Here is a 56,049-nt window from a genome sequence, read left to right as displayed (position 1 = left end):
TGACCCTTTTAAAAGCTCTTCTCCCTTTATCTAAAGCCATCTTATACTAATTTGCTCTCTCTTTTACCCACACAACTACACGATGACCCTGAAATTCTATATTATGGACTTATATTTTCAGGTCTTTTCCGGATAATTCACTCAAAAGATCCCGTACTTTTTTCATATCCTCCCATACTTTTGCTTTGTCATTGGGGTTTCTCAGGAGATAAGCGGGATGGAAGGTGACCATTATGGGAATACCCTTGTAGTCATGAAACCTGCCCCGTAACGTGCCAACGGGAGCCTTTGTGCTAAGCAGGGTCTGTGCGGCAAAGGTGCCCAGGGCACACAGAACCTTTGGTTGAATAATTTCGATTTGTTTTAAAAGATAAGGCATACAAAGAACGATCTCTTCGGGCAGGGGGGCGCGGTTTCCCGGAGGACGACATTTCAGGACATTGGCAATATATACATCATTGCGCTTCAGACCAATAGCCTCAATAATCTTGGTGAGTAATTGACCTGCACGACCAACAAAAGGTTCACCCTGAAGATCTTCGTCACGACCCGGCGCCTCACCCACAAACATCAAGGTTGCACGGGGATTACCGACGCCAAAGACAAGGTTGGTGCGCGCCTTGCCCAGTGAGCACTTGTGGCAAACCAGCATTTCGTTCCGCAGGGTTTCGAGCATTTGAACCCCCTCTCCTTTTTCGGTCACGGAAGTTTGATCACTGAGTGGTTTTGTGGCGTCTTTGGACGAACGCTTGTTCGTTCCTTCCGTCTGCCGTTTTCGTCCGTCGATGTCAGGGGTTTTCATAGATTGTTTTTCAGCAAGAAGATTGGATGACCGCTGTACGTTTAGCTTGTTTGGTCTGGAAACGGTAATGGTATCAATTCCAAACCCTTTTTCAATTTCAATCCTGATTCTAACAGCCCGAAGTATAGATGCCAATTCTTTTTTTATTTCATCTGCAGACATAGTAAAGTCCCACGTATCTTTTTACAATTTTATATGAATATTACTGGCAAACGTCTTCCTTTCTTCATTTTCACGGGGATAAGTTTTATCGAATTTTTCACAACCCTGTTCAGTCCGGAACGGGTCAACCAACTTTGGTTGATATTATAACATAGCAAAGCCGCAACCAAATTCCTCTTGTCTTTCGGCTGATCCTTCGGCAGGCTCTGGATGTTGCACCGTGCATGATGAGCCTGTCGAACCACCACGACAGAGTCAAGGGGGGGTAAAAAACTTGCAAAAAAAAGATTTTACACGGTAATATTATAATGACCAGGTGGAAGTTTGGTTATGGCTTCGCTGCGCTCTATTGTTATCAGTCTGAGTCGCCGACGCTTTTTACGATAAAGCCTTCTCCAGTTCTCCAACGATGCATTGTTGCACCTCATCAATGCTGCCCTGTATTTCGCAACCGGCAGCATACTTATGGCCACCACCTCCAAATTTTTTGGCAACGTCATTTACATTAAACCCGTTTCTACTCCTGAGACTTACTTTAACCCAATCAGGCTTTGTCATCTCACGGAGCAATACACCAACAGTCACCCCTTCAATTGACACGGGAATATCAGCAAATTCCTGCGTATCGATCGGATTGACATTCGCTTTTTCCAACATTGCTTTCGTTAACCAAATTGTGGCAATCTTCTTCCCGGCATGGAGAGTAACCGTGCTAAGCGCCTGGGCATTTAACTGGATTAAATTATAAGGATTGGTGTTGTAAACATTTTTGGAAATTTCTTCATGCCTTGCGCCATGTTCGATGAGAAATGCGGCCGCCCTGAGCGCCTCCGACGTAGTATTGCTATGGGTAAACCGTCCGGTGTCCGTTACAATTGCCACATATAAAGCCGTGGCGATATCCGGGGTAATAGCAACGTCCATGCTCTTCAGAAGAGTTAGGATGACTTCCCCGGTGGCGCACATGTCCTCCACCACCCAATTGACCATGCCAAAGTATTCATTCGAGACATGGTGGTCTATATTGATGATTTTTGCATCTTCCGGAATGATTTCCCGTACCTTGCCAAGACGTTCAAGATTGGGACTATCAAGAGCGAAAACAACCTCTGTGCAGTCTTTCGGAGATTGAGGATATACATATATTCCTTCGGGAGGAATAATGAATTTGTATACCTGTGGAGTCGGAGAGTCGTTGGCAATGCAGACATTTTTTCCCATACCCATGAGTGCATAATATAGGGCTATTTCGGACCCAATACCATCCCCATCTGCCCGAACATGGGTAGTAATAAGAAACCGTTGATAACGTTTTATAATACTATGGATATTGTCCACGTGCATTTTTACGGCAATATCTTTCATTCAAAAGGCTCCTAATAAAGCAGTACTGCAGATTTTCTGCCTCCACCCATGGTTGTGAAGCAGGAAAAGGATGATACGTAATAGTGAACGCAAAGAAAGGGGCGTTGCAAGCACATTAGCGTCGCTCAGGATAGATTCCACGAGACAATTTTCGACTTGAAGACACTTCGTATCTCAGTCAAACAATTGCTTCGGGCTATTAATTACATTGCATGCATACGTATTTATTATCTTTACTATTGCTGAGGTTTGTGTGAAAACTTCTTTTCGAGATGACCATCATTGTCAGGTTCAGCTTGCCAGAAAAGGGGATTATATGCAAAACAATGCACTTTGTCAAACCTTCTTTTCCCTTGCATTTTAATTATTTATACGATAGCATAAAGTTTTATAATTTATATGTTTTCTTTCTTCTATAATTTATCAAAAATTTAGATATTATTGTTTAAAAAAGGCAGGGGAATATGTTCAGGATTGTTGAAAAAACAAAGATTGCAGAATCTAATTTTTTAATGAAGATTGAGGCTCCCAAGATTGCCAGCAAAAGAAAGGCTGGGCAATTTGTCATGCTTCGTATAGACGAACCGGGAGAGAGAATACCTTTAACCATAGCTGGTTCTGACACTGCTCGCGGCACAATTACGATCATTTTCCAAGTTGCAGGCGAGACAACCCAACAATTGTCTACGTTAAACGCCGGTGATTACTTGCTTGACGTCGTAGGTCCCTTGGGACATCCCACCCATATTGAAAATTTTGGAACAGTTGTATGTATCGGCGGCGGTCTTGGCATTGCTTTAGTGATGCCAATAGCGCAGGCGCTCCATGATGCCGGAAATACGTTAATATCCATTATTAGCGCAAGAAATAAAGATCTGCTGATTTGCGAAAAGGAAATGCAGGCGTGTAGCGATGAGTTTATGATTGCCACGGACGATGGTTCGAAAGGTATCAAGGGTTTCCCCACACAAATACTCCAGGATCTGATTAACAGCGGAAGGAAGATAGACGTTGTTTTCGCCGTAGGGCCGGTACCGCTCATGGCTGCTGTCAGCAAACTCACAAAGCCTTATAATATTAAGACGATAGTTAGTCTGAATCCTATCATGGTGGATGGAACCGGAATGTGTGGTTGTTGCAGGGTCTTAATCGATAATAAACCCAAGTTTGTATGTGTGGATGGCCCGGAGTTTGACGGCCATCAGGTGGATTATGAAAATTTATCACAGCGTCTGAAAGCATATGCAAATAAAGAGCCCAGAATACCCAGCGTAAGCCAGGATAGCTCCTGCTGGAAACCGCCAGAAGACCGTTCAGGCACAGTTCACAAACCAGCGGTCTCAATGCATGCTTCCGAAGGGCATGCCGTTGTTGAGCAATTGGCAGCGGGTCTTTCCGGTGTTGAATCCGGTGGGGGAAAACCGGCTGCAAAAAAGATAGGCGCTATTCCCCGACAGAAGATGCCTGAACAAGAACCCAAAAACCGGATAAAGAATTTTGATGAGGTACCGTATGGATATACGCCGGAAATGGCACGGCAGGAGGCATTGCGATGTCTGCAATGCAAAAAGCCTCTCTGTTGTGATGGATGCCCCGTTAGTATAGACATCCCGGGATTTATCAAATTAATTGCAGAAGGTGATTTCCTTGCGGCGGCACGCAAGATCAAAGAAACAAACGCACTGCCGGCTGTCTGCGGACGGGTGTGCCCACAGGAAGATCAGTGTGAAAAGGTATGTATCGTAGGTAAGAAATTCAAACCTGTGGCCATTGGAAACCTGGAACGTTTTGTTGCTGACTATGAACGAAACCATGGTTCTGTGGAAATACCCGCAATACCGGAGAAGACCGGCTATAAAGTAGCCATTGTGGGCGCTGGCCCTGCCGGGCTTGCCTGCGCGGGTGAATTAATCAAGATGGGGCACGAGGTAACGATTTTCGAGGCGTTGCATAAGGCAGGCGGGGTGTTGGTATACGGAATTCCCGAATTCAGATTACCCAAAACAATTGTGGATTCTGAGGTGGAGTATCTCCGGAAATTAGGAGTCAAAGTCGAACTAAATGCCGTCATTGGTAAGGCACAAACCGTAGACGATTTGTTACAGAACGGTTTCGACGCCGTCTTTGTTGGTACTGGCGCCGGCTTACCCATGTTTATGGGAATTCCTGGAGAAAACCTGAATGGCGTTTATTCAGCCAATGAATACTTGACGAGGGTCAACCTGATGAGGGCTTATAATCCAACTTACGCCACTCCTATTGCTATGCGAAAGAATGTGGCTGTGATTGGAGCTGGAAACGTTGCTATGGATGCTGCACGAACTGCATTACGTCTCGGCGCTGAGAATGTGTACGTCGTGTACCGGCGTTCCCGGGAAGAAATGCCCGCAAGAATTGAAGAAATCCACCATGGAGAGGAAGAAGGTTTGCAATTCAGATTCCTCACAAATCCTATACGAATCTTAGGGGATGAAAAAGGCTGGGTCAAGGGTCTTGAGTGTGTGCGCATGGAGTTGGGTGAGCCTGATGAATCAGGGAGAAGACGTCCGATCCCAGTCAAGGGATCGGAGTTTGTGATCGATGTCGAGTGTTTAATTATGTCCATTGGTAACGGTCCTAACCCCTTAGTTCAATCCACAACACCCGATATACAGGTAAATAAATGGGGTAATATTGTTGCTGATCTTGAGACGTGCAAGACGAGCAAGGAAGGGGTTTTTGCGGGCGGTGACATTGTAACGGGCGCAGCAACGGTAATTCTGGCTATGGGCGCAGGCAAAAAGGCAGCAAAGGCAATTGACGCCTATGTAAGATCGAGAAAGCCGGCCGCAATGGCGAGCTAGACACATGAGGATTATTTTAAACGGCGAGACAAAAGAATGTCCCGAAGGAATAACGATAGAACGTCTGCTTGATTTGTATAAAATCGATAAAAATCGTATCGTCGTGGAACTAAATTTACATGTCATCCCAGGGAAAGAACTTTCTACCAGGATACTGAGGGAATCGGACGTATTGGAGGTTGTGACCTTTGTCGGCGGCGGATAAAATCGAAAATAAAATAGAAAATACCCCCTTAAAAATTGGGAAGCATGAATTTACTTCCCGACTTTTTGTTGGTACAGGCAAGTACCCTTCGATGGAAATAATGAAAGACGCCCTGGCGGCCAGCGGGGCAGAAGTTGTTACCGTTGCTGTCCGCAGGGTAAAGATCAACGAGACGACGTCTCTGTTAGATTATATCGATACCAGGAAATACAAAATATTACCCAATACGGCGGGATGTTATTCAGCCGAGGAGGCAATTAGAACGGCACGCCTTGCACGGGAGGCAGGCCTGTCCGATATGATTAAATTAGAAGTACTTGGTGATGAAAGGACCCTTTTGCCAGACCCGGTGGAAACTCTAAAAGCAACAGAGATTCTGGCAAGAGAGGGGTTTGCAGTGCTTGTATATACCTCTGATGATCCCATTATTGCACGAAGGCTGGAAAATGCAGGTGCAACCAGTGTTATGCCAGCAGGCGCACCCATTGGATCAGGACAGGGTATTTTAAATAAAAACAACATACAGATTATCCTTGAGTCAGTAAAGGTTCCTGTTATCGTCGATGCAGGCGTGGGCACTGCGTCTGATGTTTCTATAGCCATGGAACTTGGCTGTGCGGGTGTATTACTGAACACGGGAATTGCCCTTGCAAAAGACCCCATCCGCATGGCAAGGGCAATGAAACTTGCGTGTGAGGCAGGACGACTTGCATTTCTTTCCGGACGCATACCCAAAAGACTCTACGCAAAAGCTAGTAGTCCAGAAAAAGACTTCTAACGTTGTTCTTCCTGCCAGGGTAAATTAATACCAGAAAAACATTTATTGCGACCTTGCTTCATTTTAAAAAAGGAATCCTCAATCTCTTATGCTTGCCAAAAGAATTATACCGTGTCTGGATGTTAAGGACGGACGTGTCGTCAAAGGAACAAATTTTTTAAACCTGAAAGATGCAGGGGACCCTGTAGAAATAGCATCATTGTATGATAAGGAGGGAGCCGATGAATTAACCTTTCTGGACATTACAGCGTCCCATGAAAACAGGAACATTATTCTTGATGTTGTAAAAAAGACAGCCGAACAAGTATTTATGCCGCTAACCGTTGGTGGAGGCATCCGTGGCATTGACGACATCCGCCGGCTGCTCACAGCGGGTGCAGACAAGGTGTCCATCAATACAGCAGCAGTCAAAGAGCCTGAGTTTATTACAAAAGCCTCCAGGCGTTTCGGTAGCCAATGCATTGTGATCGCAATCGACGCAAAAAAAATACAAGGTAATTCTGAAGCACAAAAATGGGAAGTTTATATAAACGGTGGCAGAATACCTACCGGATTAGATGCTATCTCATGGGCAAGAACCATTGAGAAAAAAGGAGCTGGCGAAATATTATTGACCAGTATGGACTTTGATGGCACAAAAAACGGGTTTGATATTGAATTAAACAGAACGATATCCGAAATGGTAAACATCCCAGTTATCGCATCAGGCGGGGCGGGTAAAGTAGAACATTTTTACGATGTTTTTACAAAAGGAAAGGCAGATGCAGCATTGGCGGCCTCTATCTTTCATTACAGAGAGATCTCCATACAATCCGTGAAGGAATATTTAATTAGAAACGGTATTAAGACACGAATTTACAAATAGTTGTGCATGATTCTCTGTTACACAATAGCCTTGCAGCATTCTACTGAAAGAAATAATTATTTTCAATTTATTGACAATATTAAATTTAATGATATAATTTTAGGGTTTTCTATTATTTTAAAATAATAACTTATCCCATCCGGCTGTATGGCGAGTAATATCCCACAAGAGAAGATTGCAGAGATACAACGCGCTTCAGACATCGTTCAAATCATATCAGAATATGTCAATTTAAAGCAAAGCGGTAAAAATTTTCTAGGCTTATGTCCATTTCATTCGGAAAAAACCCCTTCCTTCACGGTAAATCCAGAAAAAAAGCTCTTTAAATGCTTCGGATGTGGCGAAGGCGGAGCCGTATTCCAGTTTATAATGAAGCAAGAAGGGATAGGTTTCGTGGAGGCTGTAAAGTTAGTGGCTTCCAAGTCACATATCGATCTTTCTTATTTATGCAATCAAAAGGGAACTTATTCTCTTGCAGAAAAGACTCGCTTGATAAACACAAACGATTTTGCCGCAAAATTTTATCATAAAATTTTGCTTACTAGTGAACAAGGAAGGTTGGCAAGAGATTATTTACAAAAAAGGCAGATAAATGATCAATCCATAAAAAAATTTTGTCTTGGCTATGCTCCTGATAGTTGGAATACCTTAATCCGAATCTGTAAAGAACGAAAAATTCCAGAAAACCTATTAGAAAAAGCTGGTTTGGCTATCCTTAAAAAGGAGGGGAACGGTTATTATGATCGTTTTCGCAATCGATTAATGTTCCCAATATTTGATGCCAGGCGGCAGGTCATAGGTTTTGGAGGCCGGTCGCTGGATGATTCACTTCCTAAATATCTCAACTCACCCGAAACCGTTCTTTTCAACAAAAGCAATGTCCTTTACGGTATTGATATTGCCAAAAGCACTATTCATAAGCAACGACGAGTAATACTTATGGAAGGGTATACGGATGTAATCATGGCACACCAGAACGGTATCGAATGGTCGGTGGCCGTAATGGGAACATCTATATCAAAACAACACCTAAAGCAATTAAGGCAGTACTGCAATCAGGTAATACTGCTTCTGGATTCTGACATTGCCGGATGGAAATCTTCAGATAGGAATCTGGACATCTTTATCGAAGAAGAATTTGATGTCAAAATTGCCCAACTGCCTAAGGGTTACGACCCATGTGACTTTCTTGTAGCGGAAGGAGCTGAAAAATTTTTGTCGTATGTTAATTACGCCAAAGATTTTTTTAGCTTTAAGGTCGAAATGACTGCATCCAAATGGGACATGTCAACCATTCATGGAAAGGCAAATGCCATCAATGACGTCCTTTCAACAGCAATGAAAATGCCCGATATTATTAAACGTAATTTACAAATCAAAAGGATCGCCGAAGAAATGTCTATTGATGAGGATGCACTACGGACCCATCTGAAAAAATTCAGTAAACAATCGTCTCTTGTACCAAACAAACAAGACGTCAAACATAGATTAGACGCCTCTTTCATGGCGGAGCGGGAACTTTTGTATTTAATGTTATCATGCAACGAACTTATACCAAAAGTCATCGAAGAAATAGGATTGGAAGAATTCAGCAATAACGATCTTTTTAAGATCGCTGAAAAAGTGATTGAACTATACCATAAAAATAATGTGGTAAGAGAAGAAGATGTATTACATCTCTTAGAAGACGAAAGACTCAACAAAACGCTCATGGATGTTGTAACAACTAGGGAGTTTCAAAATATTGCCAATCAGAACGAAAGGTTGGAGGCATATATTCATTTTTTTAAAAGGCGGAACAGCAAGAAAGAAAGATATCAGGCAAAGGTTAAAACGCTACAGACGATTAGGGTCAGCAACAGCGAAGAAGATATTGTTGTCTTGCTGAATGAGCTTCACAAAAAAAACAAAAATATCCATGTCTTGAAAAATAACGCCTAACGCGAGGAGTTGTTTACGTGCCATCTGATGTAAGACAGGTAAAGAAAAAAAGGTAACTTCGATTATCTCCATTTACATAAAGGTCATTGTTGAGGAGGACTATCCTTAGATGGAAAGTTTAAATCAAAAAATTAAGCAACTGGTACAAAAAGGTAAGGAAAAGGGCTATTTAACTTACGAAGAACTGAATGATATCTTGCCTGATGATGCGGATATTTCCCCCGAGAAGATTGATGACATCTTGATGATGCTGGATGAATTAGGCATCGACTTGATCGATGAGACTGAGATTGAAAGTCGCGACGTTATTGAAACCGAAGAGGGTGAACCCTACCCGGAAGTTGAATTAGAATTTGGCGAAGTTCCAACCATCACCGAAAAGATAGATGACCCGGTTCGTATGTACCTCACGCAAATGGGTGAAATTCCTTTGCTTACCCGTGACGAAGAAATCATGCTTGCGAAAAAAATAGAAATTACCAGAAAGAGATTTTTAAAGAAAGTCCTGCATTCTGATCTTTCCCTGGCAACCTGTTTGAGAATATTAGAGGATGTCAATAATGGAGAATTATCGTTTGACCGTACCTTGAAAGTGAATGCAATGGTTGACAATTGCAAGGATGAGATTTTAGAACAGTTTCCACGGAGTGCTAAAATATTAAAATCCCTCCTCCAAAAGAATAAAGAAGACTATCTCCGGGTAAAACGGAAACAAATTTCCAGGAAGGAAAGAATAAAACTTCTCCGAACGATCAGAAACAGAAGGAGAAAAGGGATAGATCTGCTCGAAGAAATCAATATTCGCACAAAACGAATACAGCCAATGTTGAAAAGACTCCAGGAAATCATTTTCGAAATGGAATTTTTAGAAAGTCAGATGACAGAATCAAAACAGCGCTCCCGTTCTAATGGTTATTACAAAGAATTAGAATTACAATTCGCAAAATTAGAAGAATTGGTCCTGGAATCTTCAAACAGTTTAAAACGACGCGTAGGCTCCGTTGAAAACATTTATAAAGAGCACGAGACTGCCAAGAGAAAGCTTTCCGGTGCAAATCTCCGACTTGTCGTAAGCATCGCAAAAAAATACCGGAATCGCGGACTCAGTTTTCTCGATTTGATTCAGGAAGGAAATACTGGTCTCATGCGGGCAGTTGATAAATATGAATACCGGCGCGGATACAAATTCAGCACATACGCTACGTGGTGGATACGTCAGGCAATTACGCGGTCGATTGCAGATCAGGCAAGAACGATACGCATCCCTGTGCATATGATTGAAACCATGAGTAAAATAAGAAATGTCTCTAAGAAACTGCTCCAGGAAAAAGGTCGTGAACCGACCATTGAAGAGATTGCAAGAGAAGTAAAGATTACCGTGGGAGAGGCACGGCGCGTTCTTAAAATATCCCGCCACCAAATCTCGCTGGACCGACCTGTTGGCGAGAGTGAAGACAGCTCCTTTGGTGATTTTATTGAGGATGAAAAGGCGGAATCACCTGTGTCTGCAGCAACCCAGGAAATGCTTAAAGACAAGATTGAAAGTGTATTAGAGACGTTAACGTACCGCGAAAGAGAGATTATTAAACTCCGGTACGGTATTGGTGATGGCTATACCTATACCCTCGAAGAAGTTGGCAAAATATTTAAAGTTACACGGGAGAGGGTACGACAGATTGAAGCGAAAGCCGTACGGAAATTGCAACATCCGATTAGAAGCCGGAAACTTGAAGGATTTTTGGACGGTGTCAGTGCTGATTGATAGGCAAGATTTGTGCATCCCACTCCTTTAAAGTGCTTCTCGTTTATGCGCTTAAAATTATTGTTTGAGAGGAATCTATGAATGAAAGGATAGAGGTACTCCGGAGGTTGCAATCAATAGATACAAAACTGCGAAGATTGGAAGGTGATAAACTCTACCGTAGTTACGATGTTCAAAAAAAACTTACTTTAATCCAACAAAAGAAAACAGATTTGTCAAAACTGAACGAAGAGATAAAGACGTTTCAAAAAGACATCGGATTTAAGGAACTTGACTTGAAAAGTATGGAAACAGAGATTATCAAATTACGCTCACAGATGAATCAAGTCAAAACAAACAAAGAATATAACGCAATAAAAACAGAAATTGGAGGAAAGGAGGCAAATAAATCCATTCTGGAGGATGAAATCCTTGGCATGATGACGAAGTATGAAGAAATGAATCAGAGATACAAATCATTTGAAAAAACGATTGAACACGAAAACTTGCAATTAAAAGAACTCCAGAAACATGTGGAAAAAGACCTGATAACAATAGACACCGAGATAGATGAAATGAAAAAAAAGCGCGATAAATATACCTCCATGCTTGATGCTGACACCTTACAACATTACAATCGTTTAGTAAGCCACAAGGATGCAGTTGCAGTAGTTCCTGTTGTTAGCAAGGTATGTCAAGGATGTTTTATGTCCATTACAGCTCAAACGCTTAATCAACTTTTGTCAGGCAAAGACCTCACCTTCTGCCATAGTTGTGGCCGTATTTTATTCCTGAATAATGGCGATGGGGATTTAGAGGAAGAGTAGACAAGGTGGTCGCCGGCTCTTTCCCTTCTTCGCGAAAGAGCGGGAGGAAAGTCCGAGCTCCACAGGACACAGTGCTCCGTAACGCGGAGTCCCGGAGACGGGAAGGAAAGTGCAACAGAAAATATACCGTCCCATCTTTTCATGGGATAAGGGTGAAATGGCGGGGTCATTATTGACTTAATGCAAGAGCCCACCGCTCTGGTGGTGACATCGGAGGCATGGCAAACCCCACTGGGAGAAAGGTTAAATAGGGAGGGATGAAGTGGTCCGCTTCAGTAATACCTCCGGGTGAACCGTTTGATCTCGTTGGCAACAACGAGACTAGATAAATGACCATCCACGACAGGACTCGGCTTATTGTCTACTCAAAATAAAAACCCCTCTGAAAGATAACCTGACGGAGGGGTTTTTATTTTTATGACAATCTATTTCTTTTTTCCCTTTTCCCCGCTCTTTTTCTTTTCCAATCCTTCCTTCTTTTTTCCGCCGGGGCTGTGCTTCGCACATGTCGTACACATATTCCCTCTCCTGTCAAAAAAAGATGCTCTCTGAAATAAAATCCCGTTTTTGCAAATTTTTACCGTACGTATGGATGATGTATAGATTCTATCAGGTGCAAACCCCTCTCAAGAGCCTGTTTATTGATGGCAAACAAGTTTCCCTTTTTTGCTTTTAGCATCCCTTGTAACTGCTCCAAAATGAGATTAGGAGAAAATAATTTTTTAATTGCCAGATAGGCACCCAGCATGACGATGTTTGAGACCAGTACATTTCCTAATTTGCTCGCAATCTCTGTGGCAGGCACTTCATAGATTTTTGCATCAGGGAAATTGTCTGATTTAATCATAGAGGTATTTAAAAGAAGCAATCCGCCTGCCTTTAACATCCCCTTAAATTTTTGATACGAAGGTTGATTCATAACAATAAGGGTATCGGCCTCCTCGATAATTGGGGAAAAAATCTCATTGTTTGAAATGATGAGGTGATAGACTGCGGTTCCGCCTCTTACTTCGGTACCATAGGAAGGAAAATACGTCACCTTTTTCCCGTCAATCATGGCTGCCTGCGCAATTAATTTCCCCAACAACATCATGCCCTGTCCTCCAAAACCGGCCAGGATTATTCTTTCTGTTATATCTGTGGGTAAACAACTATTCATTGTGTCCAATCTTTTACCACTCCGAGCGGGAAGGTTTTGGACATTTCTTCATCAATATGTCGCATCGCCTCGTTGGCATCCATCCTCCAGTAGATAGGGCATGGAGATAAGATTTCTATCAGGGAAAACCCCCTTTTCTCTATTTGTGTCTTAAATCCTTTTTCGAGGGCTTTTTTCGTCTTTCGAACGTTTTCCGGCGAGGAAAGACTCACCCGTTCAAGGTAACTACTTCCACCCAAAACGGACAAAAGTTCACATACACGAATAGGATGTCCGTAGTTTATCGAGTCCCTGCCTGATGGCGTAGTTGCCGTTTTCTGCCCTACAAGGGTCGTCGGCGCCATCTGACCATTCGTCATGCCATAAACGGCATTATTAACAAAAATAAAGGTAATATTTTCGCCTCTATTGGCAGCATGAATAATCTCTGCAGTTCCGATTGCTGCCAGATCACCATCCCCCTGATAGGCAAATACGACATGGTCTGGATGCACCCTTTTAATACCCGTGGCTACAGCAGGAGGTCGGCCATGTGCAGCTTCACACATATCGATATCAAGGTAATTATAGGCAAGTACAGCGCATCCTACCGGAGCCAATCCAATAGTTTTTCCCCGAATTCCCCATGCATCAATGATTTCGGCAATAAGCCTCAGTACAATTCCATGTCCACATCCCGGACAAAAATGTGTTGGTGTATCAATGAATGTTTTCGGTTTTTCATACAAAGCCTTCATATCATCTTACCTCTGCTAATTGTAACAAAGTATTGGCAAGATTGTCTGGTACAACCTCTACAATCTTTTTGATTACTTGCGTGGACGTTGGAACTCCTCCACCAGTCCTCCCATAAAAATGCACCGGGCATTTACCTTCAACTGCCAGCCTTACATCTTCTACCATTTGCCCTGCACTCATTTCAACAGTTAAAATACACTGTACTTTTTCTGATATCTTTCGGATGATTTCTTTTGGAAAAGGCCATAGGGTAATGGGGCGTATCAAACCAACTTTGAATTCGAGCTGCCTGCTTTTCCTGACAACATCTGCACATACCCGTGCAGATGTTCCATAAGCAACCAACACAATATCGGCTTTATGTGTATTAACCGTTTCGTAACGGACTTCATGCTCTTCTATTGCCTTATATTTTCTCTGTAAATGAGCATTGAACTCTTCCAGTTGCCCTTTCACCGGATAGAAAGACTTTACAATATTCCTTTTTCTCCCTTCTGCCCCTGTCAGTGACCAGGTTTTTTGAGGAAGATTTTTCTTAGGCCTTTTATGAAATTCCATCGGTTCCATTAACTGCCCGATTTGAGCGTCTCCCAAGATCATAACCGGATTTCGGTATTTGTCGGCAAGGTCAAAGGCATCGTATACAAGATCTGCCATCTCCTGGACAGAACTAGGCGCAAGAACAATGGTATGATAATCACCATGTCCACCACCCTTGACTGCTTGAAAATAGTCCGCCTGTGATGCAGAAATATCACCCAGCCCAGGTCCTCCCCGTTGTATATTAACAATGACACACGGCAACTCACTACCGGCGAGATATGATATTCCCTCTTGCTTCAGACTAATGCCAGGACTCGAAGAAGATGTCATTGCACGGGCACCTGCTGCCGCGCTGCCATAAACCATATTGATAGCTGCAATCTCACTCTCTGCCTGGATAAAGGAGCCACCAATCTGTGGCATCCTCATTGACATATAATTGATCAGTTCATTCTGAGGAGTAATGGGATACCCATAATAGTACCTACAACCTGCTACTATAGCTGCTTCCGCAGCGGCCTCATTTCCCGTCATTAACTGTTTCATCAAAACATGCCCCTTGTAAATTGTCCCTAAAAATAACGCTTAATTTTTAATTATAAATCTCTATCGCTACATCAGGACACATTATTGCACATTTTTTACAACCATCACATTCTGCGCCTTCCCTGAACTTCACTGGATATAAGCCCTGTTCATTTATGGTATCAGATATCACAAATGAATTGTTATGGCATACCGGCACGCAGAGATGGCATCCTTTACAATAATTCTCTTTTATTTTAATTACGGCCATAATTCGGTTGTCCTCCCCAATGTAACTTTTCCCGCAACACGCCATAAAATGTCCTCTCACCCGTATCTATCATCTGAACTTCGACATCAGACCTTTCAACCTTTATCTTATCGCCCATCTCCAATTCCATAAAGACCTGTCCATCAACCGTAAAACCGGTACCAACTAATTGAGACAAGATTTCCATCTCAATCTTCACATCCGAAGAAACCACCAACGGTCGGTTTGTAAGTGTATGAGGGCATATTGGCACAATAATAAAAGCATTCAAATCAGGCGTTAAAAGCGGACCTCCGGCAGAAAGCGAATGCGCCGTCGAGCCTAAGGGAGTTGACACGATCAAACCATCTGCCCGGTATGTTGCAACATCTTCCCCGTTAATATTTAATTTTATAGAAATCAATCGTGAGAAAGACGAGCGTGAGATCACAGCATCATTAATACCCATGGATTCGCTTATCATATTTCCTGCACGCTCAACTTGGGACAACAGGAGCATCCTTTTACGCACACGATAGTTTCCTATAAATATTTTTTCTAAAGCGGCAAGTACATTCTTTTCCATAAGCTCTGCCAAAAAACCAAATCTTCCCATGTGTACACCTATGATCGGTATCTGATCTCTTCCTAGCCCCCGGCATGTTGAAAGAATAGCTCCGTCTCCTCCAAACACCACCGCAATTTCCGCCTCCATTTTTTCAATTTTCTTCCCTTTCGAGACATCAAGAATTTCAGCAACTACGTGCTTGTCCAACCATGGCTTTAAGCCAAAAATCGTATCATGAATCTTTTTTTTATTTAAATCACCAAGAACCAGAATTTTTTTCATTTGCTTAAACAGTCAAACGTCGCTTCCCAGCACTGATAAAAGAACCTCGCACATCTGCCAAACCAAGCATTGCAATAAATCTCCCGGCAATTCCATCTTCATCCAGGCCAATATTTTTTAAGATCAGGTTCCGAGGACCATGCTCCATAAAACGATCAGGAACACCCGCACGCATAATCTTGTTAAGATTTTCTCCTGCATCCGAAACAAGTTCCAGCACGGCGGAACCAAAACCACCCATTAATGCGTGGTCTTCCACGGTAAGAATCAATTTGTTATTCCTGACCAACCTCAAAATAAGTTCTTTGTCAAGAGGTTTCGCAAACCTTGCATTTACCACAGTAACATCAATTCCTTTTTTATTCAGTTTTTCTGCTGCCTGCATACACCGATACACCATAGCGCCATAAGCCAGAAGAACACCATCAGAACCTTCTCTTAAAACCTCGGCCTTTCCAATTTCAAATTTCTTGTAATGCGGACTGAGTTTTTCTTCAGGGATGTCTTCTTTCGGATATCGGATTGCTGCTGGTTTACCAGATTCTAAGGCAATCTTTAGCATAGACTTTAACTCATCCCCGTCTTTTGGCGCCATTAAAATAATCTCGGGCAGATTACGAAGATAGGCAATGTCAAAAATCCCATTATGAGTGGGGCCATCATTCCCTACAATCCCTGCTCGGTCAAGCACAAATACAACACCATGCCTTTGTAAACAGATATCGTGAAACACCTGATCATAGGCCCTTTGTAAGAATGTCGAATAGATAGCCACCACGGGCTTGAGTCCCCCTGCTGACAGTCCATTGGCCAAACCAACCGCGTGTTGTTCACAAATTCCAACGTCATAGAATCTGTCTGGAAATTTTTTACCAAAAGAAACTATGCCCGTTCCATCGGGCATAGCAGCGGTAATACCCACCACCTTTGGGTCTATTTTTGCCAGTTCTACAAGGGTGTTTCCAAAAACCTTGGTATAAGCAATCTTTTTGGAATCAGGGGATATTTCTTTAATTTTTCCGTTACACATCTCAAACTTACCGGCACTGTGGTATTGTGCTGGATTTTGATATGCCGGCTCAAAACCCCTTCCCTTTTCCGTTATCACGTGGAGTAAAACAGGCCCTTCAAGATGCTTAATATTATTCAAAGTATCAGTGAGTATTCGGAAATCATGGCCATCAATTGGCCCAAAATAATTAAAACCAAGATCTTTAAATATTTGACCGGGAACACCGCCGCCCTGAATTAACTCAACAATATGTTCCATAGTCTTCTCAACCGGCTTACCAAGCACGGGAAACACTTTCAATAAATTATGGACCTCTTTTCTTATATCCATATAGATCGGAGCCGTCCGGATTTTATTCAGATATTTTGAGAAAGCGCCAACGGTGTTGGAGATAGACATTTCATTATCGTTTAATACCACCAATAAATTTTTTTTCAGATAACCCGCGTGATTTAAAGCCTCCAAAGACATCCCTGCTCCGATAGCGCCATCACCAACAATTGCCACAATCGATTTTTTTTCTCCAAGAATCGCAGAAGCACAAGACATGCCCAAGGCCGACGATATGGCATCCCCGCTATGTCCGCATGTAAATGGGTCATACTCACTCTCGTTTTTATCAGGAAAACCGCTGAGACCGTTATATTGTCTTAGCGTCGGAAACTTCGTTTTTCTACCCGTAAGAATCTTGTGAACATATGCCTGGTGCCCTACATCCCACACGAGCCTGTCTTTTTTGAAATCGAAACAATAATGGAGCGCCATCGTTAACTCAACGACACCGAGATTTGAAGAAAGATGACCGGGATTTTTTGAAACAACATTCACGATTAATTCACGAATTTCCGCAGCGAGTTTTGGCAGCTCTTCCAGTTTTAACTTCTTTAAATCTTCCGGATATTCAATAGAATCCAATAGTTTACTCATGGTTCACACATTATGATAAATCGAAAAAGGTTATCCATTTAAACAGATAGCTATTTTACATTATTACTTTTGGTAGGTTCAATCTCATAATCCCTGGTACGGAAAACACCGTCTTCATTCTTTACGAGAATTTGAATTCTTTTTTCTGCATCCTCTAACAGGGCAATACACTGTTTGTAGAGTTTAATGCCCTGCTCATATTTTAACAAAGTTTCATCGAGCGATAAATCCCCCTTCTCGAGAATCTCTACAATATCCTCCAATCCTTTTACTGCAATCTCAAATTTTATCTTTGCCATAGGGAATAATCACCCCATTTATAATATCTTCCGCACCAGTATGATATATGAATCATTGCTGTATTTAATTACTTTTGCATTCTGTAAATATCACACCAATCCTTCGTGCTTATTTACGGTAATAATTCAACGACTGATGACACAATACCACCATGGAAAAATCGTGTCTTTAACATTTTTCCTGCACTCAATCCTTCAGTAGATTTGACCAGTTTATCATCTTCTGCCGTGGTAGTAATCGAATATCCTCTGCTCAGCACTCTTAATGGACTGATGCTATCCAACCGACTTGCAAAACCAACGAGCCGTTCGCGTTCTAATTCAATAGTATGTTTCCCCGCCATGACGAGACGTTGTATTATTTCATCCAAATCCTGTTGTAATCGAAGTACTTTATCGAAGGGTCTTTTCAATGAAAAACTATTCTCAATCCTCAGTACCCTGCTTCTCATAAGCAATATTTTATTATATAATACTTGTGCAAGTCTAGTCTTAATTTTCTCACAGACATCCTTTATCTGATCATACCGAGGGACAACTAGTTCACCAGCCTCGGTAGGTGTTAGTGCTCTTTTATCTGCAACCAGGTCTGAAATCGTCACATCAATTTCGTGACCCACTGCCGAGATAACAGGAATTTTAGAGGCAAAAATACTGCGTGCGACCGCTTCTTCGTTAAAGGCCCACAAATCCTCCAAACTGCCTCCCCCCCTTCCCACAATCATTACATCAATACCAGAAATCGTATTCAAGTCGCGGATCGCCTGTGCAATCTCCAATGCTGCACCCTCTCCCTGTACCTTCACGGGATAAATAAGAATCTCCACTTTGGCAAAACGCCTGTTGATTACGTTCAGGATATCTCTGATTGCAGCACCTGTCAAAGATGTCACAAGGGCAATCTTTTTGGGAAGGACGGGAAGAGGTTTTTTGTGTGCCGGGTCAAACAAGCCTTCCTTTTCGAGACGTTCCTTTAATTGTAAAAAAGCCAATTGCAACGCACCAATTCCTTTTGGCTCCATTCGTTCAACAACCAGTTGATACTGTCCACGCGCTTCATAAACCGTAACGGAACCAAAAGCCAACGCCTCCATTCCATCTTGTATCTCAAATTTTAGGTTGTTTGCAACGGATTTAAATATGACAACCTGAAGCTGTGCATGTGCGTCTTTCAGTGTCAGATACACATGACCGGATGACGGCTTCTTCACATTGGATAATTCTCCTATGACCCAGATATTGAAAAACTCATGTTCAACGGAACCCCGTATTCTTCGGGTAAGCTCAGAGACCGTAAGTATTGCATTTCGGCTTCTTGCTAACTCTGGGAAAACAGGCAGTGGGCTAGCAAAACTCATCTAATCATCCTCTTTAATTTCAATCCTTTTAATGCTCTCTGCATTTCCCGTCTGGCTATTTACAACGACCTTCACACCATTTATTCGTATGTCTTTTTCTGCCACATCAAATCTGGTAGGCATCTGTGTCACAATTGCCTTTAACACACACTCAATCTTTCTCCCCAGAACAGACTCATGGGGACCCGTCATTCCTAAATCGCTGATAAAGGCCGTCCCTCTGGGTAGTATTTTTTCATCCGCAGTGGGCACGTGGGTATGCGTACCCAACACGGCGCTTACTTTACCATCCAAATACCGCCCTATGGCAATCTTTTCTGAAGTCGCTTCAGCATGCATATCCACAAAGATTACCTTTGTTTCTTTTGAAATATTCTTAACAATATCATCAGAAATCCGGAAGGGGCAATCTATGGGCTTCATAAATACCCGACCCAGTAAATTAATAACTCCGATCGGATATCCCAATTTGGAATTCTTGATCACATAACCTTTTCCCATTGCCAGAGGGGAATAATTAGCGGGTCTCAGCACGCTTGCATCTGTTTCCAGCATAGGCAATATTTCCTTTTTATCCCATACGTGGTCACCGGTAGTTATAACATCGACTCCGTAAGAAAACAATTCCGTGGCTATTTCAGCAGTAATGCCTGCCCCCGCTGCAGCATTTTCTCCATTTGCAATACAAAAATGGATCTCTTCCTTATCAATAAATGGTTTTAGCTTTTCCTTTAAGATCACACGACCTGGCTTCCCAACAATATCACCAATAACCAAGACGTTAATTTTCATTCAATACTCTTTCCATACACCTGCTTAAATTTTTGCATCAAACACCTTTCAACACTCTGTGGAACAAATTGTCCCACGCTCCCACCCAAACTAACAATTTCCTTAATGAGCGTGGAATTTAAAAACGAATATTGCTCACAGGCCATTATAAATACCGTTTCAACTCTGCTATCAAGAACCCGATTCGTCAGTGCCCTCTGAAATTCATATTCAAAATCCGACACCGTACGTATGCCACGCAATATGATGTTTGTCTGCTGTGTTTTGAGATAATCTACCAACATCCCGCTAAAGCTATCAACCTCAACATTTCCTAAGTCTGCAACTTGTTCCTGAATCATCTCCATGCGTTCTTCAATAGAGAATAGAGCTTCTTTTAATGGATTGCATCCCACGGATACAACCAAGGTATCAAAAACCATACTCCCTCTTTTTATCACATCAAGATGCCCATGAGTGAAAGGGTCAAACATTCCGGGATATACTGCTTTTTTCATCATCAGAGTACCTCTAAAACCAAAAACGTCTCTGTCTTCTCTCCAACCCTCTTGGTGTAATATCAATCCGATAGGAGTTATCATTTCTTACCGGATCCAGTTGCAGGGTAAGACTTCCTACCCAATCATGAAAATAGCGGAATAATACAATGTTTGTCTTGAGGTTCTGTGGTTTATATTCCGCGGTCCCATTTTTGTCTTTTAGGAAAGACTTGAAATCGTACTTTTCCGCACCCATTACCCTCCACTTTTCACTAATTGTGTATTCCGCCGCCGCCATAACGGTAGAACTGATATCCCTGATATAGCGATGACCAACAAAACATTGCCAATCGGGTGGATTGTTAAGCTCTAAACCGGAGGAAAATACATCAAATTTGAACTCTTCTGTATTAAACTCATTCCTTTCGGAAACAAACGCAATAATATCTGTTAGTTGAGACCGGAAATCTATATTCACAAAGTTATCTTTTCTTACGATAATGCCATTTATTCCGTCATTATAAATGCCTGCTCCTGTCGGAAACATATAATAATCCACATTAAAATTAATAAAATCCACCGTTTTTTCAAGTCCCGGCTCACCGCGTTTCGTCTGCAATTTGTTTTTTACCCCTATAACGACAACCTGTGATGAGTCCAATGCATCAATTGCATCATTTTGGTAGAGTTCATTCGGGTCTTTTGTAACTATAGGGCTATAGACATAACGGAGTTCCGGGACGAAGATATGCCTTAGGCGGTTAATCCTCAAAAGGTCATTGTAGACACTATAGTTTCTCCAATGTGTCGAGCTCCAATCAAAACCAAGTGAACCAATAAAACGCCCGCTGGCAGGGCCGTTCATCTCATCAACAGCATCTGATGTATCAATGCTTTCTGTATAGCCGGTAACTCTTCCCTCTACAAAGGGATTTATATTAAAAATCCCTGGTTTAAACGGCATGCTTACCCGATTTACACTGTCTACTCTTGCAAGGGATTCAGATTGAATTTTCGGTTCACCCTGTTCGAGAGAGCCATTAAAATAAGTCGCTGCGGATTCCGAAGTAAGTATTAACAGGTTATCTCCAATAGGCTCTCCAATAATTCGGTACGAAATCTCAGGCAGACGTTCTGCATACCGCTTTTCCCGTAACGAATCAACGGTTGTGTCAAATCCGTTAAACTGTTCATTAATTATAAAGGTTTCCGCCGTGGTGTCGTGAATCCTTCTTAAATACAACGTCGTTTCGCGGTCTTTTCCTTGCTTAAATTCGCGCTGAAAATACTCCCGGAGAAAATGTGAATCGCTCAAGTAGGAGTACTCCGTTTCTAAACGCCAATCGTAAGGTAATTGCTGACGGTGCCTCCAAAGAATGGTACCACGGTCTTCGTGTTCGATCGGAACATTATTAATGTCGGTTTTCTTATGATCCTTTATATAATAGGAATCGATATAACCAAGCATATCCTGTCTGTTGTATTCAAAATCAAGTCCGGTACCAACCCCTCTCTTCTCCAAATAATCAAGATTTAAAGTAAGATCACTCCAATCTTTTTGCCTTCCGCCAGTTAGTGCAAACAAATCCCAATCCGTCCTGATAAACCTACCGAAACGTGAGGAGCTCCCGAATTCCCAGTCTTTTAAAAGATGCTCCTTTGTTTTCCTCGCGTCTATGGCTAGATATGGCACATAAGCAATCGGATAGTCACCCATATAAAAGGCATTACTTGTAGATGAAACATAATTATGTTCTCCTCTCCGAACCAACCGGATCTTTTTCCCTTTAAAATGGTAGTGTGGATGTCCGAAACCACAGGTGCTTATCGCACCATTTTTAATTTCATAACGATCTTTGCCTACCCGTCTGATTTCTTCTCCTGCAACATAGGCTGGCAACCCTTCTAATGCAAATGTTGTGCTTTTTCTTGAAAGTCTTTTTCTTTCAGCATCAGTATCCTTTTTATCCGTTTTTTTCTGAATAGTTGTCTTTATCTTGCTATTGATCAGAATCCCCTTGTCTTCCTTAACATTTTCAAATATCTTATCGGCAACCTGAACATCGTCTTTGTGGCGCATTGTCACATTTCCCTCTGCGTAAATTTCACTCAACGGCAAATTTTCATGTTTCGAGGCATCCGATCCTGTTTTATCAAACCATAAAATGACATTGTCCGCAGCTATTGTCATGTCTTCTTTTTTGATATCAACATTTCCAAGGGCTACAATGATTCGCTTGTCTCCTTCCTCCCACGAGTCAATACTATCAGCGATAATATCAACCATCTCTTCTTTTTGAGAAACTCCTGAAGGGGGGACTGTTTTGGGAATCTCCAAAGACAAATATTCTTCTTTTTTCATCGAACGGATTTCTTCACCCCGGCGAACGACCTCCGTTTCCTGCGCAACCTCATACGTCTCGATTGGCTGGGCACTAGGATCAACGACTATGCCTGTCAAGGTCTCAAATCTTAGATAAACTTGTTCGTAATTCTCGTAGTTTTCTTCTTCCAGAATAGTTACCTTTCCTTCACAATACACTTCTACCGTGGCTTCTTTATGATGAGCGGCCTCTTCCTCATGAAACCAACAAACCACGGTATCCGCAGTAATCTGAAAAGGACCCTGTAATATTCTAGCATCTTTATTAACAACAAATACACGAACCCCTTCTTTTTTCCATGCAACAATGCGATTCCCCGACAAGGAAAAGGGTCGCTGTTCAACATCTTTGACCTTAGAAAGCAAACTTTCCGCGCTACTATATCCAGATATGAAAAATAAAACGGTAAGCACTGGAAGAAAAAACAGTATTCGCATGAGAAAACGTTAAAAGTTATCGTTGTGAAATGAATTTTTTTATATGGCTAATTACCTGTTCTTGTTCTTTCGCGGTAATCTCTGGAAAGATTGGCAAAGCCAATGTTTCATTTGAAGCTCTTTCTGCCTCAGGGAAATCGCCTCTTTTATACCCCAAGTATTCAAAACATTTTTGCAAATGAAGTGGAACAGGATAATAAATAGCAGTTTCAACCCCCTGATTGTTGAGGTATTTTGCCAAGACATCTCTTTCTGGCGTTGCTATTACATATTGATGAAAAATATGAGTGTTATGAAGAGATATTTGAGGAAGTCGAATGGGTAAGTCCTTTAAATGTTCATGATAATATGACGCAATCTTTCTGCGTTTCTCAGACCAACTGTCCAGATATTCGAGTTTTACTGACAGGACGGCAGCCTGTATCGCATCTAACCTCCCATTAATGCCAATGTGCGAATGATAATACTTTGATTTCGACCCATGCACCCTTAAGATTTTTATAAACTCTGCCAGTTCGTCATCATTCGTTGTTATGAGCCCCCCGTCACCATAACCACCAAGATTTTTTGTGGGGTAAAATGAAAAACATCCAATATTTCCAAAAGAACCCGCTTTGTTCCCTTTGTGAGCCGCCCCTATTGCCTGTGCGGCATCCTCAATAACAAACAACCCATGGACACGAGCAATATCAAGAATAGTATCCATGCTCGCACACTGACCATAAAGATGAACCGGCAGGATTGCCTTTGTCTTTTTATTTATCGCAGCAGAAATCTTAGTAACATCGATATTGTACGTAGCGGGGTCTATATCCACAAAGACAGGAATCGCCCCCACCCGCGCAATTGAACTCGCCGTGGCAAAGAAAGTAAAGGGAGTAGTAATGACCTCATCACCATTTTTTATATCGCAGGCCATTAACGCTAACAATAAAGCGTCGCTACCTGAAGACACCCCAATGGCATGTTTGATACAACAAAATTGCGCAATCTTGGCTTCGAACGATTCAACATAAGGCCCTAGAACAAAAGATTGACTGCCTATTACTTCTAGAACCGCTTCATTTATTTCTTCCCGGATAGTTTCATATTGTCGCTTTAAATCCAGTGAACTTATTTTCATTAACGAAATTATAACTTTTGTGAATAATTAGACTTTAATTCATAAGTTTGCTAAATCATTATATTTGCATCATTATCGGCCGCTATTATATTGATCGGAACTGGATTTGTCAATAAAAAAGACTGTTCAAAATATTTTATTGTAGTAGTCTCTGTCCTTATGTAATGGATCATGAAATGTACTAAATAATTAGACTTGACACCCCCAGATATACTTGTACTATTAAGAAAACAGAGTATACGCCGGTAGAAAAAATCAAGAAAGCCATACTAATTTATCCAAAGAAAATATGACGCATTGTTAAAATGAATATAAAACATCTATTCCTTTTAAACCGTCAAGAGTTCTTTGCTGAGATATAATAACAGAATTAGTACCAAATCATGCAGTTAAAGAACTTTGTATTTTATTTCATGCTCGGTGGTAGCATTGTAAGTGCCGTAACCTTAATGGGTTCCCAAGGCAGGGGACTCTTGGCCGCCTTTGTGGCAACTTTTCCTACCATGACCATACTCACTTTTGCCTTAATTCACAGCAAGGCAGGACAAGCAGCCACCGTGGATTACGCCAGGGGGTTACTCTTTATGACCCCTCCGTGGATTATTTACGTATTATGTCTTATCATATTGTTACCGAGATGGGGATTTCTGAAATCTCTCATTATTGGTGTGCTAACTTACATAATCCTCGCCGGTGTTGTTAGCATTATCATTAAACATCTTAAATAAATGTAACTATTTAGTTTTTGAAGAACTCCCAACAATAACCATGTTTTCCATGTCGTGTAAGAGCCGGTTTGAAACCTGCCCCTACAATAAATACCATTCATGCAAAACATTTTCAAAAAACTAAATTATTACAAATAATTTAAACAGGTCAAACAGCCATGAGATACAAACGAATATTGCAACTAATGACGCTATAGACAGTCAGCATTTCTTATATAAAATTAACCATTATCAGTTTAACGAATTCAAATGCCTGGCAAGTATACATAAGTCCAATTACGCTGTTCTAACAAATATGTCGGATACGGGAACAAGATGCTCATCTGACTTTGATTTTTCTGAAAAATATTACATCATGAAGGAGTTTAACCACCGCAAATACCAACCGCGAGTAATCTTGGACTAGGAGAATTATTCAGAAATGGCAAGTTTTTTATCAAACATAATTACATCGTCTCACAATATCTTACTGATGTGATCTGATAAACTACTTCAATGAAAAGGATATTAAAAATGCAAAAACGATTGATGAGATTATCAAATTATTTGCAAGCGCCTATGGTCCCCTGCAGCATATCCATGACAAACATTACATTTGTTGCGATTTAAAACCAAGCCATCTGATCCTTAATCAAAAAATCGGTCTCGTGCAAGTCATAGGCTTTGATTGGTCATTTAAAAGGAGAGGCATTCCCGGAACAAACAGATGCTAAACTACCTGAAGTACCTGCCAAGAAAAGTGCATTATGATGCGATTACCTCTATCATCAGGCTAGACGGCAAAGCAGATTTATATTCTCTGTATCTTGTATTCTATCAAATAGTAATAATGAAATTATGGCAGACAAAAAAGGTTTTACCCGCAAAATAAATAGCCATATCCCACAGAAACCCGAAGATATCCTGAGCAATCTCATGGAAGTAAATCCTTCTCAAAGAATTCCTTCTGCAAAAAGAGTAAACAAACACCGATGGGTACATATCAGGCATATTGTTATGCTTTGCGGATAACCTATGAAAAATATCATTTTATCAGATATCCATAGCAATGCAGACGCCTTGCTGGCGGTGATTAAAGAAATCGTTGAAAAGGAATACCCTATTTCCAGACTCCTGATCGCTGGTGATATCGTTGGCTATGGTGCATCGCCAAATGAGTGCTGCAACATCGTACGTTTCTTAATCTATGGCAGAAAGGCAGTGGATTTAAAGAAAATCCGTGAAAGTGTCATACAGTCATGTCTTAACCCCCATCAACAGCATGATCAGCTCAATGCCCTTATTGCATTGGAAAAGAAAGGCCTCGCCATCGGTGGGAATCACGACAGGGAAACCGCAGGAGAATCTTCCCTTACGGGTGAAATGAACCCCATAGCATCAGCCGCCGTAGACTGGACAAAGAGGGTGCTGACAAAAGAGAATCTTAATTTTTTAAAAAGCCTTTCTCTGAGGATGAAATTTGATAAAGAACAATTTGAAATTGTACACAGCACACCTTCTTGTCCACGAAGTTACGAATATGTCAGAAATGCTGGCGCATTAAATTACACATCCCTATGGTCAAAAGTTACCTTTGGAGGTCATACCCACCGTCCTTCTGCTTATATTTACACCAGAGAAATCAGGACAGTAAATGCCTCCGTTCTTGTTCCGGCAGATAATTACGATATGAGGCTTATGCGCATAGAAAAGGAATCAACGGATAGGGTGGAATCTTTCGTTATTAATACAAACAAGGACTGGAAGTATTATATCAACGTAGGGTCGGTAGGCCAGCCAAGAGATGGTAATTCGCATGCATGTTACGTAGTGTATGATTCTACGGCAAAACATCTTAGTTTTAAACGGGTACCTTATAACACAGAAGCGGCATCAAAGAAGATACTAGAGGCAAAACTGCCGAGAGAATTGGCAGAAAGGATATCGAAAGGCGTTTAAGCCGGATTGTTCTCCCCATAATAAAAACACCGTTAGGAATCTTTGTCGAAGACAAACGCACCACTCTTTCCACCCGATTTTTTCATCAAATGAATATCACTGATTATCATTCCCTTGTCTATCGCTTTACACATATCGTATATCGTAATTGCACAGACAGCAGCCGCAGTGATCGCCTCCATCTCTACCCCTGTCTTTCCCGTCACCCTGACCTCTGAAAATATTTCAATTTCATTCACGGAGTTATTTGTGTAATCAATCTTTACACTCGTCAGATTGAGGGGATGACACATCGGGATCAAAGCAAAGGTCTGTTTTGCCGCCATAATCCCGGCTACTCTTGCTACTTCCAACACATCTCCCTTGTGTATTTTTTTATCCATTACAAGTTGGAATGTCTCAGGCTTCATGATAACTTTTGCATGAGCAACAGCGACCCTATCCGTAATTTCTTTATTACCAACATCCACCATACGTGAAGCACCCTGTTCATCAAAATGAGTTAACTGTGTCATACGTAATATTCATCCCTTTTTATCATTCTTCCAAGCAATAAAATATAGTAACCATTGCAGCAAATATTTCGTCTCTTACCGTATACATGAAATGCATGAGAAATTCCTTTCAAAAAGCTAAACGGTTACAATACTTCGTTATAAATAAATAATGTCTTCCGGGTGGTACATGCACAGAGAAAGAAGCATAAAGTCTCTCACCTGACGTGTGAGAAGAAAGTTTTGCCTGACGTGTTCTCTGCCGTTTTCTCCCAATTTTTTAGCGTATTCCGTGCTGTTCAATAGCTGTTTAATAGCGAAGGCCGTTCCCGGGATACTATGACATAAGAGACCGGTGTATTTGTGTTTGACCTGCAACGGTATCCCGCCTGTGCTTGAGGCAACAACCGGCTTGGCCTTCCATAATGCCTCAGTTACCGTAAGCCCAAATCCTTCGCGAAGGGATTTCTGAACAATGACCGTGGATGCCCTTTGAAGTGCATTAATCTCTGTGTCACTACCCGATGGGATGGGGAGGATGTGGATGTCTTTATCATCGCCGGCCGCTTCCTTTGTATCTTCAAAGACCTTGTTTGATTCAGGATCGTCTGTGGCTGTTCCACCGGCAATGATGAGGCGACAGTCAATACGCTTCTTTACCATGCGATATGCCTCAATAACACCAACAGGGTCTTTTAAATAATCAAATCGTGAAACTTGTGTAATAATGGGTTTATCTACCGGGATACGATACTTGTCCAGTACCTGGTCTATGATCTCCTGCGGTAAATCTTTGTTTTTGTCACTCAAGGGATCGATAGAAGGCGATTCCAGGAATTGCCGTATCGGCAAAGGTTGTGAAAAAACCGGAGCAGAAAAGACGGCACCATCGTATTGATGGATAAATGGTGTCAAAAAGTCCCATACCTGTTTGATTGGCGTTGACACGTCGATATGGCATCGCCAGATCCATTTGCCATTTGGCATGGATGGTTTCTTCCTGATAAGGGCGATCGGTTGAGGGTCGTGAATAAACAGGATGTCACCATAAACTTTGAGTTCATCAATATTCCGCTGGCTTGTTTCTAAAAAAACCTCCAGCATTTGAGGAGTAATTTCTTCGGGCTTTCCGTGAAGAGCGTTGTGGAATTTTTTTGTGACCTGAAAAAAGTCATCTCCACCCTTGATAACATCCCATTTTACATCTACTCCTAATTCCCGTAGCAACGGCACCAAGCGATTTAAAATTTCTGCAACACCCCCGCCTACAGCAGTGGAGTTGATGTTCTGAATAACCTTTCCGTAGAGTCTGTTTGCTAATAGCCGCAACTCTTCAATGGTATGGGTTCCGACAATAGGTTCATATTCCGTGATTTTTGGCATTATTCCGCAACCTTTATGATTTTGGCAAAGCTAACGCTGTGTCAGATGGCTTTTCCAGAGGCTCCGAGAGCCTCTTTTCAACTAATTTTATGAGAATAGTTCGCAGTCCTCCCAGGGTGTGAGTGTATGGATCAAGAGAGGAGATTTTATTTGCCAGTCTCTCTTCCTGTAAGCTGTCATTAAGCCATTTGGAAAAGTCATTAATGCCTTGCTTTATGCGAAGACGGGCTTCAAACATGTGAAAATATATGGAATCAAGCGTTACTCTTTGTAACGCAGCGTGAAACTCTTTGAGGTCAAAGGCCGTATAGGGAGTCTGAAAAATGAAACTTACCGATTTAAAAAAATGAAACTCGTCCCCCGGTGTTGCAAATTTTTGAAGCGATCTTGGGTGTTTTGCCATATAGTTTTCAATAGTACGGATGATTTCTACACGAAGTTCATAGATCGTGGTATATTGAATGGTGTCTATGCTGAATAGATATTCGCCAAGTTCTTCTTCGCCAAGGATACCGGTAATCCAGTAAGCAAAGTCATTGGGTGGTTCCGGTGAAAGGTAATGGTGCTGCTGAAGAAAGTTGTGAGTATGGCAATAGATAACCGATGGCGGCACGGTTTTAATATGGTACAACAGTTCTTGCAAATTGGCAGCCTTTAGTCCGGTGAGTTCAAGGAGGTGTGTTTCTGTAAAAAATCGGAATGCTTCTTTTGATTTTCCTAAAACGGCCATAAATAAAACTCGCCCTTTCCTTCTTAAGGATGCTCAAAGAGTACCTTGATTTCTTTTGTCGAGTGGACGAAGTATTCGCTGCCGAAGTGATCGCCCTGTTGTTATCAAAAAGCACATTTCGTTTTCCTCAAGGGTAAGCCAGACCCTCCAAAGGGTGCACCGCGGTTATCAGGGGGTGGTACGGCAATTCTGTCTTTATTGTCCGCATCACCGCTACTGCAGGCAATCCATGCCTCTTGGCTAGAGTAATGGGTCCGGCGCCGTGACCATGCCGCTGGCTGAGGCAATACATTTGATATCTTTACCCACACAACAATGAGTTTTTAATAGCTTATTTATCTCACTTTGTCAACAAAATGTTTTTCTCATTCTGGGGCGGTGACCGTAAGCCTGAAATGACATGCATTTATACATATTTCACGCATTGTTCTTCATTTTTAAATTGACCGCACCTCAAGGCGATTTCCTTCCGGTCGAACAAAAAAAACACCGGCCATCTCTTCGGATTACCAGAAATATTGCATCCTGGAGCTTCTGGTAGTTGTCCGTTGTTCATTCACAACACACAAACGGATGCGGCAGTTGCTTCAAACTCAATGAACCAATCGTTCTCAAATGTTACGAGGAATTCTCATATGTCTCGATGAAAGAAGACCCGTTTCTGCCATTTCTGACCGTATAATATCGTATTGATAATGAGAATGGGTTCATATTAATTAGTGTTTGAGCAAAAACCAACGGAAGGCTGATAATACAAGGAAAGGAAGACGATGGGGGATTGGACAAAAATGTTGAATATTTGAAGTAAGGAGAGGAAAGCTTGTGACGAAAAATGAGAGCTTTGCTATTAGAAAGGCGGGGAAAGGGCAAAGAATCGAGAGAAGAGGAAAAAGAGCTTTGGTCGTCAATGCAAGTTTAACATCAAACCCATTTCGGCGGTACATCAGTCAATCTTCTGATTTGGTCAAGGATGACAATGATATACAAGGGATTCTAAGAGATATTTTTCGTTTAAATCTTGAGCCTGGACATCGCAGGCATATGCTGAAAATAATAGAGATGTGCATTGCACGAACAGTCCGATGAGCCAAACCCTTTCACTGGCACTGATGCTTCTTTCATACGCTCGATTTTATGACTCAAGATGCACTCTTTCTTTTTTTCTCCGGCATAGGTATGAACAGAAATTACCCGTCCGTATTGCAAGAGATAATCGATGTGCCAGCGGACCTTTTTTTCTTGCTGCAAGTGTCGTTTTATTCGGTGTTGCAGGTTATTTTGTGCACTCCCGACATAGGCATAAAAACCTGCCGGAAAGTCAAATTTACCTAAGCGACCGATCTGCAGAGAATGTCTTTGCAGGACTTGAACAACGAGACCATATATCCCTTTATTTGAAGTATGTATTATTTTCATGGAAAGTACCTAACGCTTGAGATACCGTGTTGCTGCGTTATAAAATTCGGAAAGACAGTATAAAAAATACTCTTATAAATGAGAAGTTTATATTTTTTAATGCAAATCAGTGTTGTCCGGTTAGAAATTTGCGTGTCTTGTTTTATTGCTCTCGAGATGTAATTCCCGCATGTTTTTAGCGGAAATCCAGGAAGTTCAGGGTTCACTGGATACCCGATAAAAGCGTTCGGGTATGACAAAAACGTACCCGCAAATTTCTAACCGGACAACGTTGAATGCAAATCAAAGTCAAAAATGGCTTAATAATCAGCATGCATTGCTGGCAATTATTCTTGACAACAATGATGTCCTATGCTACGATTTTTAAAATTAATATGTTATAATTTCTTGCGAGGTATTATGTTATGATTCCAGAGCATTTAAAATATACATCAACTCACGAATGGTTCTTTTGGGATAAGAAAGCAGTCACAATTGGCCTTTCAAAATTTATCGTTGATGAACTTGATGAGCTCTTGTTTCTCGATCTCCCAAAGGTAGGAGACGATATACTCTCTGGAATTTCTTTTGGAGAGCTAGAGGCAATGGAGAAGCTGATTGATATTACCTCTCCTATAGCAGGTGAGATTGTAGCGGTAAACGAACGTCTTTATGAAAATCTGAATATCTTAAGCAACGATCCCTATCATCATGGTTGGTTAGTAAAGTTTGTAACCACCGAAACACATCTCCTGAATGAATTACTAGACGCTAAGGAATATAAAACGCATTTGAGTAAATTGCAATCTACCACACCCAGCCAAAGGAAACGATACGCAAAAAACATAAAAAGGAAGCGTCGAAAATAACTTTTTATGAAATCTATACAAAATCGCAGACTTGTTATTTTAACGGAAGGAAGGCTTGATCTCTTTACTGCAAAAACCGCTGTCAGCGTCATTCGTTACTGTAAAGAAGAGGTGATTGCGCTGATAGACAGTGTTAATGCCGGTAAAGATCCTGAATCAATTATCGGTATTGGAAAAGGAATTCCTATTGTCCATACCATCGAAGACATCCTTCATCTCAAACCCAATGCTCTCCTCATCGGCATTGCGCCGCCTGGTGGCATGCTTCCGGCCGAATGGCGTAAACATATTGCCGATGCACTAAGAAACGGACTTCATATTATTAGCGGACTTCATTGCCATTTAAACGAAGACCGGGAATTTCATCAGTTGGCAACCGAGCATCATGTAAAAATCTGGGATATCCGTAAGCCTTCCGAAGACATTCCGTTGGGTTCGGGAAAAGCAAAAAATACCAAGACGCTACGTATCCTTACCGTAGGCTCTGATTGTAATATCGGGAAGATGGTGACTTCACTTGAAATTACCAATGCCGCCAGAAACCGGGGCATTAACGCTCGCTTCGTTGCAACAGGGCAAACAGGTATTATGATCGATGGCAGTGGAATTGCCGTAGACCACGTTATTTCGGACTTCATTTCCGGAGCAGCAGAAAAACTGGTGCTTGACCGCGCCCAGTACCCCCTCTTAAGCATCGAAGGACAAGGCACGATCGTCCACCCGGCATATTCTGGTGTTACCCTTGGCCTGTTGCATGGCTCTGCCCCTCAGGGACTTATCTTGTGCCATCAACCAGCGCGAAAGACACTTCGTCATTTTAATGATTTTTCCATTTTACCGCTTTCGTATCTGATCGATCTCTATGAGAAACTGGCACAACCCGTTTTTCCATGCAGGGTGCTTGGCATTTCGCTGAATTGTTTTGGCATGGCGGACCGTGATGCATTGCAGGAGATACAAAAAATAGAGCGGGAAACAAAACTTCCTGCCACAGACCCCATCAAGTTTGGCGTGGGTAAATTTATGGACAGTGTTCTTTCCCTCTTACCATGAATCTCTCTTTTTATCCTCTCGATTTGAAGTTGAAACACACCTTTCAGATTGCTAGAGAAAGCCGCGATATTCAAAATAATATCATAGTCCTGTTAAGAGACACTGATGGTGTTGTTGGTTTTGGAGAGGCCGCGCCAACCCGTTTTTTGGGAGAAGATGCAAAGAGCGTTACCAGGGTACTTGACCAATCGATCGACCTTTTACAACAGGCGGATCCCTTTCATCTGGAAGACACTACCCATCTTCTCAAAAGCAGATTTCCCAGAGACACCGCTGCCCGTGCTGCAATAGACATTGCCCTTTACGATATGATTGGTAAAAAACTTAAAATTCCCCTTTACCAGCTTCTGGGATTAAAAAAACCCAACGCAAATGTAACGTCATTCACTATCGGAATCGACACCTTGGAAAAGATGTGCAAAAAGGTTGATGAGGTAAAAGATTTCCCCATTCTTAAGATCAAGGCGGGTTTTAAAGAAGACATCGAGACCCTGAGAGAGCTGCGCAAAATCACCAGGGCAGTCTTTCGCGTGGATGTTAACACCGGCTGGACGCTTCATGAAGCAATAAAAAAGCTGAAATTGATGGAAAACCTTGGTGTTGAGCTTGTGGAACAACCATTTCCCGTTGGCAGCATTGAATTACTTCAAAAGATCAGAGGCGCGGCAAAAATCCCCATCTTTGTTGACGAAGATGTAAAAGATACACATGATATACCTGCATTTTCCAACGTGGTAGACGGAATTAATATCAAGCTCATGAAATGCGGTGGCATTCGTGAAGCGATTCGGATGATTCATACCGCTCGTGCCCATGATCTCAAAATAATGATGGGTTGCAATATCGAAAGTTCCGTATCAATCACTGCGGCTTCCCATGTAACGCCATTGGTTGACCATATTGATCTTGACGGACATCTCCTTGTAACCAACGATCCATACACCGGTGTAATGGTCGATAGGGGAAAATTATCATTACCTGTGGGTGATGGCTTAGGGGTAGTGGCGCGTAGTGAAGCATCTTTATTATCTTTATAGAAATGATATGAAAAACGCAAGTGTCCGTTCTGAGAAACTAAAATAAATTTTCTGGAAGAGAGACTATGGCAGACAAAACACTTACCCAAGAAATCCTGACCCATGCCAGAGAACTTCATGATTATGTTGTTGGAATGCGGAGAGATTTTCACAAATATCCGGAAACCGGTTTTGGTGAGATTCGTACTTCCGGTATTATCGCTGAAGAATTGAAACGACTGGGATTACAGGTACAAACAGACATCGCAAAAACAGGTGTCCTTGGCACCCTTCAGGTCGATGGAGCATCAAGCACCGTTGCCTTCCGGGCTGATATGGATGCCTTGCCGATAACCGAGGAAAACAACCTTGACTTTAAATCCCAGAATGAAGGGATGTCCCATGCCTGCGGACATGACGCAAACATGGCGATACTTCTTGGTGCTGCAAAACTCATGACACAGTTGAGACACAAACTGAAACGACAGGTGAAATTTATCTTTCAGCCTTGCGAAGAACAACACCCCGGGGGAGCAAAGCTCATGGTTGAACAAGGGGTCATTAAAGATGTGAACGAAATCTATGGGTTGCATATCGACCCGAATATTCCCTCGGGCACCTTTGGAGTACGGGCAGGGGCCACGATGGCTGCTACAGACCGCATTGTCATTTCCATCATAGGAAAGGGCGGGCACGCCTCTACACCACACTTGTGTGTAGACCCTATTGTTACCGCTGCCGAAGTAATATTGGCCATTCAAACAATTGTATCGCGCAAGGTGAATCCTCTGTCTCCTTGTGTAGTTTCTTTATGCCAAATCTCTGGTGGAACAACCTTTAACGTTATACCAGACAAGGTCAGGATTATAGGCACCGTAAGAACCCTTGCCAAGGAATTAAGGTATAAAATGCCGATCCTGATAGAAGAGGCTATTCGGGGGATTACTTCACTCAATAATGCCTCCTACCAATTTGAGTATCTCAAGGGTCATCCTCCGCTGAATAATCCACAGCAACAGGTGGATTTCATACAGGATAAGATTATAGGACTCTTTGGAAATAAATCCGTGGAACACATAGATCCCAAAATGGGAGGTGAGGATTTTTCCTATTATCTGGAAAAGATAAAAGGGGCCTATGTTTTTTTAGGGGCAGGAAATATCGAAAAGGGCACGAACCAACCGCTACACAGCCCCCGGTTCCTCCTGGATGAAGATGTACTTTCTATGGGCACAGCCCTGTTTACATATATCGCCTGTAGCCTATGACAATACTTGAACCTGTCCTGAACAGGCATTCCAGACAAATTCTGCGTAAATTCCAGAGGAGAATCTTGAAAGACAGAGATAGGAATAGAATCGCAACAAAAAAGCATTCACTCCTCGTGAATTTTTTCCCAGCAAGACGGAACTCAATAATATGCCGAGTATTGAATAATCACAAAAGCACCGTAATAATTCCAACAGCAGCAATGATGACCAAAACGAAAAGCGATATCCATAACAATTTCTTTTGACTGCGGGTAATGCCACAAAAATCAACAACCGTTATCCTTACTCCATTTACTAAGTGTATCGCTACGATGAGGAGCAAAACATATTGAAACAGACACCCGAATTTCGTATCAAATTTACTAACCGCATAATCATAGGCATCTTTCCCTCGAAAGACAGCACTCAGTGTCCAGATATGTAAGAACAAGAATACGGCAATCATGATGCCGGTAATGCGATGTATCCAGAAGGCATACATACCTGTATTTCTGTTCTTTACGAAATCCTTATAACCTTCTTTAATCTTTTGGATGTTCATTGCTGAGACCTAAAAACCATCACGTGTTGTTGCAAACCAAATAAGGATGTAAACCCCGATACCAAAGAGAACAAGCCCCGTAAACCAGAGAGCTCGTTTCACGAATCGCACGGTTCTTTCACTCCAACAATAGTCAGCAAAAATACCCCATAACCCATTCAGACCATGAAAAACAACGAGCGCAAGGAGACAGATATGAAAGGTAATCCACCCGGGAGTACAAAACCGATGGATAATTTCTTCGTAGTAACGGGATGCGTATCTGCCGGGGCTGAAATGAAAAACAAAGAAATGAACAGCCATCCCTATTACCAACAATAAGGCGGTAATTCTCTGCAACAACCATGACCATAAACCCCGTTTTTCAGTATTCATTTTTGAATAACACTTCAACCTTTTGGCGAACGTTACGTTCTTTTGTAAATACTCATTAAATCATCTCTGGTAAAGACTGACTCAAAAAGAACTTTCTTTCTTTCAATATTTTCCCGTCCGCCTTCCTGTCGATCCACCAGGGCGATAGCCTTCAGAACATTCAGTTTTGATTCCCTGGCATGGTCAATGGCATCTATCGTTGATTGTCCGGTGGTTACTACATCGTCGACAATTACCACCCGATCCCCTTCCCTTATATTACCCTCAAGCCATTTCATTAATCCATGTTCTTTCGCCTTTTTTCGTACAACAAAGGCATTAATCGCATCGTCCTGCATGCCACTAACCATGGCGGTGGCAAATGCAATAGGGTCGGCGCCCAGGGTCAGGCCGCCAATGGCGTTAATATGAAGTGCTTTGACCTTGTTATAAAAGAGGTGCCCAATTAACAACATTGCCTCCGGGTCTAAGGTTGTTGTTTTACAATTTATGTAATAGTTACTCATCCTCCCTGACACCAGTTTAAAGATAGGTTCCTCATTATATTTGAAGGATTTTTGCAAAAGAATTTCGAGTAATCGTTTTTCAGCCTTAACGAGATTCATATTCGAATTATTCAAACAAATGAATACTTCCCTTTCTTACGAATAAAATATATTGAAACCTCTCCTCGTACTATCTTTTTGTTCCCTCCTTGCAATGGAGGAAAAACGCTTTTACGATAATCTAAGACGGGAAGATACAGGTATACGAAGCCTTGTGAAGAAAGCAATTCGATTGTGGTTCACCTTGAAACAATTCTATAATAATTTCCCCACCTGTTCACACAGCGTTTTTACGGCTTCAGCCGACTTCTTTAAGGCAGCAGATTCTTCTGCGTTGAGTTTGATCTCAAAGATCTGTTCAATGCCATTTTCACCAAGCTTTACCGGCACACCCACGAAAAGTCCTTTGATATTATATTCTCCTTCACACAATGCAGCACAAGGCAGAATCTTTTTTTTGTCTTTTATGATAGACTCTACCATCTCTGCAACCGCTGCTGATGGGGCATAAAAGGCGCTACCCGTTTTGAGCAGGTTTACAATCTCTGCACCGCCATCCCTGGTACGTTTCACAATTGACTCCAGACGGGCCTTTGGTATCAATTCCTCTACGGAAACTCCTGCAACCGTGGTGTATCGTGTCAATGGGACCATGGTATCCCCATGCCCCCCCAACACAAAAGCGTGAATGTTTTCCACCGATACCTTGAGCTCCATTGCAATGAAAGTACGAAAACGCGCAGCATCCAGCACACCCGCCATGCCAATGACACGATGTTTTGGGAAAAGACTCGTTTTATAGGCCACATAGGTCATGGCATCCAGTGGGTTAGACACAATGATCAGGATGGCATTCGGTGATGTTTTTTTTATGTTTTCTACTACCCCTTTTACAATGCCAGCATTTGTTTTCAGCAAGTCATCTCTACTCATCCCTGGCTTTCTCGCTACGCCAGAGGTAATGACTACGATGTCGGAATCTCTCGTCTCCTCGTAGCCGTTTGTGCCATAAACCCTTGAATCATATCCATAGATCGGGGCAGATTCCAGGATGTCCAACGCTTTTCCTTGTGGCATGTCCTGGATAACATCCACCAGAACCACGTCACCCATTTCTTTTTCAGCAAGGCGCTGTGCTGTTGTAGCTCCCACGTTCCCGGCACCGATGACAGTTATCTTTTTTCTCGACACACAGACCTCCTTTTCTTCTTTTTTATATTACGATTTCGTTTAAGTACGGTGAAGAATATAGCACAAAATGATACAAAAACTCAATCGAAAACCGGTTCAAACTGATTCAACAAATTGCTCGCCGCACAACGATGTCATGTATTTCGTATCGCTTTCGTTTTTTGAAAAACTTTTGTGCCAATAAAAATAGCATGCATGGAGGAGGTAATATAGGGATTATCCCCATGCTCAAAGAATTCACCGTTGGCGAATCTTCTGCATTGACAAACAGGGTGGCACGGACAAACTCCGTTTGTCCGTGTGGAACTTACTCAACGTTAGACGATGCTCAATAAATCAAATAAATCACGACCTTAATTTAACCTGGAATGTTGAGTTCGTTTCATTCAAACCAGTCTCCAGTTTTGTAATTTTATAGTATTACATTTTTGTGTAAACACACATATCCTCCCCTCTTATCTAAAAAAGGGGTTGGCGTATTTTTCAATACCCACGGTGGTCATAGGCCCATGGGCAGGAAAGACCATCGTTTCGTCAGGCAGGGAAAAGATATGTCTGCGGATATGGTCGATCTGGCGTTTGGCCTCTTTTAGCGAACCGGCGCTGCCGGCCGTACCGCAAAAGAGGGCGTCACCGGTAAACACGCAACCGGGCACAGAGTATGAGATACCACACGGCGTGCGCCCCGGTGTGGGGAGTGCGTGAAATCGTAAATGTCCAGCCTCAATGACCTCACCACCCCGCAACGAATGGCTGACGGCATGGATCTCCCCCTCTCCGGCATAGCTTTGTACCTGGTAGCGGCTGGTAAACTCAGCAAATCCTTCGGTATGGTCCCAGTGGCCGTGCGTAACAAAGAGATACTGCAGCAGGATTTTTTGTTCTTTAACAAATGCATCAATCTCTTTGCTGAAACCGCCCGGATCGATAAACGCCCCAACACGTGTCACAGGGTCGGCCACCAAATATCCGTTGACAGGGAAGCTCCCTACCGTAAAACGTTTCAAAATCAGACCATTTATCATCATGCGGTGTTCTTTGGACAATGCGTGTATGACATGCATTGTCGGAATGAGCGCGAATTTGTGAAAAGGAATTTCGTAACCATTTGGTTTTCGAAAAATCCCCAACAATAACCATGTTTCTCATGCCGTGTAGGGACAGGCTCGAAACCTGCCCCTACAATAAATACCATTCATGCAAAATATTTTTTAAAAAACTAAATTGTTACCCTATTTCTTTATAAACTGCGGCATAAAATAATTGTGGATAGAGTGTCCTCTTTTTGGAAATATTCCGGAGTATTCGATATTACTAAAAATGCCGAAACTGTCTTTGGAAGGAGCTATGAAATCTCTTCCAGGCTGGTACTACGATGCTTGACAACCTTGGCCTTTACGATGTAGATGACTTCTTCAGCGATATTGGTGGAGTGATCAGCAATCCTTTCCAGATGACGGGAAATCAGAATCAGGTGCACTGCTCGTGTTATGTTTGCCGGGTCCTGCATCATATAGGTCAACAGCTCTCTGAATATCTGGTCATTCAAAGAATCTACGGTGGAATCACGTTCAGCGACAGCCCTGGCAAGCGCCGTATCCTTGTTCACAAACGCATCAATGCTGTCTTTCACCATGGTTTGGGTAATAGTTGCCATCCGGGGGATATCAATAAGTGGCTTCAGTTGTGGCTCCTGGTTCAGCGGAATCACCCGTTCTGCGATGTTGACAGCCAGGTCGCCCATACGTTCGAGGTTGTTGGTAATCTTAATTGCGGCGGTAATAAACCGGAGATCGATAGCCATGGGCTGTCGTAACGCAAGCAAGTCCACGCACTGTTTTTCAAGTTCCAGCTCCAGAGTATCAACCTGTTCATCGCTTTTCACTACCAGACTGGCCAATTCGCTATTCCGCTCAATCAGAGATTTTATGGCATTGGCAATTGCCGTTTCTACCAAAGACGCCATCTGAATAAGGTTTTTTCTCAGCGCTCCTAATTGTTGATCAAAATGTCGTTCCATAAAGTATTATCCGAATCTCCGGTGGATACATTTTCCAGTAATCTTTTTCAATGCTTGTAAAATGCCGCAGTGATGATATTATCCTCTCTTAGCTGTCCTTGCAATAAAAATTCCGTATTATCAGAAATCTACGCTATCTGTTGTATATTGTTCAGAACGTCTTGGGTCTCTGTTAAAACCTTACATAAGATTACGTCAGAAGATTTGGCACCAATCACCACATCGTCACCTATTACCAGGTTCAAACGACGCACTTCTTCCGTGTCGATGAGTGTCTTAAAATACTGGTCTTCATGCATAACGGTAACCGCAGCCATGATAGAGTCGGATTCTACGTCTACCACCTTACCCACAATCTGAATACGAGTGCTTAGTCTCCTGCCCATAAATATCTCTTCCGGTGTACCCCGTTTAATCACTTTACCCGACTCCAGCACGATCACATAGTCTGCCAGTTTATACACCTCAGTCACGTCGTGAGTTACATAGAGCGTGGTTATTTGAAGCTGTTTTATGATCCTTTTTAAATCCTCCTGTAACTGCCTGCGTGTCTCCCAATCCAGGGCTGAAAGCGGTTCGTCCAGAAGCAGGATATCTGGTCTCCTGGCCAGGGCGCGGATCAGGGCAACCCTTTGCTTTTGTCCCCCGGACAATTGAGCAGGATAGTAACGTTCATATCCGGATAATCCCGCCAGGGACAAAAGGTCTTTTGCTTCTTTCAATCTCTTTTTTTCTTTTATTCCATACGTTACGTTTCTTTCTACGGTTAAATGAGGAAATAAGGCAAAGTCCTGGAATACGAACCCCACGGAACGCCGCTGTGGCGGGATGTTGATTGTTTTTGACTCGTCATACCACACCTCTTCTCCCTTATGGATCATCCCACTGTCAGCCCTTTCCAGACCTGAAATAAGTCGTAATATACTCGACTTTCCAGACCCCGAGGGGCCAAACAAGGCTGTTATTTTTTCGTGAGGAATCTCAAAGTCTGCTTTTAGTCTGAATTCTTTCCAGGTTTTTTTAATACTAACTTTCAGCAAAACAGTACCTCCATATTATCATGACTACCCTCCAAAGATATTTTTTACATTTTTAGCAATGATATGGGAAAAATTAACCCGGACGGGGTTGACTCGCGAATTTCGTGTTTCGTGTTTTGTCTTTTCCGGCTTGTTCGGGTTAGAACATGCGCATAAAAAAACGTCTATTGATAAAATAGACTATCGTAAGTATTATAAATGAAAACGCAAGCAGAATGGCTGCGTAGATATTCGCAGTTCCGTAATTCAGCGCCTGCACCTCATCGTAGATAGCCACCGATGCAACCCTGGTAACTCCCGGGATATTTCCCCCGATCATAAGGACAACCCCAAATTCTCCTACGCAATGCGCAAAGGAGAGTATGCAGCCTGTTATAATACCTTGCCGGGAGAGCGGAAAAATAACAAAAAGGAAGGTATAGAATTTAGACCTGCCCAGACTCCATGATGCCTCAAGCAATTTTTTATCCACCCCGATAAAGGCCAGTTGAAAGGGGCGTATTGCAAAGGGCAGGTTATAGATAAACGAGCCCACAACAAGTCCCTGAAAGGAGAAGGCAAGTGTCTTATGAAAAACACCTGCATACCAACGCCCGGCAAAACCGTTTGCTCCAATGGCCATAAGGATGTAAAAGCCTAAAACTGTAGGTGGAAGCACGAGAGGCAGGGCCGTTACGGATTCCACAATGAACTTTAATCGCAACTTCGAGAATGCGAGCCAGTAGGCAAAAGGGATACCTAAGACAAACAAGAAAAGTGTTGTAATGGTAGCAAGCTTTAAGGTTAAAAGGAAAGGAGCTGCAAAATTCATGAAAAATCGTCCTGTAGTTTAAAGGATATGTGGTCTCTATGCATTTGTCCACATGGGTATCTTACATAATAACGATTAGTATGCAAGTAGTTTACGTTAATTATTCTGTCGCGTATTTTTTTCACACTTTTCCTGTTGTTGTAAGAGTTTTGTATATTGCTATTCCCCAAGACGATTCAAATACAGCCACCGCGCGAAAGCGCGGTGGCTGTATTTGAATCGTTTCTTACTCTTTACCTGATGTCTGTTTCCTCAGTGGTTAGTCTACCATAATCATTACATTGGATGCCTTGATGACCGCATAAACTTCTTTGCCTTTTACCAGTTTCATCGTTTCTGCAGAGTGTTTCGTAATGATTGATACGATTTCACCCCCTCCAGGCAATTCTATATCCACCTCCGTGTCCACCATACCATGCTTCACTTCCTTGACCTTACCTTTTAAAATATTACGAGCGCTGATCTTCATACCTTGCTCCTTTCATGCGGAGAAGGTTCCAGATCACCAATCTCCATGACAAATTAGGATATCTGGGTCCTCTGGGAAAAACCATTCCCCCTTTATAAACAAGTTTGCTATATTTTTTATGATAAATATGGCTAATCTATTTTGGAAGTGAATAACCATATTTCAAAAATACTTTCTCCCCTTTTTTCCCTTGCACAAATTCCAGGAATTTTTTGACATCGGACTTACCTTTGCCTCTTTGTAAAATAGTGTAAGCTTGTCCAAGCTTGTTATACGATTCGGCGGGGATGATCCAGTAATCTCCGTCGTTCTCCATTTTTGGTGAAATTGCCTGAGACAGGGCGATAATCCCCACATCAGCCGCACCTGATAGGACGAATTGCGCCGTTTGCGAGATATTTTCCCCGAAGACCAGCTTGTCCTGAACCTTGTCCCACAATCCATAGTATCGAAGCGCCTCCTCTGCCGCCATACCATAGGGTGCAAGTTTTTGATTTGCAATAGCCAGCTTTTTTACTTTGTTATCAGAAACTAAAGGTAACCCTTTCCGGGGATTTAGTGAAGAACTCCTCGGTATCCAGAGCACAATGCTCCCAAAGGCGTAAATCTTGCTCTCACCCTTTACCGCCAAACCTTCATCTTCGAGGCGCACGGGATAGGTTGTATCGGCTGAGAAAAAGATATCAAAAGGCGCCCCCTGTTTAATCTGGGCAAAGAAATTACCGGAAGAACCATACGATACCTCTGCAACAATGGTAGGATGCTCCTTCTTAAATCCTTTGATAATATCATTCATGGCAGGGTTCAGATTGGCGGCGGCAGCAATAAGGATTTTTTCCTCTGCCAGAACTGGATTGTGAAAAGCCATCACCAAAAACAGCAACCACGTTACACATGCAACTGGAATAAATTTTGTAACCAGCCCTTTAGACCTTCTCAAATTCATCATATCCTCCCCTAAAATATCAATTGATACTGTAATCTGAATCTGTTTTCATTGTTGTTTCCATCTGTGGTTTCTGTTACATAGCGAGCCACATCGGTCTGTATCTTTGAACGATGACCACGGAAGTAATAATTGATGCCCGCTGAATACTCCTTCTGAATATCATCCGGCACATCTTGATTGGGATCTAACAAAGAGTAACGGGCCCCGACCTCCAGTTTTTTAGGGATTACAAAATAACCTGCCTGAGTATAGAAACCGTCTGAATTTATCGTATCACCACCGATATCTTTATCGGGATTTTCCGATCTTATGTAATAGCCACTATCCCACGTAAACCCTTTGTATCTCATACCCAGATCAAAGTTACCAACCACAACATTGGTATCCGCCAGCTTCGTGTCATTATCTTTTGCATTATAGATTACTGAAGCGCCAGCCGTTGCCTTAAATTTTTCTGTGTATTTCAGGTCAGTTTCGTCATAATAATCATAGATTCCAAAAGGATTGTATCGTGCACTGAGCACATACATGAGATGATTGTCAATGTTTTCATCCTTTCCATAGGTTTTTAAGGGATTCTGACCAGCGCCGCGAAAAACGGACGCATGGTATTCCACGTGGCCATCAAAAGGCAAACCATAGATGTCCAGACCATAATCCCTGTCCTGTTTAAAATCATTGGTGGCAATTGACCTGTCCTGGAAGAGAAGCTTAAAAGCTGCTGCTTGCCACTGGCGGCTGGCCGGCACTTTAAAATACCCTGTCTTTATATTAAGTGCAGCGAGCGGTGTCCAGTAGACATAATAGTCCCACATAGTTACATTATAGCTATCGCCGCTAAGTTCCACGTAATAATTCAAGTCCTTGCTATAAATGTTACCGCCAAAGCAGACCCGTGCCCTGCGCAAATCAATATCGGCTATATCCGTTTGATGAAAATCCTCGTCCCTGTCTCTGTAGGTAAAACGCATCTGCATTCTGAAACCCATGTTTAAAGAATATTTCCCATCCCTTGTTTGAAAGCCTATCGAGGTTCTTTCTCTGTCGGGCGTATAGTAGCCGTTAACAGATTCGTATTTGCCGGGCAAGCCTAATCCCAGTTTTTCCCGCGCCTCATCGGATGCGAGGTAGTTCCCTACCTCCTGTTTCATTTCCTGCTTTACCTCTTCTTTAATCTCCTCCTTTGCAACGGCCACCGGTTTCTCACTTACCGCTTCGATACGGTTTTTCAATTCCTTGATTTGCTCCTGCTGGCTCAATGCCAGTGCCTCCATCTCTTTCATCATTTTCTGCTGTACGAGAAACGCTTTCTCCATTTGGTTTAATTGCTTTTTTAACTCATCTGTTTCACCGTTAGCTGGCTCCTTGTTCTGAACGACATCCTGGGCGCTTACGTTCTGCGCCACACCATCAGCATATACAACACAGAATACCAAAGCCAGAGACATACTATATACAGACCAGGTACTTCGCATCTACCCCTCCTTTCGTTGTTGTTATATCATTATTGACATAGCGAATATAAATAAAAATGGATGTCCGATTTACACAACCTGCCCTGTGCGGTATTTCAAATATCACACCTGAAAATCATTTATCGTGCATACCACCACATTCTCTTCACGGTTAAATTTCCTTCGATAATATCAATTCTGTCGATTTTACGATTGCCGTGACTTCATCGTCCGTGCTAATTCCCATATCCTTTAGCGATGTACTCGTAATAATAACATGGAGCATATCACCTTGAGATTCCACAAAAACCTTTGACAATACATCTCCCTGAACAATATCTCTCACAACGCACTTGACCTTGTTTCGCGCGCTCAGCATTCCTGAAAAGGATTTTGCAAGCATGATGTCCGTACCCTTGATAAGCGCAGAAATCGTGTCACCCACCGCAAGGTGCATGTCATCACACGAAGCCCTTGTGATGATGACGCTCAGAGGAACGTCCTTCCACAAGATTTGTACATGTGCATGAATCTGTCCCCGAGTTATACTGATAATTGTCCCGCAAAGTCTGTTTGCCATATTTTAACCGAACAAGCCGGAGAAAAATATTCAAGGAGAAAGGAGGAAAAAGGGGGAAATATTTCAATTCTTTTTTTTTATACCCTTCGTTTCTCCACTCTCCCATATTCGTATTTCTTGTACAATTTCTTGCAAAAAAAGCGAAAATACTTTTGTCCGCTATGATTTCTTTTTATCGAAAATATTTTTGAATTCCCTTTCCATTAATAAGTTCATCCGGTTTGTGTATTTTTCGAATTTCCGGATGAGCTCCCTTGCATCTGGCGTCAGGGTAGCCCCGCCTCCACCCTTTCCTCCGGTAGTAACCTCCAATAACTTTATACCTAACGCCTTCTCTGTGGCCTTGATCTTTCCCCAGGCAGCCCGGTACGACATCCCCAACTCCTTCGCCGCTGCATTCAAAGATCCCAAACGATCTACCGCTTCCAATAACATCCTCCTTCCCTCGGCGAAGGCCACGCCACCATTTTTTTCAAACCATATCTTACATTTCACATTCATATTCGGGAGGAGTTATATCATATAAGGCATAACGCTGTCAAGAAAAATATTTACGAAAAGAAATACCCGCTTCCCCTTTAAAAAGAGAGGTTTGTTTATGCATGTTTGTGTCAGAATACCATCTGTTCTGTCTTTACGTCCATCAGATTTACGGAGTTCCACACCCTTTCCAGATTTTCTTTCTGCTCTTCCAGAGCTCAGGTCTTGTTCGTTAATACCCCTTGCTCAAGCCGTATCGACTCACTACCCGCGCTTCGTCTCTCTTGTCCTTTTTGTATGGCCTGTTCTATCTGTGCAATAAGGTCATTCCCAAGCTCTTTCAGTTGTTTCGAATAATGGTCAATGGTTTTACTGATCCTTGCTGTAAGGTCTGAGCGTGTCCTGCCACAATTCCTGCCCACATCGGAGGACACCCGCTCCATCATCTCGTTCAAGACCATCTTTCTGCTCATGGATTTCGGCAAGAGGATGCGCAGGATGGACTTGACTTCTTCTTCCGTAGGGGCGGTATATTCCTGGATCATGTAATAAAAACCGGTATCCCTGGCTAGTTCAACGGAAAATTCACATTGTTCCATAGATACCTCAAAGAGTATTTCGGCAGCCGTTTTGAACTCGTTGATAATATTATTGGAACGCCTTGTAAAACGATTAAAGGTTTCTTGAATATTATTTGAGATTACCTTCTCGGTATCCTTTCTGAATGCATCGAATCCCCTGATGATCTCCTCCTTGATAACCTTCTGCATTTCGTCCCTTAAAACGGTGGGATTGGGATCAGGATTTTTTTCATAGAAATCCGTGAGACACTGCTTGACTCTTGGAGTCTCCTTTTCTTCTAAAATCTTTAACATCTCCTCCACCTTGAAACACAGCTTGTCTGATTCGCCCTTGAGCAGATATTTCATATCTTCCCTGTCCTGCTTCAGGTTCCCTACAAGCTGATGAAATGTGTTAATCTTATTTTCTAACTCTTCTCCGGAGGCCTCCATAGTCTTTTTCTCTATGGCTATCTGGGATAGTTTCTGGGAGACAAACCGCTTTGTCCTGGATATGGTGGTATTCAGGACGATTTTACCTTTCTCGAAAGAGAGAAAACTCCCTAAGGCATCTTCCAGCCCCAAAAGACCGCTCTGCGAAAGTTGAATGTCATTATTCACAGTTTTCGCCTTCAGTGCTTCCCTGGCTGAGACAGGCCAGATTTCCTGAACGGTAAACCCCATCTCCTCCAGTACCTGTTTATTGAAGGCGGCTATTTCTTCAATCTCTTTTGCAGTAAAATTATCAATCTTATTCAAGACAAAGAATATCTTCCGGGTAGAGCCTTTGATGGTATCGAGGAGTTCTTTTTCTACCTGTGAGACAGGAACATCGGCGCTCATAAGGAACAATGCCGCATCCAGGTGGTCTAAAAATTCATAGGTCGTTTCTGTATTGTGCAGAAAGGTGGATCCCACTCCCGGCGTATCTACCAGCAGTATCCCTTTTTCGAGGAAAGGGGATGGATACCCGATGCGTGCGCATCGTACGCCTCGTATATTTTTAGGATTCCCCTTTTCTGTCACATATTCAGGAAGTTCCTCTATGCAAATCTTCTTTTCGCTGCCATCCTTCATGGAGACCAAACAACCAATCTCTTCACCATACTTTATGATCGTCACGATAGAGGTCAGCGGCACTATGGAAGAGGGAAGTATCTCCTCGCCGATCAGGCTATTAATAAGAGTTGTCTTGCCCCTTTTAAATTGTCCTAAAACCACCAGATTAAAACAATTTGATATCAACTGTTCTTTGACCATGAACAGCCTGTTGTCCTTGGCCCCCACATCATTCCTCATCAATGCCTCGACATTTTCAATGATGCCCAGTATTTCGATCTTATGCCTTATAAATTCTTCTAACATGGAACAATTCCTCCATAACAAAAAACCCCTGTCGAGACTTTGTCTTTGACAGGGGTTCTTATAAATAAAAAAACTCCTATCGAAGTATTTAGCTTCAATAGGAGTTATCAGCTATCACATAGCAATTAAGGCGAACTCCATCGCCTGAATCTTAATTATGATTTGGAATATACTAAGTGCTCAGTTTTTTGTCAAGCAAATTTACAAAGGTAAACCGTCGTTAAAGATTTTACGCAACCTTCTTCTCGATTTCCTCGAATTTAACGGCCACCTTCATAGATACGCCCGGTTCTTGCATGGTAATTCCGTACATTACATCGGCAACGCTCATGGTCACCTTGTTGTGGGTAATTACGAGAAATTGCGTGTCTTTGGTAAATTCCTTCAGAATGTGGGTAAACCTATTTATGTTGCTCTCATCCAGGGCGGCATCTGCCTCGTCCAGGATGCAGAATGGGCTGGGTTTTGATTGGAATACTGCAAAAAGGAGCGCTACGGTGGTCATTACCTTTTCACCACCGGAGAGGAGGGTAATTGAACGGAGTTCTTTACTGGGTGGCTGCGCCATGATCTCAATGCCCGCCTCCAGGATGTCCACATTTTCCTCCAGGATTATGTCGCCTTTACCCCCGCCAAATAATTTTCGGAACATCACCTGGAAATTCTGGCGGATGTCGTTGAATACTTTTTCAAACAATTCGCGGCTGGTATGGTTGATCTTTTTTATCAGATTCTGCAGCGCATCCTGGGATTTCTCAAGGTCTTCTTTCTGATTTACCAGAAATGTCTCGCGAATCTCCAGCTCATCTTGCTCTTTGATGGCCTCCAGGTTCACATTCCCCAGCCTTCCGATCTTTCCCTGCAGTTCCTCGATTTCCTTGGAAACTGTCTCCCAAAAATCAACCTGGAGTTGGGTTGGATCGGTAGATTCCGGCTGTGACGTGGTGAGTTCCAATTTAATTTCATCGGTAGTATTATCTAAATCTGACAACTCAACGTGATATTCCTCCCGTACACGCTCTTCAAGATTGGAGAGACGGATGTGATACTCGTTTTCCTTGAGTTTTAATTCCTGGATCTGTTGCTCGAAGTGTTTCTGCTCTGCACGCTTTTCATCAAGGTGTTCCTTCAATTCTGTGGTTTTCAGATTATGGCCATCCCGCTCCGTCTTGCAAGAAACTATCGACTCTTCCAAAGCTATCCTTTGTGTATCGAGTTCACGGAGAAGAAGTTCCATGTGTTTAATCTCCGCTTCAGCTTCCTGCTTTTTTTTCTGACACTCCTCGCGTTCTCGCATGCTCAGGGTAATCTGTTCTTGTGCTTCCAGTAACTCGGCATCGAGTTTATGCGACGCTTTGTCCAGACCGTCTTTCTTTTCCTGTCTTTGCGCAAGGCCGATTTTAACCGCAGTTATTTCCTCCTGAACATTCTTTTTTAAAAGCTCTTTTTCTTCCACAAGCATAGCAGACTCTTCAACCTGTTGTTCTAACTGCTTGTGTTGCTGATTGAAATGCATTAATTCTGCCTGTAAACTTCGCTCACGTTCAGAAGCGTTTTCCACTTCCACATCGATCTCTTCCATCTCATTTTCATTGATTTTTTTCTCTGCCGTGAGTTCGTCCCGCTTCTGTTCATTTTGGGTAATCTCATTGTCCTTTGAAATCTTCAGGATGTTTATCTGTTCGATTCTCTTTGCCAGCTGGGCAGTTTCCACTTCAAGTCCGGTAATTTCCTCGATGTGATATTGTTTGTCCATTTCCAATTTCTCAAGGATTTGCCGGATGTGAATCAATTCCTCCTCGATCTTCTTCAGCTCGCTTTTCCGGGATATGATGCCCACCTGCCCTTGCTTCTTGCCACCGCTGAGCGCACCGTCGGGTTCTAGCAGTGCGCCGTCAAGGGTAACGTACCGGACAGTACGATTGTTGCAGCCCATGGCAAGTGCGGCGGTAAGATCCTTTACAATGATTGTATTATTCAGAAAACCATCGACCACCTTGCAAACCGCTTCCGTACTGTTAACGAATTTGCGTGCGACACCGACGACATCGGGTTTTTGCAGAATTTCTTCAGGAATAGAGGGGTAGTCATTGGTTCTATCCAACGGGAAAAAGATTGCGTGTCCTTTTTGACTCTTCTGCAGGAATGCAACCGCCTGGACAGCATTATCGGTGGTATCGGTGATAATCCCCTGAACCCTTTCACCGAGGGCAGTCTCGATAGCCAATGCATATGGGAGGTCGACTTTAACCAGATCGGCAATCATGCCCCGGATGCCGCTTACGGCTGCGGGATCCTTTTTGGACTCATCCAAAATAGCCTTTGCACCGGATTCTACACCCTCCGCACGCATTTCAAAATCCATAAGCACTTCATGGCGGGAGATCTTACTGCTCTGCAATTGTTTTTGCTGATTGATTTGTTCGTCCAGAGAACGCATCATACTCACGAGTTCTTGTATACGTCCTTTTGAGGTGGATAGTTTCTGGTCTAAGCCATGAAATTCTTCCACGAGGGTATTCTTTTCCTTTGTAATCTCCTCATATTTGGACGTCAGGATATCCACGACTGAAGTAATTTCCTCTTGTCTTCTGGAAAGCCGTATTTTTCTGCCTTTCAAGGCGTCTTTTTCGGTGGTCAGGCTGCCAATTTCATTCTGGAGGCTGGATTCTTGTTGAAGGATCGAGATAACCTCGGACTTCTTTTCGTCAATACCCTGATACAGCATGTCGCATTCGAAGCTGATCTCTTTCTGGAAAACCTCTTTTGCCTTCTGGATATCAGCAAATTTTATCATTTCCTGCGTTACGGTATTCACCATTTCCTTTGTCTCTGTAATCTTGTTGTTTACCTCAAGCACTTTGTTTTCGAGACCCTTTTGTTGTTCAGCATATTTTTCACGGAGCATTTCCAATTCTTTCATGCGTTCGTGATTATATTTTATTTTGTCCTGATTTTTAGAGATTTGCGTCTCCAAATTTATCCGTTCCGTCTGCATCTGCGACAATTGCTTCTCTAATTGCCCTACTATGCCCTCAATTGCCGTTATTTGCACTTCAAGCTCGTTCAATCCGGCAACGATCGCGTTGTTTTGTTCTACTGCCTGGTTGACCTGCTCAGAAATAGTTGTCTTTTTCCCTTTGAAATCACGATAGTTCCGTAGCGAGAGACCGATCTTTAATTTTTTGAGATGTTCTACATATTCCTGGTATTTTCGCGCCTTTGACGCCTGGAGCTTCACCGACCGGAGCTGCTTCTGCAGTTCCTCAACAATGTCACCAACCCGGAGGAGATTTTGTTCAACATGTTCAAGCTTACTCAAGGCTGTTTTTTTACGCGATTTAAACTTGCTGATACCGGCTGCTTCTTCAAACAATGTCCGTCTCTCACGAGAATCCGCCTGCAGCATGGCCTCCACGTTGCCCTGCTCAATGACAGAATAGGCATTTGCTCCAAAACCAGTATCCAGAAAAAGCTCGCGGATATCTTTTAGTCTGCTTGCCTGTTTGTTGAGAAAATATTCAGATTCTCCCGAGGTGTACAAACGGCGGGTTATACAGACCTCGGAGTATTCGAGAGGTAACAGTCCTTTATTATTTTGGATGGTCAGGGATACCTCGGCATAACCCAGGGATGGACGTTTATCCGTTCCATTGAAAATCACATCTGCCATTTCGTTGCCCCGAAGTGACTTTACGCTCTGCTCACCAAGCACCCACTTGAGCGCATCAATGACATTGCTCTTCCCGCATCCATTCGGTCCCACAATGACGGTTATTCCATCCTCAAAGGCGATTTCAGTTTTTTCTGCGAAAGATTTAAACCCAAATAATTCCAGTTTTTTTAGTCTCATGATCCTGACAATTTAAAATAATAAAAGAAACATCCGTTACTAAAAAGGGGTATTTCGCTAGTGCGAAATACCCCTTTATCATTATACATACTACATTTGGTCTCTGAAATGAAAATATGAAAATATTTTATACATTAACCATGAATATTGAGTACCTATACGATATACAAATTTTTACCTTTTGCTAAAATAGCAAACTTCTAAATCTAAGAGTATCTTAAAAGATTTTTAAAATACTATACAAACGCACTGTCGTTTATTTATTTCTTTGCTGTTTTCTTAGTACTTTTCTTTGCAGTTCCTTTTGATGTCTTTGAAGAACTTCCACACTTCTTTGCCGCCATAGACAATCACCCCCTTTCTCTGACCTGGTATGAGACCAAAATAGTATAATGAAATTACCAATTTCTTTGCAAAACCTTCCCTTCTTCACCGCGCACACAGCAGTAATCGACATATTTGCCAGCTCGTGCCGCAAAATCCCTTAGCATTTCGGCGGGATACGGTTCAATCTTTAACATCCCGGTATCCAGACAATGATTCGGTCGAAAAGCCTGGAGAATATAACGCCACGCACCCTGGATAGTTCTGGCGATTTCTTCAATATCGTCTCCATCAAGCTGTGTCGGACAGACGGTAGTCCTAAATTCGTACTCAATACCGCTTTCCATGATAATCCGGATACTCTCCTGAATATCATCAATATTACAAGGCACCCCAGAAACCAGTTCATATTTTCTCTGCTGAAGGGGGGCCTTGATATCCATGGCCACGCAATCCAGCAGTTTTTTAGCAATTAAATCTTTTAAGATATGAGGATTTGTGCCATTGGTATCCAGACGTACCACAACTCCCGTATCTTTCAACGATGTCAAAAATCCATCGAGATGTTTATGTGAGGTTGGTTCGCCACCCGTAACAACAACGCCGTCAACCCACCCACGATTTTGTCTCATCTTGTCAATCACTGCATCAGCGGGAATAGATTCTAAATCATTCGGTGATTGTACTAAATGAGGAGCATGACAATAAGGGCAACGAAAGTTGCAGGTAGGCAAAAAGACTATTGATACAATCTTCCCTTCCCACTCGATTAAACTATTCTCTATAAATCCCTTAATTGGAACAACCATTCTATGTCACGATTAGAATGAACGGGTTAAACGGAGAAAACCCGTCTTTTTGTCTATTTTTATTGGATGCGCTCCGCTTCACCCATTCAGCATACTATTTACAGGAGCACAAAATTTTGTACCCCTGTTTTGAAATTTCTGTACCTGAATTTAACACTTCGTTGTGCATGGTTCCGCAGGCATTCGGTCCTTTTTGGGCAAGAAATCATTTACCGTATAATTGCCCTTGTGCCTGTCTGCCAGTTCACCAATCTTGGATTTGTTCCAGTTATTAATACGGCTGAAATATCCCACTATCCGTGAAATCCCGTACACATTCCTGGAACCGCAGTGTCCGCAGGTATCGGTAAGTTTTTGGGTAACCTTCTTGCAATCGTTGCAAATAGTAAATTCCGGGGAAATGGTAACCTGCGCAGCCTGGGTATTCTTAAAGGTCTTTTTGACCAGATTCATGATGCTGGAAGCCGGCGGCCTTTCTTCACCTACAAATGCATGGATAATTGCACCCGATTCAATCATCGTATGGAACTTGCTCTGAAGGAATATCCTGGTAATCATATCCACCGGAGCATCCGGACGCAGATGTACGCTATTGGTGTAATAGAATTCATCCTTTTCGATATTCCCTTTAACCATTTCTGCTGCTTCCGGATAATTCCTAACATCAACCTTTGCCAGCCGCCTGCTGGCGCTTTCTGCAGGGGATTCTTCTAAGGAAAATTTCAGCTTATATTTTCTGCCTGCCTCCTTAACGCGCATATACATGTGAGAAATGACCCGTAATCCCAGCTTAATCATATCATCGCCTTCATGCAATTCCCTTCCGGTCATAAATTGCAGACATTCATTCAATCCCAGGATACCCACGATGTAGGTCGAGGTCTCCAGATCCACATAAGGGCGTCCATCCTTTGCCTTCTTGCCAATTTCCCAAAGGGGCATCTCGGGGCTGGCCATCAATTTCGTAACAAACGCCTTTTTCTGAATATGCGCCTTGACGGCAATCTCAATGCCCTTGTCGATCTCTTTGTACAATGCGTCCCAATTGCCTCTACCTGCCCGGTAGGATGCCTGTGGCAGGTTAACCGTAATATTCTGAAATCCGCAAAAACGCATACTTTCCGGATGTTTGATCATATAATTGTCATCTATCGTGGTACGCAAACGGCAGCAGGCAGAGAGGGTAATTTCATCCCTGTCGAAGATAAAATAGGGAACGCCATTTTCACTGGCAATCTGGCAAGCATATTCAAGGATTTCGTATTGCTTCGGATCGTTAAGGGTGTCCTCATTGATATGAAAATCGCATTTCGGAAAAGCAAAGACATGGCCATAACAATCTCCTTCACGCCATACATCCAGCATTGCCAGGGTAAATTGCCGCGCCGTTTCTTCGTACTCCCCATAGGTCTTTCCTGTCGGTTTCCCGCCAGGACCGATAGCAGGAATATTCCTTAAATATCGCGGGATACCGGTATGGACATTAAAATCCAGAAACAAGGTCTGGCCTCCGCGGGAAAAAGCACTCTGGGAACAACTAAAGATCAGATGCTGTGCTTCCTGTTTCATCTCTGCATAACTCATTCCTTCCAGATAAGGGGCATACATAATATTGACATATGCTACACCGAGAGCCCCGGCGTAATAGGCCTGCATTGAAGCCAGAAAGGTATTCAAGTGACCCGTCAGTGTACGCGCATGCTTTGCAGGCGCTGATTCTGTGTCCAGGTTTTGGAGCGACAATCCGTATTTTTTCAGATATTCAAGAGAGTGGGAAGAGCAATATACCCTTGTCGGATAACCAAGGTCGTGAATGTGCACCATCCCATTAAGATGGGCATCTGCCACATCTCGTGAAAATACCTCCTGAAGGGCATACTGCTTTAAGGTATTTTCAGCAATTGCAAGATTAATTGCCTCCGGATTATTCGTGGCAATATTGCTGTTCTCCTTGTTCTTTGACATGATTAACTCTTCGAGATCGTACTTAGGCATACCGATCACGGCTTGCTTTTCGAGTTTCTTACTGTAGCCCCTCTCAAAGAGTTCATTATCTACCAGCTCGCGTATCAATGCCGTGGAAATGCGATTTAATCCGGAAGAAAATACCCGCTGCTCAACAACGCCAGCAATTTCAGATGCAATCCCTTCGGAAAGATCTGCTTCCTTCTCCAGGGCACCCGCAATCTTTCTCTTATCCCAGGGAAAAGTTTCGTCTTTTGTCTCGGTATCGACCAAAAGGGAAACATCCGTGGTGTCTGCCCGCTTTTTCGTTTGTTTTCTCACCCGAAGGGATTCCCGGGTCCTTGCCCTTTTATCACGATAAAGGATGTATGCTTTGGACGTTTTGGCATGTCCTGTTTCGATGAGCACCTTCTCTACGACGTCCTGTATCTCTTCAATACTGGGGTTTTGTCCTGCATGCTTTTTTTCTAAAAACATGGTAACAACAACCGCTAGTTCGTCTGCCAGTGCGCGGTCATTCCCCCCCACCGCCTGTGCCGCCTTGAAGATAGCATCAGCAATCTTTTTTTCATTAAAAGGCACTAATCTTCCATCGCGTTTTACTACGTACTCTATTGTTGTTGTATTCATTTTCCCTTCCCTTTGGTCTAATGTTGAAGAGATATACTGCGGGAGCTATTACTCCCGTCCTTTTTTTTCTTTTTTTCGTTCGTCATTAACGGTTTTAATTCGTCAATAAATTCAGAAATGTCCTTGAATTCCCGATACACCGATGCAAAACGTACATAAGCCACAGCATCAAGGATCTTTAGTTTTTGCATTACCAGCGATCCAATGAAATTCGTAGTTACCTCCCGATCGAATTGGTTGTAAATTTCACGTTCAATTTCGTTTACAATATTTTCCAAGGTGTCTGTCGATATCGGCCTCTTCTCGCATGCCTTCTCCAGTCCCTTCAGTATCTTTCTGCGATCAAAAGACTCCCGCGTTCCATCCTTCTTAACGACACGCAACGGACTCTCTTCGATCCGTTCATAGGTTGTGTACCGGCGGCCACAGCCCAAACATTCCCGCCTTCGTTTAATACTCAGGCCATCTATCGATGTTCGGGAGTTAATAACTTTATCGTTGTCTACCTTGCAAAATAAACATTGCATAAAGTTTGCCGAGAAATGGTTATTGAACTGGATATTTTGGATACGTTCGTTTGTTCGAAAAAGCTATATATACGACAGGCGAGAATATATAATATACAATATATATATGTCAAGGAGATTTTTGAAAAAGAGAAAAAATCCTATAGTTTAATGGTTTTTCTGACTAATAACATTAACAACAAGATCCATTTTTTAGGCGATATTATATTTTTTTACACACCGAATCAGCATTGTCCGGTTAGGAAATTGCGTAATACAGGTATCAAGAAAAACGAGAAA

At 42.5% G+C, this 56,049-nt stretch carries 50 protein-coding genes, 1 other RNA gene and 1 riboswitch; of the genes, 15 read left to right on the top strand and 36 right to left on the bottom strand.

Annotated elements, in window-relative coordinates:
- Positions 1-109: 109 nt before the first annotated feature.
- Together BIY37_RS03705 and BIY37_RS03700 are read right to left on the bottom strand one after the other, a co-directional pair.
- The gene (locus BIY37_RS03705) at positions 110-964 is read right to left on the bottom strand and encodes a uracil-DNA glycosylase (RefSeq protein ID WP_201789380.1); all 855 of its coding nucleotides are present in this window, start codon (positions 962-964) and stop codon (positions 110-112) included.
- A gap of 378 nt (positions 965-1,342) precedes the next feature.
- Positions 1,343-2,329, bottom strand: a complete 987-nt coding sequence (locus tag BIY37_RS03700) for a DHH family phosphoesterase (protein ID WP_070066487.1) — start codon at positions 2,327-2,329, stop codon at positions 1,343-1,345.
- A gap of 464 nt (positions 2,330-2,793) precedes the next feature.
- On the opposite strand from BIY37_RS03700, the gene BIY37_RS03695 reads away from it, so the two are divergent.
- The 8 genes from BIY37_RS03695 (at position 2,794) to rnpB (ending at position 11,901) form a co-directional block, all read left to right on the top strand.
- The gene (locus BIY37_RS03695) at positions 2,794-5,172 is read left to right on the top strand and encodes a bifunctional dihydroorotate dehydrogenase B NAD binding subunit/NADPH-dependent glutamate synthase (RefSeq protein ID WP_070066486.1); all 2,379 of its coding nucleotides are present in this window, start codon (positions 2,794-2,796) and stop codon (positions 5,170-5,172) included.
- 4 nt (positions 5,173-5,176) lie between these two features.
- On the top strand, positions 5,177-5,377 hold the full coding sequence (gene thiS / locus BIY37_RS03690) for a sulfur carrier protein ThiS (protein WP_070066485.1): 201 nt from the start codon (positions 5,177-5,179) through the stop codon (positions 5,375-5,377).
- Complete coding sequence (locus BIY37_RS03685) at positions 5,361-6,155, top strand: thiazole synthase (RefSeq protein WP_315850100.1); 795 nt, start codon at positions 5,361-5,363, stop codon at positions 6,153-6,155. The genes thiS and BIY37_RS03685 overlap by 17 nt, the downstream gene beginning before the upstream one ends.
- 88 nt (positions 6,156-6,243) lie before the next feature.
- Positions 6,244-7,020: an imidazole glycerol phosphate synthase subunit HisF gene (gene hisF, locus BIY37_RS03680; protein WP_070066484.1), complete on the top strand. Its 777-nt coding sequence runs from the start codon at positions 6,244-6,246 to the stop codon at positions 7,018-7,020.
- 147 nt (positions 7,021-7,167) lie between these two features.
- Entirely contained in the window at positions 7,168-8,961 is a 1,794-nt protein-coding gene (gene dnaG, locus BIY37_RS03675) for a DNA primase (protein ID WP_070066483.1), read from the top strand.
- A gap of 109 nt (positions 8,962-9,070) precedes the next feature.
- Complete coding sequence (gene rpoD, locus BIY37_RS14120) at positions 9,071-10,723, top strand: RNA polymerase sigma factor RpoD (RefSeq protein ID WP_070066482.1); 1,653 nt, start codon at positions 9,071-9,073, stop codon at positions 10,721-10,723.
- 77 nt (positions 10,724-10,800) lie between these two features.
- Entirely contained in the window at positions 10,801-11,529 is a 729-nt protein-coding gene (locus tag BIY37_RS03665; protein WP_070066481.1) for a zinc ribbon domain-containing protein, read from the top strand.
- Positions 11,523-11,901, top strand: an RNA gene (gene rnpB, locus BIY37_RS03660) — RNase P RNA component class A. Before BIY37_RS03665 ends, rnpB begins: the two co-directional genes overlap by 7 nt.
- Positions 11,902-12,106: 205 nt before the next feature.
- On the opposite strand, the gene BIY37_RS03655 is transcribed toward rnpB, so the two are convergent.
- The 12 genes from BIY37_RS03655 to BIY37_RS03600 form a co-directional block, all read right to left on the bottom strand.
- The gene (locus BIY37_RS03655; RefSeq protein WP_080324825.1) at positions 12,107-12,688 is read right to left on the bottom strand and encodes a 2-oxoacid:acceptor oxidoreductase family protein; all 582 of its coding nucleotides are present in this window, start codon (positions 12,686-12,688) and stop codon (positions 12,107-12,109) included.
- Positions 12,685-13,425 carry a thiamine pyrophosphate-dependent enzyme gene (locus tag BIY37_RS03650; RefSeq protein ID WP_070066480.1) on the bottom strand — a complete coding sequence of 247 codons (741 nt, stop codon included), beginning with the start codon at positions 13,423-13,425 and terminating at the stop codon, positions 12,685-12,687. The genes BIY37_RS03655 and BIY37_RS03650 overlap by 4 nt, the downstream gene beginning before the upstream one ends.
- Before the next feature lies 1 nt (position 13,426).
- Positions 13,427-14,518, bottom strand: a complete 1,092-nt coding sequence (locus BIY37_RS03645) for a 3-methyl-2-oxobutanoate dehydrogenase subunit VorB (RefSeq protein WP_070066479.1) — start codon at positions 14,516-14,518, stop codon at positions 13,427-13,429.
- Positions 14,519-14,561: 43 nt separating this feature from the next.
- Positions 14,562-14,765 (bottom strand): 4Fe-4S dicluster domain-containing protein, encoded by a 204-nt coding sequence (locus BIY37_RS03640; RefSeq protein ID WP_070066478.1) that lies wholly within the window; start codon positions 14,763-14,765, stop codon positions 14,562-14,564.
- Positions 14,752-15,594 (bottom strand): NAD(+)/NADH kinase, encoded by an 843-nt coding sequence (locus BIY37_RS03635; RefSeq protein ID WP_070066477.1) that lies wholly within the window; start codon positions 15,592-15,594, stop codon positions 14,752-14,754. Before BIY37_RS03635 ends, BIY37_RS03640 begins: the two co-directional genes overlap by 14 nt.
- A 4-nt stretch (positions 15,595-15,598) precedes the next feature.
- On the bottom strand, positions 15,599-17,533 hold the full coding sequence (gene dxs, locus BIY37_RS03630; RefSeq protein ID WP_070066476.1) for a 1-deoxy-D-xylulose-5-phosphate synthase: 1,935 nt from the start codon (positions 17,531-17,533) through the stop codon (positions 15,599-15,601).
- A 50-nt stretch (positions 17,534-17,583) separates the two neighbouring features.
- Positions 17,584-17,832 carry an exodeoxyribonuclease VII small subunit gene (xseB, locus tag BIY37_RS03625; RefSeq protein ID WP_070066475.1) on the bottom strand — a complete coding sequence of 83 codons (249 nt, stop codon included), beginning with the start codon at positions 17,830-17,832 and terminating at the stop codon, positions 17,584-17,586.
- Between the two features lie 113 nt (positions 17,833-17,945).
- Positions 17,946-19,172, bottom strand: coding sequence for an exodeoxyribonuclease VII large subunit (gene xseA, locus BIY37_RS03620; RefSeq protein WP_420886179.1), 1,227 nt, complete (start codon positions 19,170-19,172; stop codon positions 17,946-17,948).
- 18 nt (positions 19,173-19,190) lie between these two features.
- Positions 19,191-19,982, bottom strand: a complete 792-nt coding sequence (locus tag BIY37_RS03615; RefSeq protein ID WP_070066473.1) for a TIGR00282 family metallophosphoesterase — start codon at positions 19,980-19,982, stop codon at positions 19,191-19,193.
- Positions 19,979-20,479, bottom strand: a complete 501-nt coding sequence (coaD, locus tag BIY37_RS03610) for a pantetheine-phosphate adenylyltransferase (protein WP_070066492.1) — start codon at positions 20,477-20,479, stop codon at positions 19,979-19,981. The genes BIY37_RS03615 and coaD overlap by 4 nt, the downstream gene beginning before the upstream one ends.
- 13 nt (positions 20,480-20,492) lie before the next feature.
- A complete protein-coding gene (locus BIY37_RS03605) occupies positions 20,493-23,210 on the bottom strand; it encodes an LPS-assembly protein LptD (RefSeq protein WP_179129270.1) in 2,718 nt (905 codons plus the stop codon).
- Between the two features lie 88 nt (positions 23,211-23,298).
- Positions 23,299-24,405 (bottom strand): DegT/DnrJ/EryC1/StrS family aminotransferase, encoded by a 1,107-nt coding sequence (locus BIY37_RS03600; RefSeq protein ID WP_070066471.1) that lies wholly within the window; start codon positions 24,403-24,405, stop codon positions 23,299-23,301.
- Between the two features lie 383 nt (positions 24,406-24,788).
- Here BIY37_RS03600 and BIY37_RS03595 point away from each other — a divergent pair, with 383 nt between their 5' ends.
- The 3 genes from BIY37_RS03595 to BIY37_RS03590 all read left to right on the top strand — a co-directional run bounded on the left by BIY37_RS03595 (position 24,789) and on the right by BIY37_RS03590 (position 27,071).
- On the top strand, positions 24,789-25,133 hold the full coding sequence (locus BIY37_RS03595; RefSeq protein ID WP_070066470.1) for a DUF3147 domain-containing protein: 345 nt from the start codon (positions 24,789-24,791) through the stop codon (positions 25,131-25,133).
- Positions 25,134-25,970: 837 nt separating this feature from the next.
- Positions 25,971-26,144 carry a hypothetical protein gene (locus BIY37_RS13365; protein ID WP_179129269.1) on the top strand — a complete coding sequence of 58 codons (174 nt, stop codon included), beginning with the start codon at positions 25,971-25,973 and terminating at the stop codon, positions 26,142-26,144.
- Positions 26,145-26,147: 3 nt separating this feature from the next.
- Positions 26,148-27,071 carry a metallophosphoesterase family protein gene (locus BIY37_RS03590; RefSeq protein WP_070066469.1) on the top strand — a complete coding sequence of 308 codons (924 nt, stop codon included), beginning with the start codon at positions 26,148-26,150 and terminating at the stop codon, positions 27,069-27,071.
- Between the two features lie 32 nt (positions 27,072-27,103).
- Here the strand turns inward: BIY37_RS03590 and moaC are convergent, their stop codons facing one another.
- The 4 genes from moaC to BIY37_RS03570 form a co-directional block, all read right to left on the bottom strand.
- The gene (gene moaC, locus BIY37_RS03585) at positions 27,104-27,586 is read right to left on the bottom strand and encodes a cyclic pyranopterin monophosphate synthase MoaC (protein ID WP_070066468.1); all 483 of its coding nucleotides are present in this window, start codon (positions 27,584-27,586) and stop codon (positions 27,104-27,106) included.
- A 138-nt stretch (positions 27,587-27,724) separates the two neighbouring features.
- The gene (locus BIY37_RS03580; protein ID WP_070066467.1) at positions 27,725-28,948 is read right to left on the bottom strand and encodes a glycosyltransferase; all 1,224 of its coding nucleotides are present in this window, start codon (positions 28,946-28,948) and stop codon (positions 27,725-27,727) included.
- Positions 28,949-28,961: 13 nt separating this feature from the next.
- Entirely contained in the window at positions 28,962-29,678 is a 717-nt protein-coding gene (locus tag BIY37_RS03575; RefSeq protein ID WP_070066466.1) for a DUF5752 family protein, read from the bottom strand.
- A 1,011-nt stretch (positions 29,679-30,689) separates the two neighbouring features.
- The gene (locus tag BIY37_RS03570) at positions 30,690-31,094 is read right to left on the bottom strand and encodes a GIY-YIG nuclease family protein (RefSeq protein ID WP_080324824.1); all 405 of its coding nucleotides are present in this window, start codon (positions 31,092-31,094) and stop codon (positions 30,690-30,692) included.
- A 404-nt stretch (positions 31,095-31,498) separates the two neighbouring features.
- Between BIY37_RS03570 and BIY37_RS03565 the strand changes: the two genes are divergently transcribed.
- The 4 genes from BIY37_RS03565 to BIY37_RS03550 all read left to right on the top strand — a co-directional run bounded on the left by BIY37_RS03565 (position 31,499) and on the right by BIY37_RS03550 (position 35,279).
- On the top strand, positions 31,499-31,942 hold the full coding sequence (locus tag BIY37_RS03565) for a glycine cleavage system protein H (RefSeq protein WP_070066465.1): 444 nt from the start codon (positions 31,499-31,501) through the stop codon (positions 31,940-31,942).
- 6 nt (positions 31,943-31,948) lie between these two features.
- A complete protein-coding gene (locus tag BIY37_RS03560; RefSeq protein ID WP_080324823.1) occupies positions 31,949-32,995 on the top strand; it encodes an N-acetyltransferase DgcN family protein in 1,047 nt (348 codons plus the stop codon).
- A gap of 29 nt (positions 32,996-33,024) precedes the next feature.
- The gene (locus BIY37_RS03555; protein ID WP_230402425.1) at positions 33,025-34,032 is read left to right on the top strand and encodes a dipeptide epimerase; all 1,008 of its coding nucleotides are present in this window, start codon (positions 33,025-33,027) and stop codon (positions 34,030-34,032) included.
- A 65-nt stretch (positions 34,033-34,097) separates the two neighbouring features.
- On the top strand, positions 34,098-35,279 hold the full coding sequence (locus BIY37_RS03550; RefSeq protein ID WP_070066463.1) for a M20 metallopeptidase family protein: 1,182 nt from the start codon (positions 34,098-34,100) through the stop codon (positions 35,277-35,279).
- Positions 35,280-35,448: 169 nt separating this feature from the next.
- On the opposite strand, the gene sdhC is transcribed toward BIY37_RS03550, so the two are convergent.
- From sdhC to nrdR, 18 genes are all read right to left on the bottom strand, one after another.
- Entirely contained in the window at positions 35,449-35,823 is a 375-nt protein-coding gene (sdhC, locus tag BIY37_RS03545; RefSeq protein WP_070066462.1) for a succinate dehydrogenase, cytochrome b556 subunit, read from the bottom strand.
- A 9-nt stretch (positions 35,824-35,832) separates the two neighbouring features.
- Positions 35,833-36,198, bottom strand: coding sequence for a succinate dehydrogenase/fumarate reductase transmembrane subunit (locus BIY37_RS03540; protein ID WP_070066461.1), 366 nt, complete (start codon positions 36,196-36,198; stop codon positions 35,833-35,835).
- A 32-nt stretch (positions 36,199-36,230) separates the two neighbouring features.
- Positions 36,231-36,818, bottom strand: a complete 588-nt coding sequence (gene pyrE / locus BIY37_RS03535; RefSeq protein WP_230402424.1) for an orotate phosphoribosyltransferase — start codon at positions 36,816-36,818, stop codon at positions 36,231-36,233.
- 180 nt (positions 36,819-36,998) lie between these two features.
- A complete protein-coding gene (gene mdh / locus BIY37_RS03530; protein WP_070066459.1) occupies positions 36,999-37,934 on the bottom strand; it encodes a malate dehydrogenase in 936 nt (311 codons plus the stop codon).
- 455 nt (positions 37,935-38,389) lie between these two features.
- The gene (locus tag BIY37_RS03525) at positions 38,390-38,962 is read right to left on the bottom strand and encodes an MBL fold metallo-hydrolase (protein WP_179129268.1); all 573 of its coding nucleotides are present in this window, start codon (positions 38,960-38,962) and stop codon (positions 38,390-38,392) included.
- Between the two features lie 317 nt (positions 38,963-39,279).
- Positions 39,280-39,954, bottom strand: a complete 675-nt coding sequence (gene phoU / locus BIY37_RS03520; RefSeq protein ID WP_070066457.1) for a phosphate signaling complex protein PhoU — start codon at positions 39,952-39,954, stop codon at positions 39,280-39,282.
- Positions 39,955-40,082: 128 nt separating this feature from the next.
- Entirely contained in the window at positions 40,083-40,994 is a 912-nt protein-coding gene (locus BIY37_RS03515; RefSeq protein WP_070066456.1) for an ATP-binding cassette domain-containing protein, read from the bottom strand.
- A gap of 139 nt (positions 40,995-41,133) precedes the next feature.
- A complete protein-coding gene (gene modB / locus BIY37_RS03510; protein ID WP_070066455.1) occupies positions 41,134-41,805 on the bottom strand; it encodes a molybdate ABC transporter permease subunit in 672 nt (223 codons plus the stop codon).
- A gap of 259 nt (positions 41,806-42,064) precedes the next feature.
- Positions 42,065-42,274 carry a TOBE domain-containing protein gene (locus BIY37_RS03505; RefSeq protein ID WP_070066454.1) on the bottom strand — a complete coding sequence of 70 codons (210 nt, stop codon included), beginning with the start codon at positions 42,272-42,274 and terminating at the stop codon, positions 42,065-42,067.
- 136 nt (positions 42,275-42,410) lie between these two features.
- Positions 42,411-43,223: a molybdate ABC transporter substrate-binding protein gene (gene modA, locus BIY37_RS03500; protein WP_080324822.1), complete on the bottom strand. Its 813-nt coding sequence runs from the start codon at positions 43,221-43,223 to the stop codon at positions 42,411-42,413.
- A gap of 8 nt (positions 43,224-43,231) precedes the next feature.
- Positions 43,232-44,698, bottom strand: coding sequence for a porin (locus BIY37_RS03495; RefSeq protein ID WP_080324821.1), 1,467 nt, complete (start codon positions 44,696-44,698; stop codon positions 43,232-43,234).
- A gap of 151 nt (positions 44,699-44,849) precedes the next feature.
- Complete coding sequence (locus BIY37_RS03490; RefSeq protein WP_080324820.1) at positions 44,850-45,257, bottom strand: TOBE domain-containing protein; 408 nt, start codon at positions 45,255-45,257, stop codon at positions 44,850-44,852.
- Between the two features lie 159 nt (positions 45,258-45,416).
- Positions 45,417-45,752, bottom strand: coding sequence for a winged helix-turn-helix domain-containing protein (locus BIY37_RS03485; protein ID WP_201789378.1), 336 nt, complete (start codon positions 45,750-45,752; stop codon positions 45,417-45,419).
- A gap of 203 nt (positions 45,753-45,955) precedes the next feature.
- Positions 45,956-47,662, bottom strand: a complete 1,707-nt coding sequence (locus BIY37_RS03480) for a dynamin family protein (RefSeq protein ID WP_070066450.1) — start codon at positions 47,660-47,662, stop codon at positions 45,956-45,958.
- A 91-nt stretch (positions 47,663-47,753) separates the two neighbouring features.
- Positions 47,754-47,816: riboswitch (Fluoride riboswitch) on the bottom strand.
- Positions 47,817-47,891: 75 nt separating this feature from the next.
- Positions 47,892-51,515, bottom strand: coding sequence for a chromosome segregation protein SMC (smc, locus tag BIY37_RS03475; RefSeq protein ID WP_070066449.1), 3,624 nt, complete (start codon positions 51,513-51,515; stop codon positions 47,892-47,894).
- A gap of 398 nt (positions 51,516-51,913) precedes the next feature.
- Positions 51,914-52,648 carry an anaerobic ribonucleoside-triphosphate reductase activating protein gene (locus BIY37_RS03470; RefSeq protein WP_070066448.1) on the bottom strand — a complete coding sequence of 245 codons (735 nt, stop codon included), beginning with the start codon at positions 52,646-52,648 and terminating at the stop codon, positions 51,914-51,916.
- 150 nt (positions 52,649-52,798) lie between these two features.
- Positions 52,799-55,243, bottom strand: coding sequence for an anaerobic ribonucleoside-triphosphate reductase (nrdD, locus tag BIY37_RS03465; RefSeq protein WP_070066447.1), 2,445 nt, complete (start codon positions 55,241-55,243; stop codon positions 52,799-52,801).
- 17 nt (positions 55,244-55,260) lie between these two features.
- Positions 55,261-55,770 carry a transcriptional regulator NrdR gene (gene nrdR, locus BIY37_RS03460; protein WP_070066446.1) on the bottom strand — a complete coding sequence of 170 codons (510 nt, stop codon included), beginning with the start codon at positions 55,768-55,770 and terminating at the stop codon, positions 55,261-55,263.
- Positions 55,771-56,049: the final 279 nt, after the last annotated feature.

The sequence above is a fragment of the Candidatus Brocadia sapporoensis genome, from assembly GCF_001753675.2.
GTDB classification, from domain to species: domain Bacteria; phylum Planctomycetota; class Brocadiia; order Brocadiales; family Brocadiaceae; genus Brocadia; species Brocadia sapporoensis.
This window is presented reverse-complemented; position numbering and strand designations above follow the sequence as displayed.

Bases quoted from the DNA above. Each gene is read 5' to 3' on its own strand.
- smc (WP_070066449.1), bottom strand. From the start codon at position 51,515: ATGAGACTAAAAAAACTGGAATTATTTGGGTTTAAATCTTTCGCAGAA.
- modA (WP_080324822.1), bottom strand. From the start codon at position 43,223: ATGATGAATTTGAGAAGGTCTAAAGGGCTGGTTACAAAATTTATTCCA.
- BIY37_RS03470 (WP_070066448.1), bottom strand. From the start codon at position 52,648: ATGGTTGTTCCAATTAAGGGATTTATAGAGAATAGTTTAATCGAGTGG.
- BIY37_RS03595 (WP_070066470.1), top strand. From the start codon at position 24,789: ATGCAGTTAAAGAACTTTGTATTTTATTTCATGCTCGGTGGTAGCATT.
- xseB (WP_070066475.1), bottom strand. From the start codon at position 17,832: ATGGCAAAGATAAAATTTGAGATTGCAGTAAAAGGATTGGAGGATATT.
- BIY37_RS03665 (WP_070066481.1), top strand. From the start codon at position 10,801: ATGAATGAAAGGATAGAGGTACTCCGGAGGTTGCAATCAATAGATACA.
- BIY37_RS03575 (WP_070066466.1), bottom strand. From the start codon at position 29,678: ATGGCCGTTTTAGGAAAATCAAAAGAAGCATTCCGATTTTTTACAGAA.
- BIY37_RS03590 (WP_070066469.1), top strand. From the start codon at position 26,148: ATGAAAAATATCATTTTATCAGATATCCATAGCAATGCAGACGCCTTG.
- thiS (WP_070066485.1), top strand. From the start codon at position 5,177: ATGAGGATTATTTTAAACGGCGAGACAAAAGAATGTCCCGAAGGAATA.
- BIY37_RS03570 (WP_080324824.1), bottom strand. From the start codon at position 31,094: ATGAAAATAATACATACTTCAAATAAAGGGATATATGGTCTCGTTGTT.
- coaD (WP_070066492.1), bottom strand. From the start codon at position 20,479: ATGAAAAAAGCAGTATATCCCGGAATGTTTGACCCTTTCACTCATGGG.
- sdhC (WP_070066462.1), bottom strand. From the start codon at position 35,823: ATGAACATCCAAAAGATTAAAGAAGGTTATAAGGATTTCGTAAAGAAC.
- BIY37_RS03540 (WP_070066461.1), bottom strand. From the start codon at position 36,198: ATGAATACTGAAAAACGGGGTTTATGGTCATGGTTGTTGCAGAGAATT.
- BIY37_RS03600 (WP_070066471.1), bottom strand. From the start codon at position 24,405: ATGAAAATAAGTTCACTGGATTTAAAGCGACAATATGAAACTATCCGG.
- dnaG (WP_070066483.1), top strand. From the start codon at position 7,168: ATGGCGAGTAATATCCCACAAGAGAAGATTGCAGAGATACAACGCGCT.
- nrdR (WP_070066446.1), bottom strand. From the start codon at position 55,770: ATGCAATGTTTATTTTGCAAGGTAGACAACGATAAAGTTATTAACTCC.
- BIY37_RS03490 (WP_080324820.1), bottom strand. From the start codon at position 45,257: ATGGCAAACAGACTTTGCGGGACAATTATCAGTATAACTCGGGGACAG.
- hisF (WP_070066484.1), top strand. From the start codon at position 6,244: ATGCTTGCCAAAAGAATTATACCGTGTCTGGATGTTAAGGACGGACGT.
- phoU (WP_070066457.1), bottom strand. From the start codon at position 39,954: ATGGAACGACATTTTGATCAACAATTAGGAGCGCTGAGAAAAAACCTT.
- BIY37_RS03480 (WP_070066450.1), bottom strand. From the start codon at position 47,662: ATGTTAGAAGAATTTATAAGGCATAAGATCGAAATACTGGGCATCATT.
- BIY37_RS03505 (WP_070066454.1), bottom strand. From the start codon at position 42,274: ATGAAGATCAGCGCTCGTAATATTTTAAAAGGTAAGGTCAAGGAAGTG.
- BIY37_RS03640 (WP_070066478.1), bottom strand. From the start codon at position 14,765: ATGGCCGTAATTAAAATAAAAGAGAATTATTGTAAAGGATGCCATCTC.
- rpoD (WP_070066482.1), top strand. From the start codon at position 9,071: ATGGAAAGTTTAAATCAAAAAATTAAGCAACTGGTACAAAAAGGTAAG.
- BIY37_RS03550 (WP_070066463.1), top strand. From the start codon at position 34,098: ATGGCAGACAAAACACTTACCCAAGAAATCCTGACCCATGCCAGAGAA.
- BIY37_RS03705 (WP_201789380.1), bottom strand. From the start codon at position 964: ATGTCTGCAGATGAAATAAAAAAAGAATTGGCATCTATACTTCGGGCT.
- modB (WP_070066455.1), bottom strand. From the start codon at position 41,805: ATGAATTTTGCAGCTCCTTTCCTTTTAACCTTAAAGCTTGCTACCATT.
- BIY37_RS03655 (WP_080324825.1), bottom strand. From the start codon at position 12,688: ATGAATAGTTGTTTACCCACAGATATAACAGAAAGAATAATCCTGGCC.
- BIY37_RS03635 (WP_070066477.1), bottom strand. From the start codon at position 15,594: ATGAAAAAAATTCTGGTTCTTGGTGATTTAAATAAAAAAAAGATTCAT.
- BIY37_RS03560 (WP_080324823.1), top strand. From the start codon at position 31,949: ATGAAATCTATACAAAATCGCAGACTTGTTATTTTAACGGAAGGAAGG.
- BIY37_RS03700 (WP_070066487.1), bottom strand. From the start codon at position 2,329: ATGAAAGATATTGCCGTAAAAATGCACGTGGACAATATCCATAGTATT.
- moaC (WP_070066468.1), bottom strand. From the start codon at position 27,586: ATGACACAGTTAACTCATTTTGATGAACAGGGTGCTTCACGTATGGTG.
- BIY37_RS03565 (WP_070066465.1), top strand. From the start codon at position 31,499: ATGATTCCAGAGCATTTAAAATATACATCAACTCACGAATGGTTCTTT.
- BIY37_RS03650 (WP_070066480.1), bottom strand. From the start codon at position 13,425: ATGAAGGCTTTGTATGAAAAACCGAAAACATTCATTGATACACCAACA.
- BIY37_RS13365 (WP_179129269.1), top strand. From the start codon at position 25,971: ATGGCAGACAAAAAAGGTTTTACCCGCAAAATAAATAGCCATATCCCA.
- BIY37_RS03580 (WP_070066467.1), bottom strand. From the start codon at position 28,948: ATGCCAAAAATCACGGAATATGAACCTATTGTCGGAACCCATACCATT.
- BIY37_RS03615 (WP_070066473.1), bottom strand. From the start codon at position 19,982: ATGAAAATTAACGTCTTGGTTATTGGTGATATTGTTGGGAAGCCAGGT.
- nrdD (WP_070066447.1), bottom strand. From the start codon at position 55,243: ATGAATACAACAACAATAGAGTACGTAGTAAAACGCGATGGAAGATTA.
- dxs (WP_070066476.1), bottom strand. From the start codon at position 17,533: ATGAGTAAACTATTGGATTCTATTGAATATCCGGAAGATTTAAAGAAG.
- BIY37_RS03495 (WP_080324821.1), bottom strand. From the start codon at position 44,698: ATGCGAAGTACCTGGTCTGTATATAGTATGTCTCTGGCTTTGGTATTC.
- BIY37_RS03695 (WP_070066486.1), top strand. From the start codon at position 2,794: ATGTTCAGGATTGTTGAAAAAACAAAGATTGCAGAATCTAATTTTTTA.
- BIY37_RS03525 (WP_179129268.1), bottom strand. From the start codon at position 38,962: ATGATGATAAATGGTCTGATTTTGAAACGTTTTACGGTAGGGAGCTTC.